The sequence below is a fragment of the Anaerosalibacter massiliensis genome (assembly GCF_024623155.1).
Classification (GTDB): domain Bacteria; phylum Bacillota; class Clostridia; order Tissierellales; family Sporanaerobacteraceae; genus Anaerosalibacter; species Anaerosalibacter massiliensis.
The window spans coordinates 115,343-170,892 of sequence record NZ_JANJZL010000002.1 but is presented as its reverse complement, the minus strand read 5'-3'; the positions used below and the strand labels follow the sequence as shown (position 1 = coordinate 170,892).

Sequence of the window (55,550 nt, the reverse complement as noted above, 5' to 3'; positions counted from 1 at the left end):
AGTAGATTTGAATTTTTTAGTGGATGAATTGGGGAAAAGAAAAATAGATAGTATTTTAATAGAAGGTGGAGGAGAAGTAAACTTTTCTTTTTTAAAAGAAGATTTAGTAGATAAAGCAATATTTTTTATTGCACCTAAAATAATTGGAGGAGCTAGTGCTAAGACTCCAGTAGAAGGAAGGGGGATAGGACTATTAAAAGATGTACCACAGTTAAAAAATATTGATACTTTCAAACTAGGGAAAGATCTAGTAGTAGAAGGATATCTATAATTGGGGGTGAGTTGTTGTTTACGGGAATCATTGAAGAAATAGGCATAGTTTCAAATTTCATTAAATCTAGTAAAATAAGTACTTTAAAAATAGGATGCAATAAAATATTAGAAGGTATTTCATTAGGAGATAGCATAGCAGTAAATGGAATATGTCTTACAGTGAAAAAATATGATTCAAATTATTTTGAAGCAGATATTATGAATGAAACACTATCTAAAACGAATCTTAATATTTGTAAAATTGGCAATAGTGTGAATCTAGAAAGGGCATTAAAGATAGGTGATAGAATAGGAGGTCATATAGTTAGTGGGCATATAGATGGAATAGGAACTATTAGAAAATTAGAGGATGATGGAGATTCAACATGGATAACTATTAAAACTACTGAAGATATAATGAATTATATAGTTTATAAAGGTTCTATAGCATTAGATGGAATTAGTTTGACAGTAGCAGATATTAGCATGGATAGTTTTAAAGTTTCTGTAGTTCCCCATACCCAGAAAGAAACTATTTTATTAGAAAAGAAAGTAGGAGATATTGTAAATATTGAATGTGACCAAATAGGAAAATATATTGAAAAATTTTTAAATAAGGATGATGAATCTAAGAAAAAATCAACTTTGAATTTAGATAAGCTTAAAAAATATGGATATGTATAGGGAGGGTGCAAAATGGGTGAATTCAATACTATTAATGAAGCTATAGAAGAAGTTAGAAAGGGAAGTTTTGTAGTAGTTTTAGATGATGAAAATAGAGAAAATGAAGGAGATTTAATTATTGCAGCAGAGAAAGTTACTACAGAAAAGATTAATTTCATGACTAAATATGGAAGAGGATTAGTATGTATGCCAGTTGAAGGAAAAAGGTTAGAAGAACTTAATATTCACCAAATGGTTGCTAAAAATACAGATAATCATGAAACAGCTTTTACCGTTTCTGTAGACCATAAAGATACTTCAACAGGTATTTCTGCAGGTGACAGAGCATTAACTATAAAGAAAATAATAGATAAAAATGCTAAAGGAGAAGATTTTAGAAGGCCAGGACATGTTTTTCCATTGAAGTCTAGAAAAGGAGGAGTGTTAAAGAGAGCAGGACACACTGAAGCAGCTGTAGATTTAGCAAAGCTTGCTGGACTTTTTCCAGCTGGCGTTTTATGTGAAATTATGAATGAAAATGGAACTATGGCTAGGACAGATGATTTAATCAAATATGCTAATAAATTTGGATTTAAAATAATAACTGTTGCAGATCTTATAGCATACAGAAGAAAAACTGAAAAACTAATATCAAAGGTAGGGACAGCTAAATTACCAACAAAGTATGGAGATTTTAAGATAGTAGGATATAAAGACTTATTAAATGGCAGTCAACATGTAGTACTAATTAAAGGAGAAGTTGATGATGGAAAACCTACACTAGTAAGGGTTCATTCTGAATGTTTAACTGGGGATGTATTTTGTTCTCTAAGATGTGATTGTGGAGATCAGCTCCATTCAGCAATGGATAAGGTAAATAGGGAAGGTAAAGGTGTAATTTTATACATGAGACAGGAAGGTAGGGGAATAGGTCTTTTAAATAAAATCAAGGCTTATTCTCTCCAAGATAAAGGAATGGATACTGTAGAGGCAAATCTGGCTCTAGGCTATGAAGATGATATGAGAGATTATGGTATTGGAGCACAGATATTATCTGATATAGGACTAAAAAAAATAAGGCTTATGACTAATAATCCAAGAAAAGTATCTGGTATATCAGGTTATGGTCTTGAAATTATTGAAAGAGTACCAATTGAAATTGAACCAACAAAAGAAGATTATAAATATCTGAAAACAAAAAAAGAAAAACTTGGACATATTATTAATGTAAATAAGGGGGATTTTTATGAAAGTATATGAAGGAAATTTAATTGGAAAGGAACTAAAAATATGTATAGTAGTTGGAAGGTTTAATGAATTTATAGGTTCAAAATTATTAGATGGTTCTATAGATGGGCTAAAAAGACATGGAGTAAATGAAGAGGATATTTCAATATTTTGGGTTCCAGGCTCTTTTGAAATTCCATTAATGGCAAAAAAATTAGCTTCTCTAAGGAAATATGATGCTATTATTTGTCTTGGGGCAGTAATAAAAGGTGATACTTATCATTTTGAATGTGTGTCAAATGAAGTTTCTAAAGGTATAGCTAAAGTTTCATTAGATACAGAAATACCAGTAATCTTTGGTATACTTACAACTGATAATATTGAACAAGCTATAGAAAGAGCAGGTACGAAAGGTGGTAATAAAGGATTTGAAGCAGCAATTTCTGCTATAGAAATGGCTAATCTTTTGAAGAAGATTTAATATCTAAATAAAATGAGAATGTCAGCATTGACATTCTCATTTTATTTAGATATATTAAAAAGGCTAAAGTAGTACTTATTAGAATTTTTTTAAAATATAATTATTAATAATTAATTAGTGAAATATGATAAACTATAAGTATATAATAAATACTAAGAGGTGCAAATTAATGAAAAGTCATTTAACTAACTTTGATAGAAGATATAATTATATAATACTTGCAGAAAATTTCTATCTAGATGATTATAGAGAAAAGGCAGTAAAATTTTATTTTAAAGCATTAGATTTTCCGGGTGAAGAAGATGAAGACTTGGAAATATTATATAATATAGCTTTCATATATGATGAAATGGATAAGCTTAAAGAAGCATTAAAAGCTTATAAAGAGATTATAAAAATAAGTCCAGAAGAATGTGGAGCTTTTTATGGAGCAGCAACTCTTTATGAAAGGCTAGGGGATAAAGAAAAAGCTTTAGAATATTATTTTAAAGCTGCAGAAATAAATCCAGAATATGACAGAGCTTATTTTTACATAGCTAATATATATGATGAGATGGGGAAAAAAGAAGAAGCTATTAAATATTATGAAAAGGTAATTAAATTAAAGCCAAATGATCATATTGCTTACAATAATTTAGGTTCTATATATGAAGAATTAAAGGATTATGATAAAGCTTATGAAATGGTAAAAAAAAGTATTGGAATAAATTCAAATTATTATAAGGCATTATTTAATATGGGAGTTATTTATAAAAGGTTAAATAAATTTAAAAAAGCTATAGAATATTACAATAAATCAATAACTATAAATAAGAATTATCCTTACTCTTTTTTGAATAAATCTGTCATATATATTGAACAAGGGAAAATAGAAAAAGCTATAACAGTATTAACAGAAGGGATAGAGTATAATCCTTATGCAGAATATCTATATTATAATAGAGCGTGTTGTTATGCAAAACTTAGTGAAAACAATAAAGCTATCGAAGATTTAAGGAAAGCTATAGTTCTTTACCCAGGGTTTGTAAGTATAGCTAAATCAGATGAAGATTTAAAGAACTTATTGAATGATGAAAGATTTATTCAAATTTTAAATAAAGATAAAAAGGATATATTAGATAAAAAATAGTTTTATTGTATAGTAAAATATGAAAAAGGAGCATGAATAATATGGTAATAATTAAGACTAGAGAAGAAATTGAAAAAATGCAAAAAGCAGGTGAAATATTAGCAAATTGTCATAAAGAAATTGCCAAGATTATTAGACCAGGAATTTCAACTTTGGATATAGATGAATTTGTAGAAGGATATTTAAAGAAATACAATGCTACACCAGAGCAAAAAGGATATCAAGGATACCCTTATGCAATTTGTGCATCTATAAATGATGAAATATGTCATGGTTTTCCAAGAAAAGAATTATTAAAAGATGGAGATATTGTAACAATAGATATGGTAGTGAATTTAGATGGTTGGCTTGCAGACTCAGCTTGGTCTTATGCAGTAGGAAATATTTCAAATGAAGCCAAGAAACTTTTAGAAGTAACTAAAAAGTCACTTTATATAGGAATAGAAAAAGCTCGAGTAGGAAATAGAATAGGAGATATATCTCATGCAATCCAAACCTATGTAGAAGGAGAAGGATTTTCTGTTGTAAGGGATTTTGTTGGTCATGGAATAGGTAAAGATATGCATGAAGATCCACAAGTTCCTCATTTTGGTCGTTCAGGAAGAGGACTAAGGCTCATGGAAGGAATGGTTTTAACCATAGAACCTATGGTAAATACAGGAGTTTATGGTTGCAAAATAGACGATAATGAATGGACAGCTAGAACATTGGATAGAGGATTGTCAGCCCAATATGAGCATACATTAGCAATAACTAAAGATGGTCCAATAATAATTACAGAGCAATAAAAATAAAGTGGGGAAATCTGATTTCCCCACTTTATTTTTTATTGCTGCCATTTAGTCAATTTTCTTTCAATAAAGGCTATAAGCTGATACATTATAGCAGATATTATAGCTAATATAAACACGCTCATCATTACTAAATCAAGCTTAAATACTTGACCACCGTATACTATTAAATAACCAATACCAGCTTTGGAAACTAAGAATTCTCCTACAATAACTCCAACCCAAGATAATCCTATATTTACTTTTATAGTACTAATTATTGTAGGAATACTAGATGGAAGTACTACTTTTTTCAAAACTTGAAATTTAGTAGCACCAAAAGTTTCTAAAAGTTTTATTTTGTCTTTATCAACATTTTTAAATCCACTATATACATTCATTATAGTTACCACTATAGATAGTGTAATAGCAGTAACAATAATGCCTGAATATCCAGCACCTACCCATATAATTATTATAGGGGCAAGGGCAGTTTTAGGTAGACTATTTAAAACTACAAGATAAGGGTCTAATACCTTTGCTAAAAAATCAGACCACCAAAGTAATATAGCAATTAAAACACCTAAAATTGTTCCAATTAAAAAGCCTACTATGGTTTCTAATACTGATATGCCTACATGATAAAATAAATGTCCTCCTTTGGCATAGTCAATAAACAATTTCCAAATTTGAGATGGTGAGCTAGTAAGGAATGTATCTATCCATCCAAGTCTTGCAGTTATTTCCCATTGCAATAACCATATAACTAAAATTAATATTTGAGTGATAATAATATCTCTCTTTCTTTTTTTTATCTTTTTTAAATATTTTTCATGTTCTTTAGAATTTTTATTATACATGAATATCTAGCTCCTTCCATATTTGATTGAAATAATATCTAAATTCTGGAGCTTCTCTACATTTCATAGGAGTACGAACTCCTCCAGGACATGTTAAATTAATAGGTATTATATCTTTAATAGTAGCAGGCCTTTTAGATAGAACTACAACTCTATCAGACACAGATATAGCTTCTGCTATATACAACATATGACAGATAAGTATAAAAAATATGGAAGGTTTTTTTATTGGCCGTACATTTTTATTTCTAAATTTTCTCCATCCCATGTAACTTCTTTTACAATTCTTTTTATTAAATTTTTCTTCTCATCAAACTTTAAATTATCTATATTATTATTGAAATAGCTAAGCATATCTTTTAATATTTCAATGTTGTTCTGCTCTAATAGAGAGTTTTCTGTTTCTTCTTCAACATTATAAAGTTCTTTTCTAATCTCCTTTACTTTTTTATCTAGTTCTTCTATTTGTTCAATTATATATTTTGCAGCAATAGACTGTTCATTTTTGGCAAGTTGTAGAGTTAAATTTTTGATTGATTCTTCATATTCTTTTATTTTGCTTTCTAATTGTTTCTTTTTATTTTTATTCAAATTAGTGTTATTAGCTATAGCTTTCTTTTTGCTTTCTATATTTCTCATTAGAAAGCTATCATCCATGGCCATACTTTTTAGTTTTTTAACTACTAGATCATCTGCTTCTTTACCATTGAGATTTTTAATATTGCACTGGATTCCTCTAGAACGTTCTTTTAAGAGACAATTGTAATAATGATATGTACCATAGGACCTTTTATATTGTTTTACCCTCATTGTACTACCGCAGTTTTTACATCTTATTACTCCAGATAGGAGGCCGTGTTTTCCTGTACCTTTTCTAGGAGCTTTAACGCTATTGGTTTCAAGCATTTTTTGCACTTGAATCCATTCAGATGATGGAATGATACCTTTATGTTTTCCTACTGCTACAATCCATTCACTTTCATCTTTTCTAGTTACCTTTTTCTTTTTAATATCATGCTTATTGAAAACCATTAATCCATGCTTATCATCAAATTCCTTTTCATTCCCTGCTATATCAGAATCTAGTTTATCAAAGTATTCATATATTAAAGGATCAGCTATACAATAAACAGGATTTTTTAATATGACTCTCAAGGTGCTTATATCAAAATTTTTTCCTGTTTTAGTCTTTATATTATTTTTAAATGTCCATCCTTCTAATTTTGTAAGTGAGTTCAATTCTATGTATTTTTTATATAGTTGTTTAACTATGTTTAATTCTTTTTTAATAGGTGTTAGCATATACATTTTTCTCTTATTCATTTCATTATCATAATATTCTACTGGTTCAGATTTAAAGCCTAAGGGAGTCCTACCTCCAAGCCAACGACCAGAACGTGCTAATTGATACATATTATCTTTTATACGTTCAGCTATAGTTTCTCTTTCTAATTGTGCAAAAACAGAAGCTATGTACATCATGGCCCTTCCCATTGGTGTTGATGTATCAAATTGTTCTTTAATAGAAACAAATGATATATCATAATTGTTTAGTTCTTCTATTGTTCCTGAGAAGTCAGAAACATTCCTGGAGATTCTGTCTAGTCTATAGCATATAAGTGCATCAAACTTTTTCTTTTTAGCATCTCTAAGTAATATTTGGAACTCTGGTCTATTAGTATCACCACCAGAAAACCCTTCATCTTCATATACAATAAAATCCTCAATATCTTTGAAATGCTTATAAGCATATTCTTTGCACATTTCTATTTGATTATCTATAGATTCACCTTTTTCGGTAAACTTTGATTTTCTTGAGTAAATAGCTATTTTCATTTTATCACCTCATTGGTATTTATATGTTTATTATATTGAAAAACTATAATAAAGAAAAGCTACTCATGAATAAAAACAATTCTAACGATATTATTTCTAAATAAGAATAAAACAAAAGATTGACTTTTTTTTAGAAAACTGCTATCCTGGTATAAGAAAGAGGGGATGTAAATGAATGTTATAGATCTCTTCGCAGGTGCAGGAGGATTATCAGAAGGTTTTAAAAGACAAGGTTTTAATATAGTTTCCCATGTGGAAATGGACAAGTCAGCTTGTCTAACGTTAAAAACAAGAGAATCATATCATTATTTAAAAGATCAAGGAAAGCTTGATATCTATAAAAAATATATCACCAAGAAGATAACGAGAGAAGAATTGTATGGATTTATACCTGAGGATATACTAAAAAAAGTAATAAATGAAAGCATATCTGATGAAACTATTGAAGATATATTCAAATCAATAGGTCATGAAGATATAGATATTATTATCGGTGGGCCACCATGTCAAGCGTATTCTTTAGTTGGCAGATCTAGAGATCCAAATAGAATGAAAAATGATCCACGAAACTATTTATATAGACAATATATCAAATTCATAGAAAGATACAATCCGAAATTGTTTATTTTTGAGAATGTAACAGGAATACTATCGGCTCAAAAAGGTAGGATATTTAAAAATATAAAAGATGAAATGAAGAAAGTTGGATATAATTTAGATTATGAAATATTAAATGCATCAGATTTTGGAGTATTGCAGAATAGAAAACGGGTAATATTGATAGGATGGAAAGAGGATATTGATTTTTCATATCCTAATTTTAAGAAAATAGAAACAAGATGGACTATTAATGAGTTGTTTTATGATTTGCCTAAAATACAGTCTGGCGAATCTATAGAGGTTGGAGAATATTCTAATAAAGGCAATGAACTGTTAAGTGAAATAAAAGTCAGAGATGCAGATTGGGATATCTTAACACAACATACTGCAAGAAGAAATAATGAAAGAGATTTAAATATATATAGATATTGTGTAGAGATATGGAACAAAGAGAGAAGAAGAGTTGGGTATGATGAATTACCTGAAAAATGGATAACTCATAATAACTTAAAATCATTTTTGGATAGGTTTAAGGTAGTAGATGGCTTGGGAGTATCCCATACTTTAGTAGCCCATATTTCAAAGGATGGGCATCATTATATACATCCAGATATTAACCAAAACCGATCATTAACAGTAAGAGAAGCGGCGAGAATCCAGTCATTTCCTGATGATTATTATTTTGAAACTTGCAGGACTGATGCATTTAGACAGATAGGGAATGCAGTTCCTCCCTTGATGGCTGAAAAAATAGCGTATAAAATCAAGGAAACTTTCATTGAATGAAAGTTTCCTTGATTTTTTTATTGTTCTATACAAAAACTTATATAAAATTCGAATTTATCCCATACTTCTTTGATATCTTTAAAATGTGTTCTGTAATCATAATCATGAGCAATTCCGTTGAAGTATTCGATAGTACTATCTTCTTTAAGAAAACTTTGAAGCTCTTTTATATGCTTTTTTTTGTCAGGTAATAAATTATCTCTATAAATTTTATTAAGAACGGACTTAATATTTCCAAGTAAATTTGGTTTTCCTTTGTTTTCTTTATTTTTTTCCAAATTTAGTTGTTTTTTTGCATATTGCGTTGATATATCAATTAAACATCTAAGTAATAAAGCTTGAGCATATAAGGCAGGTTTAGAATCTCTATGTTCAATTGTTTGTAGCTCATATATAATTCTTTTAATTTTTTCAGGAGCACTTTCTGGGCATTCGAAACTTACATCTATAATAACTTTATTAGAATACTTAGGCCTTGGTTTTTTAGCTGATTTTTCTTGTTTATTTTTGTTAGAATTGTTTTTTGGTTCTTCAATATCTTTTATTTGATTATTAGAATTAGAAGCTTTCTTCTTAGACTGTTTGTGATTGTTAATATTGGTGTTATCTATATCGATTGGTTTATTCTTAAAATCATTGTTTTCAAAGTTAGGTCTGTCTTGTTTTTTGTTCTTTAGATTATCTTTAACTATTTCTTCAATAAGTTTGAATTTATTTTCAGTTTTGTTTTTAGTTTTTTTATTTATAGTTTTACCATATGTTATTATACTTATACTTTCAGCTCTATCTCTATTGAATTCGTCTATGAGAAGTTCTATTGCATTTTTGAAATAATCATAGATATCTCCTTTAAGGAAACCTTCTCGATTAGTTTTTTCTTCTAGTCTATCTGATTGAGGTCTTCTTAATGATACATAACCGAATGAAAGCTTATTATCGATACATTTACTAGGGCTCGCAACTCTTTTTTCTGCTAAGTTCAACCAATCAGTTTTTCCATGTCCATAAATTTTAAAGTCTTCTCTATAAACTGATATTCCCTGATATATATTTAAAAAGTTTTTTTGTATTTCTTTCTGAGGAATAGATAATAGATTGACATACTTTGAGTAGAAATAATAATTATATAAAGTAAAATCTATAGTTCCTAAGTCTATAGGATCTAGTTTTGAAAAATTAGATGATAATCTTTTTATGTTTTTATTTTCATATAATATCCTGTCTTTTATTTTACATATAAAATGATATTTTATTAAATTATTTTTTACAAATGAAGCTTTACATTTAAATGGTGCATACATTAGAGCCTCATCTATAGACATAACATTCTGTTCATTGAATAATTCTTTAGGGAGATAGTGAACTTTTGTTGGAATAGATGATTTTTTATCAGGTTGTATTAAATTATGTAAATCATAAAATATCTCGTTAAAGTCTATTCTCTTTATATTAGTAAGAATAATAATAGTTCCAGAATCTGAATTTTTATTAAAGTGTTTTGGAATTTTATTTTCAGTAATATCTATCTTAGAATCCTTTGTAAATTCTAAATTTTTTAAAGTATCTTTTTCTAAAGACATTTCATATTCTGGATGACCTTCCTTTTTAGTAATAATGGTTATTGTATTTGCTATTCTAAAAAGGCTAAATCTGCCAACACCTTTCCCGCCCAATGCATCTTCGTCAGAAGTTTTGCTTTCAGTACCGACTAGAAGCCAATTTTCTTTAAGCTCTTTTTCATTCATACCAACTCCATCATCTAAAATCTTTATTCTATCTTCATTATAATCCCTAAAGTCTAATGTAACATTTTTAGCATGAGCATCAAAAGAATTTTTTATTTGTTCAGCAAAGGCAATGCTATCAACTTCTATATTTTTAGATCCAAAAGCATCATATAATATTCTTGGTGAAAAGTTAATACTATGTAATGTCATGATAATACCTCCATTTTTAATAATTATATATATAGTTATTTTAGAAAAATGAGTTACTAATTAATAATTATAACATAAAACTTTTTAAATGAAGGTTACCCCTCCAAATCCACACATTGCATGTGCAATAACTTTTTTTCAAATCTCAATCTTACTAATTTTTCAGGCACTTCTAGATAAGCTCCTATTTGTTCAAATGTTTTTCCTTCAATTTCCCAATATTCTAGATGCTCTGGAATCATAAATTCAGCAGCAAATATATCAGCTTCTTTTTCAAATCTATTTTTTATATAAAAAGTATCCTCTAAAAAACATAGAGATAATTCAGGATGCACTATAACATGTCCAAGTTCATGAAGGCATACGTATTCCTTAGTTTTTTCATTAGATATATTGTTATTTAAATAAATAATTTCATAATCTTCCTTAATTCTCTGGAAAAAACCAAAAATATTATTGCTTAGATTTGTCTCTATTATTTTTACATCTAAGCAATCACATAATTCAAAGGGATCTTTAGTCTCATATAATTCTACTAATCCCCCACATATTTCCCTAATTGTTTGATACATAGGTCCCCCTCCTATTTATTTTTCTTTTCCCCTTTTTCTTTCTTTTTTTCTTCCTGTTCTAATACATATTTCATACCTAATTGTAGAGCGTTAGCTAATAGCATTTTATCCTCGTCATTAAGTATTTTACCGTTAAGCATAAGACCATCTTGAAATTTTATTATTTCCAAAGCATCTTCTACAGATTTAATTTCTTTGTTAGCTAGTCTTTTCATTTCTTTATCTTCATTTTCGGGATTCTTTATATCTGTTCTGCCTAGAAGGTAATCTGTTGAAACATTGAATATCTCAGAAAGTTTTATTATTGTTTCGCTATCTGGTTGTCTTCTATTTTGTTCATACATTCCAACGGTACTAGGAGACACCCCTAAGAATTTGCTTAATTCTTTTTGCGTCATCTGTTTCAGAGTTCTTTCTTCTTTAATCCTGTCACCAAACATATTATATATCTCCCTTCGTGTATTTGTTTAAATTATACCACACAATATGTGTATTGAAATCCTTTTACACGAAAAGTGTGAAAAACTATTGACATTACACTGTAAGTGTAGTAATATATTAATTGAACACACGAAATGTGTAAAGAAAGGATGTGAATTATGAATACTTTGTTGATAAAGTTTAGAAAATCATTAGATTTAACTTCAGAAGAAATGGCTAAGAGAGTCGGAGTATCTACATCATTCTATGAAAAAATAGAATATGGAGATAGAAATCCAAGTTTTAACTTTATTACAGCATTTAAAAAAGCATTTCCTATGGTCGACGTTGATAGAATTTTTTTTAACTATGACAAACACTAAACGTGTAGGTGATGAGCTAAATAAATTTTAAAAAGTTAGAAAAAAGGGGGAAACAAAATATGAGTGGTAATATTTTAGTTTTGGCTACTACAGTTGCATATACGATTATGATATCTACAGTAGTAGCCATGAATAAAAGATTGGATGAAATTGAAAATATGTTAAGGAAGTATTTCTATAAAATTGATTATCATAGCCTTGAATTGCTTCTTAAAAATAGTAAGGGAAGTCACGAATGTCCACCAAATAGCAGTGAGGACAACATTTAGTATTCTATAGGCGGCTTTTTCAGGATCAAGATTCAAATAATTGAGGATGTTTTTAGGAAAAAACAAAAAAATGTCTACCCAATAAAAGAGACTAAATGATTCTAATATACGACTACGAAATATACCAATGCAAGCTTGAAACATTCCAATTATCGTATGCTGTACATCAGCTCTTCTAACAAACATGTTGTTCATGACTGATATACGGCTTTCGTATATGTGCATATTAGTGATTTGTTCAATATATGGGCGACTAGAATCTTTGATGCCTGCTAAGTTGAAGAGTTTTTTAATTGATTCTTCATGTGTTAATAGAGACTCATTTGGTTTAATAAGCCATTGTTTATATTTTTCAAAATAATATTTTGATTTTATGTAAGCATTAAGATTAAAAATAAATTTATAAAAGAAAATAACAATTGGTATATGGCACCACTTCATATGACTTACTCCTTTCGCTACTAATATTCATGTTTTTAAGGAAAATGAATTCAGGCTCAAGAATATTTTACCATATTAGACAAGGAGGAACAAAAGAAAATGGATAATAAGTTGCAAGCGTCCAAAAACAATATTGATTATTCGTATTTAATTTTAAAGAATGTTGAAAGGATATATTCCTTCATAGAAAAGCATGGAATTTTTATTACGGATGCTAGAAAGTTCTGGGAGGATAACAAAGATAATTTTGATAAACTTCCAAATGAAAAAAAGATAAAACTATTCAATGCTTTGCTTGAAATAGAAGAAATCTGCATTGATTTATTAAAGGAGGACTAAAGATGAATGATTTAATAAAAGTTAATTACAAAGGAGATAGGCAGACATTAAGTGCTAGGGATTTATGGGAGTTTTTAGACAGACCATATACAAGGTTTGATTTATGGTTTAACAAGTATAAAGAATATGGATTTATTGAAAATCATGACTTTAGAGCATATGTAATAAAAACTACACATGCTAATGGCAGAAATTATGAAGCAACAGATTATGAAATAACAATAGATATGGCAAAGGAATTAGCAATGTTGCAGAAAACAGAAAAAGGGAAGATTGCAAGACAATATTTCATAGAGTTAGAAAAGAAATGGAATAGTCCAGAAGCAATAATGGCAAGAGCATTAAAAATGGCAGATATGCAAATATTGGAGTATAAAAATAACATTGTTCAACTTGAATCTAAAATAGAAGAGGACAAGCCAAAAGTGTTATTTGCTGAAGCAGTAACAGCTTCACATACAACCATTCTAGTAGGTGAACTAGCTAAGTTACTAAGACAAAATGGTATAGATACAGGGCAGAATAGATTATTTTCGTGGTTAAGAAATAATGGTTATCTAATAAAAAGAAAAGGAACAGATTACAATATGCCAACTCAAAAAGCTATGGACTTAGGACTATTTGAAGTAAAAGAAACATCAATAACCCACAGTGATGGACATATAAGTATATCTAAGACACCCAAAGTTACTGTTAAGGGGCAAGTTTACTTTATAAATAAATTTAAAGAAATGGATTTAGAGAAAGTGATGTAGGACAGAAATTAACAAGCTGAATAGTACAAACAGGTTTCAACATATATTTTATTGAGGTGATTATATGGCTAGACAAAAAATAAATGTAATAGTTCATATGCCAGATCCAGAATATACCCAAAAATTATTAGCAGAAGGATTGGTAGATATAGTTGCAAATAGAATTGCAGATTATCCACCAGAGCAACAAATCTATATATATGATGAGTTGCTAAATGAACTTAAAAATAAGGAGGGTTAAATATGAGTGAAGATTTACTTTTCACAGTTCCAGAGGTAGCTGAAATATTAAAGGTTAATAACAATAAGGTGTATGACTTATTTAGAACAGGATTACTTACACCACTTAAGCTAGGGAGACTAAAGGTATCTAGGTATGAATTAATAACCTTTGTGGAGGATTATAAGGGCAAGGATTTAACAGACTTAAACAATGTTAAAGATATTGATTGGGAGGTGAAATAATGGCCAACTTTGTAGCTAGCCCTTTGAGTCCCACAATAGCTTTTATTTTAGGATTAACTTATTTGGTTCTTTTAGCTATAGATATGGGAAGAGAGGAGGTAGACAAGTGATAGAAACTACATTTGATTTAAGGTACAACATAGCAGCTTTAACAATTGCAATTTTAAGTAATAAAACACCTGAACAAGCCTTTGCAGTTATAGAAGAAACATCACCTACAAAAGTATATGACAATAAAGATGTGATTGATATGGTGAGATTTCAAAAGCAAGGTATGACGTATAGAGAAATAGGAGAAATGTATGGCATAAATAAGGATGCTGTACGTAACAGAATGAGAAAAAAGACCTTCTCAGATGGCAGTCTGAAAAAGGTCAACAATTAAAAATACTAATTATAACATATTTGGTTAGTGTTATTATAACACATTTGGAGGGATTTAAACATGGGTAGACACAGAAGTTTTAAACTTAAATGGAGTAGATACTATCAGTTTTTAATAGAAGGACAAATATTTTATTTAAAATTAAAAGCTTATACAAATAGAAATGAAGGGGTAAAAGAGTGGGAACTAATTACAGAACAGACATATAAGGAAGCAATGAAGAAAGGACGTAAAGATAATTTAGTAATTGTTGAAGATGAGGTCTCTATTGTCCCTGTACAAGCTTTAACTTTAATCCTTAATAGGATATACGGAATAAATGAAAGAGACATGAGAACAGCAGTTGTAGAAGCTCAAGAGTCCATAAGAGAACTAAGGAAACATACAGAAATTAGGTTTGAATTAGAATATAGAGTTTTTAAAAGAATTGTAGAAATTCAAGTTAAAGAGTTTAAAGAGGACTATTCAAGAGGGATAGCAATATGAGATGTCCTAGTTGCTATAAAGAAGTAGGAAAAATGAAGAAAAATCAACTTTTAAAGTGTAGATGTGGAGCTAAGTTATTAGCAGTTGAAATAAATAAAGAGTTAGAGGTATTTGATTTGAGGAAAAACACAGAGGAGGAGAAATAAATGAGTGTTACTTTTAAAAACTATAATTTTGAGGTAGTTACTGAAACATTAAAGTGCGGAAAATATAGAGATACAGTTGAAAGGATTATTATAAAAAATAATTCAGATATAAAGTATGAACAAAACTTTATGAAAAGATTCTTTAACTTTCTATATCCAGGAGTTGTTAGCAAAAGTTTTAAAGGTAGACATTGGTATCAGCACTATTATGAAATAAATCAAAAAAATGATAGAACATTTGAATTTGTTTTAACTAAGCCTTACGTAGATTAGTGAAAGGGGAGATATAAATGGCTAATGAAATGGTAAATCAAGAAGTCAATACTTTAGCAGTTATAGAAGGTTTGAAATTAGATAGAGTACAGCAATCAATGAATACAATACAACAATTTCAAAAGGTAGTACAAGGATCATTAGTAGAAGGACATGACTATGGAGCTAGTTTCTTTGGAGCAAATAAGCCAAGCTTACTTAAACCAGGAGCAGAAAAAATACTAATGTTATTAGGCTTAAGCAGCGAATATGAAATTATAGAAAAGATTCAAGACTATGAAGAAGGGTTCTTTGCTTATACAATCAGATGTATTTTAACAAAAGGTGGACAAGTAATAACTCAAGGATTAGGTCATTGCAATAGTAAAGAGAAGAAATATACAAGTGATAAACAAGATATATTCATGCTAGGAAATACATGCTTAAAAATGGCTAAAAAGAGAGCACAAGTAGATGCAGCACTAACAGTAGGAAGTCTATCAGATATATTTACACAGGATTTAGAGGACATGGTTCAATTTGAGCAATCTGAAAGAATAGAAACTTTAACTATAGATGATGCAGAAAACATGAAAATTAACTTTGGCAAGCATAGAGGAAAAACAATAAAGGAAATATATTCAACTGATGAAGGCTATATAAGATGGTTAGCAGAAAGAGCAAAGCAAGAAGTAGTAAAGAAAGCGGCAAGCATGGTTTTGAATAGAGCTAAAAAAGAAAGTAGTGGTAAAGGGTCAAAGGTAGATGGAATAGAGGAAGTAAATGAAGAAGAGCTTCCATGGGATGAAGAAGTACCATTTTAGACTAGGAGCTTTAGCTCCTGGTCTTAAATAAGTAGGTGATTAGATGGATAAAGGATGGATAAAACTTCATAGAAGTATTCAAGAGCATTGGTTATTTCAAGAAAAAAGAACATTTAGCAAATTTGAAGCATGGGTTGACATGATAATGATGGCCAATCATAAAGATAACAAGTTTTTATTAGGGAATGAATTAATAAAAATTAAAAGAGGTAGTTTTATTACTTCTGAACTGAAGCTTATGGATCGTTGGAATTGGTCAAAAACTAAAGTAAGAAATTTTTTAAATCTATTAGAAAGTGAAAGTATGATTATAAAGGTGCCAGATTCAAAAAAGACCACTATAAAGATAGTAAAATACGAACTTTACCAGAGTGAGGAAACCATAGAAAAACCAGAAAAAGACCAACAAAAAACCATAGAAGAACTAGAGAAAAACCATGAAGGAACTTCAAAAGAACTACGAAAAAACACAAACAAGAATGTAAAGAATGATAAGAATAATGTATGTATGTACGACGAAAATCTAAAAAATATCGTAAGGCTTTTAGAAGAAAATATAGGAGTAATACCTCCAATCTTGATAGACGAAATAAATGAGTATTCAAAAATATTTGATATAAAAATGTTTGGCGAAGCGATAAAGATAGCAGCAGGGAATAAAAGTAGAAACGTCCCATACGTGTTAGGTATTTTAAGAAACTGGAAAGACGATAACATCTTAACTATAGATGATCTAGAAGCTTTGAGAAGAGAAAAAGAGATTGAAAAGCAACGAAAACAACAGAAACATCAATATCAAAATAAACAATATAACAAACCTAAAAAAACTAGATTTCATAATTTTGAGCAAAGAACGGACAAGTATAGTGCTGATGATTTAGAAGCTATTGCTGAAAGGAAAAGAGAGGAAGCTTTAAGAAAAATGAGAGAGCAAAATCAATTCTAGGAGGAATATCATGGAAATAGGCAAGAAATACGAGATCACAACATTTGGGAAAGGAAAAGGTGGAAAGGGAACAAAATTTAAAGGGACATGCATAGCAGAAGAAAAAGAATTTTATATTCTACAGCATAGAGAAGGATTTAAGGAATGTTTTCTAAAGGCAGATTTTGCAACAGGTGAATGTAAAGCAGAAGAGATATAAAAAAGCCGAGGAACAATCCCCGGCTCAATATATTAACTTAACACCAATTATCACAGTTACAGAATATTACTACTAATAGTAAGAAGAAGAATAGTAGTGAATCATTAGAATTGTTACAATGTCTACCCATAGTTACACCTCCTGAATAAGGTATATTTGGTGCCTACTATAGATTATGTTAGATGTCCAAAAAGCGTGTACAGAGGTATAAAGAAAGGGTGAAGGAAAATTGAATATTTCAATAAACAGTATGGAAGATTTATTTAAGTATAGTTATCTGCTACCTCATGTAGTTTTAGTAGACATAGATAAAAGAATAGGTGACTGGCTAGTGAGCGGTGGAAACATTGAAGATGGATATATAAAGCAGCAATTTAGATATGCGGAAAAGGTCATAAAGGAGGTTCAAAAATGTATAAAGAAGAGATAAAGCTTGAAATAAAGAAATTAAGACAAGAACTTGAAGACAATGAAGCGGAATATGAAGATATACAAGATGAAATAGAGAGCTTAGCGTATCAAATAGATTGTTTAGAGAGTGATAAATATAGATTAGAAAATATAGGCTATGACATAGAAAATAAGATTGAGGAGTTAGAAAAACAATTAGCAAGTAAAAGATTTGATGAATTAGACAATGAACTAACAAGAGATAAGTTTAGAGATTCATTTATAAAAGCTTCATATTTTTGTGCCATAGACGAAGAAAGAGAGACATTAAATCATGTAAAAATAGAAGAAGAACGGCTAATTGCAACGGATGGTTGCAGAGGCATAATAGTAAAATGTGATGAAATACCTGAAGGATTGAAAAATACATTTGTAAAATGGGATATAAGACAAGACTTCAATGAAAATGCTAAATTAAAGGGTTGGCAAACAATAAACCTAGATGAAGTCATTAAAAACGGAAAAAGTAACACTGTTTTTAAAATTGAAGTGGATGAATTTATAGAAAGTCTGTATTTTCAAACAATTAAATCATCTAGTCCGCTGCTGGATGAAGCGGTAATCTTAAAGGCATATGGTAGAAAAGTAGCATTTAACAAAAGGTATGTAGATGAAATGCTGAAAGTGTTTGAGGGAAAATACTTAAAAGTATATTGGCCTAAAAGTTCATTGAATCCGCTTATTGTTGAAAATGGAGGGCAGCAAGTTATATTACTACCAATCAGAATACCTGAATTAGTAGAAGGTGAGAAAGATGACTAAGGAAGAAAAATTAGCTATAGCTAAAGAAGTAGTTAAAATATATTTTGATGAGAATGTAAGCGTGAAAGAAGCTATAGAAATTGCAAAAAGAAAGGGTGAAAATCTTGGGTTATCACAAAGGAGATGGATTCGAAGAAGTAATAAATTTAGCTAATCTAACATATAAAAGAAAAGGAATAGCTTTAGTACAGAAAATAGCAACACCTATGAAGCCTATTAGGAAAGGAAAAAGAATAGTATCGGCATACTATGAAGAAAAGAGTACACTAGACTATATAGGAGTATATAAATCAATACCTATAGCATTTGATGCAAAAGAAACTAAGGAAGAAACAAGATTCCCTCTTAGCAATATCCAGGCACATCAAATAAGATTTATGAAAAACTGGTACAAGCATGGAGGAGTAACCTTTTTATTAATACATTTTAAAAAATTAAATGCAGTATATAGGCTAGATTGGATAACCTTAGATTGGTACTGGCAAAGGTATAAAGAGAATAGAGGGAAAAGAGGGTTTGGAAGTATACCGTTAAATGAATTTGAGTGTAATTGTAAACAGTTAAAATCAAGAAACGGAATCATATTAGATTACCTGGAGGGGATAGAAAAATGAAAAAGTGTAAATGGTGCGGTTCAACAAATATAGAATATGATGAATTTATACCAGCTGAGAAGCCTGAATATATAAGAAAAATATTTATTTGTCATAACTGTGGTTACTATGGTTTTGAGGATTGGGTAAGAAGCAAAGAAGATGGAGGTATAAAGAAATGCTATCAATAGAATATTGTGCTAGGGGTATAGTTGCATACTTAGACGGCAATATAAAGTTATTTAAAGAATACAGAAATAAAGCTATAGAAATATATGAAGAAGAAAGAAATATGTGCAGTATAGGAGAAATGATACCAGCAAGGACAAAAGAAAAGTTATATAAGCTAGTTAGTTAAGGAGGATATAGAATGATATTATTTTATTTAATTTTAACATGTGCGGTTATGTTTAGTTTTGCTTTAGCTATGTTTACTTTATCAAATAGAGAGAATAGGCAATAGGAGAAAGGTATGAAGGCAGCAGGGATTTTAATTGGACTAGCTATAGCAATAACATTAGTGAGGATAAAAAGAAGCCATAAAAGAAAATAGGAGGGTGAGCATGAAATATAAATATAAAGGCGAAATATATGAAGATGAGTTTTTAGATACTTTAGATTTATTAGATGAATTGGAAAGTGACAAAAAAGTAGAATCTATAGGGGTTACAGTTTTTTTTATAGGTGGTGAATATGCTGGAACAGATGATGATATAGATGAGGTATTGTCATACTTTATAGATGAAGGAGACATAGAGATTGTTAAGGAGGACAGCTATGGAAGAAAATAAAAAAGAAATGCTAATATACCAGATAAACTCTTATATAGAGCAGGTGCTTAATTTAGTAGATAATCAAGGGAAATTAGATTATTTTAATATAGAGATTAAAAATCACCAAGGGAATTTAAACATGCAATGTAATATAGCAGACAGAAAGAAGGTGTATTAGATGAAGTTTCCAGTAAAGAAAGGTCAAATTATATATGTAGAGCAAAGCGATATGTTTATAAATACTTCTCCAAATTTATCGGAATATGTAGTAACAAGTGTTAATTCTAGAAGCTTTTATGCTAAGAGAAAAGATTCGCAAAATGACTACAAGCAACGCTTTGACAAAAAAACTGGAATATCCGATTCTATAGGTGGATTTATTGATGAAGCCTATCCAGATGAGGAAACATACAATGCTAAAATAGAAAAAATAAAAAAGACGGCGGAGCTAAAAATTTATATTAGTAAAAATATAAATAAGCTTGAACTAGAGGATTTAATAAAAATAGAAAAGTATATAAAAAAGATAATGGAATAAATTTACTTTTAGATGAATTAGAAGATATAGAGGTTATAGTTAAAACTAAATAAGTCCTACTGGACCACCAGCGGACACTTTGACTATAGAAATATAGTTGAGGTGTCCTTTTTTTATTAGGAGGGAAGATATATGAATTACTTCTCACAAATTAAAAGTATTAGAGAAACAGAAAAAGGAACGGATCTTATAGTTCATATTCCAGGAGAGCAGGTTGGCCATAAGATTACTAAATATAGAAATGAATCTGTAATAAATAGTGAAATAAGGATTGATGATAATAGAACCATTACAGCGGACCAAAGAAAGAAAATATATGCAACCATAAGAGATATAGCTAATTATTTAGGAGATTGGCCTGAATATTATAAAGAATTTCTAAAGTTTAATTTCTGTATGGAAAAAGGAATAGATTATTTTTCATTATCGGATTGTAGTATATCAGTAGCAAGAGACTTTATCACGTATCTTATAGATTTTATATTAAAAGAAGATATACCTTTATCGGATGAAGCTTTAAAGAGGACTGATGATATAGATAAATATTTATGGTCCTGTATAAAACATAAGAAATGTTGTATATGCGGGAAAGCAGGAGAAGAACATCATGTTGATACCATTGGCATGGGAAGGAGTAGAAGGACTGTAGATGATAGTGAAAATAGAAAGATGTGCCTATGTAGAGAACATCATACAGAGTATCACAAAATAGGACAAGAAGATTTTGAGAAGAAATATCACGTTTATGGGATTATATATCAGGGTTAGGAGGATTAAGGACATGGATAAAAAACAATTAAAGCAACTAAGATATTTAAAAAATGAAATAAAAATGTTAAAAGAGCAGATAGAGAACTTAGATTATACTATAACGACAGATTCAGTAAGAGGGTCTAGCCCTTATTTTCCTTACGTGGAACATAGTATAAAAATAACAGGGATTGATACAGAAGACTATAATCGTAAGACTAGAAGGTTACAAAGAAAACTAGAAATAAGGGTAGAGGAGTTATTAGATCTAGTAGAAGAAACGAATGATTTTATAGAGAGCATAGATGATAGCCTAATAAGGCAGATAATAAGCCTAAGATATATAAATGGGCTAACCTGGGGACAGGTAGCAGCACACATAGGAGGAAATAATACTGCTGATAGTGTAAGAAAAGTAGCTGAAAGATATTTAAAGTAAAGTTGTCCACTATGTCCGCTTTATAAGTGTTAATATGATATTAGGAAGAAATATAAGCTACAGGAACTTAATAGAGCAAGGATATATAATGTATTAAGGGCTATTACTACTTTAGAATAGACCTCCTGAAAGGGCATACCTTACTGCACAGGGTATGTCCTTTTTACATATTTAAAATGAGGTGAGAAACAAGTATGGAAATAGCAAAATGTAAATGTGGATATAAGCTAGAAAAACCTAAGTGGGAACACTTAATAAATCATATATAAAGGCGGAGGATATGCAGGGGAAAATAAATGTCCCTATTGTAAAAATAAAACACTAGAATTTAGTTTTAAAGTAGGTGATTAAATGACCATTAGAGAAATTATAAAATATAAAGACATAGATACATATAGAAGATTACAAAAGATATGTAGAAAGAAGAAGGTTGAATTAGGAGATAGGGTTGAGAGGTTGATGCAACATGATAGTTATAGGAGACAGGGTAGGAGAATAAGACAGGTTAAGTGGGGATAACGTAGAATAAAGAAGAATTTCCTCTTCAGATACAAAACAAACGAATGAGGTGGTGATATGGCGAAGAAAAAACGAAGAAATACAACATATAAAGATTGGATAACAGAAGAAGGATTAATAAAAATAGAAGGATGGGCTAGAGACGGGCTTATAAATGAAGAAATAGCTAATGAAATAGGAATACATCCATCAACTTTATACGATTGGCAAAAGAAATATCCCGAGATAGCCGAGGCCTTAAAAAGGGGAAAAGATGTAATAGACAGACAAGTTGAAAATGCACTATTAAAAAGAGCATTAGGTTATGAGTACGAAGAAATAACTCAAGAAAGAGCTCTAAAGAAAGATGTTAAAGGTAAACCTATGACTGATTTACATGGGTTTCCAGTATACGAAATGGTGACGACAAAGAAAGTTAAGAAAGAAGTAGTTCCAGATACTACAGCACAGATATTTTGGCTTAAAAATAGGAAACCAGAACAATGGAGAGATAAGAGAGATGTTAGCGTAGATGGAAATATAGATACAGGAACAGAAAAACTAGACTCTATCTTGGACCAACTAAAGGAAGATTGATAACATGAGCGAGCAATTATTGCTATCAGAGAAATACAAAGCTTTCCTTAAATATAATGCACCAGTAGAATTTTTAGAAGGGACTACTTTTGCAGGCAAAACTACAGTAGGAATTCCCAAGTTTATGTTTAAAGTTGCTGATAGTTCTAAGAAGTTGCATGTACTTAGTGGCTTAGATTTAGGAACCATAGAAAAGAATATAATAAATAAAGACTTAGGCATTATTGATATATTTGGTCCATTAGTAGAATATAACGCAAGCGGTAAAGGTCAGCATTCTTTACCTCATATAATATATAAAACACCACAAGGAGAAAGGATAATCTATGTACTAGGCTATGATAATAAGACTAGATGGAAGAAGGCTTTAGGCGGTCAATATGGCTGTGTATATATCGACGAGATTAATATAGCTGATATGGACTATGTAAGAGAAATAAGTATGAGATGCGACTATTTATTGGGAACACTAAACCCTGATGATCCAAATCTACCAATCTACAAAGAATATATTAATCATTCAAGACCATTGCCTGAGTATAAAAATGATGCACCACAAGAATTAAATAATATGCTAGATGAAGAACCAAAGCCCGGATGGGTACATTGGTTCTTTTCTTTTGATCATAATTTAGGATTAACAAAAGAAAAGAAAGAGCAGATCATAATGAACGTACCCAAAGGTACTAAACTATACAAGAATAAAATACAAGGACTTAGAGGCAGAGCTACAGGATTGGTATTCCCTAACTTTAGCAGGAAGAATAACGTTAGGTCTATAGATTGGCTTAAAAAGAGAATGGCTGACAAGAAGGATCCATTGAAGTTTGTACATTTCTCATGTGGAGTAGATACAGCTTATTCCCAAGAAAGCCCTGATACAATTAGCTTTATATTTCAAGGTATAACTGATAAAGGTCAATTAATCATCCTGGATGAAGAAGTATACAACAATGCTAATCTAGAGACTCCATTAGCACCTAGTGATATTCCTCTAAGACTAATAGCCTTTCTAGAGAGGAATAGAAAGAAGTGGGGTTTTGCTAGGGATGTATTTATTGATAATGCAGACCAAGCAACTATCACAGAGCTAAAGAAATATAAAAGGCAGCATGGATGTGTCTATAACTTCTTAAACGCTTATAAGAAAGTAGAAATAATAGATAGAATCCATCTTCAATTAGGATGGATAAATGTAAGTGAGATGAAGCCTATAGCTGATTATATAGTGTTAGACCATTGCGTTAATCATATAGCAGAATTAGAAAGCTATAGTTGGAAAGAGGATAAATATGAACCAGAGGACATGAATGATCATACAATTAATGCATCGCAATATGGATGGATTCCATTTAGAAATAAAATAGGAATAGGAGGATAACAATGGGAGATAAAGACTTAATTAAGATAAGAGATTTATTTAGAGAATGTGCTGATATTATAGATGAGATTTTAGCATTAGAGGAAAGAGAAAATAATGGCGAAGATACAGAAAAAGACTTAGAAAGTATTCTTGGTAGATATATGATAAAAATGATAGAAATAAATGCTTTGAGCCAAAAGTTATAGGAGGTTTTAAATATGGGATTGAAAGAGGTGATACAAGGAATGGTAGCAAAACTACTAAACATAGTGCCAGCAACGGACAACCAAATATCCATCAAAGAGCCATTAAGTCATGCGGGAACAGTATTAAGAAATAGAATCTGGTATAGGGGAGATCCATCAGAACTGGACCAGTTTTTTAAACAAATTGCTACAGATGATGTGGGAAAGTCAAGGTTTTGGGCAGCAGTACCATCTGCTGATTCAAGCATAAGGAAGTTTCATAGTGGTTTACCTGGTGAGATAGTAGATAAGTTGGCTGATATTGTAATTTCTGATTTAGATAGCATAGAGTTAACAGAACAAGAACTATGGGACGATATAGCACTAGACAATAAGTTTACTGATAAAGTCCTAGGAGAAGCTATAAAAGATACTCTTATAGATGGTGATGGAGCTTTCAAACTAAGTGTAGATACAGAAACAACAGAATATCCAATAATAGAATTCTTTAGCGGCTCAGATGTGGATTATAGATATAAAAGAGGTAGGCTCCAGGAGGTAGTATTTTATGCTTACTATACTCATGAAAAAGAAACCTATAGGTTAGAAGAAATATACGGTAAAGACTTTATAGACTATAAGTTATACAATAAGCACGATAAAGAAGTGCCATTATCCAAAGTGCCAGAAATAGCCCATTTAACTAAAGTTACATTTACAGGTGATTTTATAATGGCAGTACCTATGAAGTTCTTTAAATCTCCTAAGTTTGAGAACAGAGGAAATTCTATATTTGAACGTAAGAGTGATAACTTTGACGCATTAGATGAAGTTATATCCCAATGGATAGACGCAATAAGAGCAGGAAGGGTCAAGAATTATATTCCTGAAGATTTAGTGCCTAGAAATCCTGATACAGGTGCAGCTATGAGGCCAAATCCATTTGATAATCAATTCATTAAAATAAGTTCTTCAATGAAGGAACAGCAACCTGATGTAATAGACCAGATACAAGCAGATATAAATTATACTGCTTTTGTTGAAAGCTATGCAAGCACCTTGGATATGTGTTTACAAGGGATCATATCGCCAGCGACGTTAGGGATAGATTTAAAGAAAACTGATAATGCAGAAGCTCAAAGAGAAAAGGAGAAGACTACTTTATATACAAGAGGAAAGATAATTGATGTATTAAATGAAGTAATTCCTTTACTGGTAGATACAACATTAAAAGTATATGACAATATGAAAAAACAATCTCCAGGAGAATATGAGGAAAATGTAACTGTATCCTTTGGAGAATATGCAAGCCCTGATTTTGGTAGTGTGGCGGAAGTAGTAGGACAGGCTAAGGCCATGGGCATTATGAGCTTAGAGCAAGCTATTGAGGAGTTATATGGAGATACTTGGACAGAAGAAGAAAAAGCTTTAGAAGTTAAAAGAATTAGAGAAGGCGACAAAGTAATAGATGAACCCGCTGCATGGGTAGATAGATTTAATAAAGGGAAACAAGAGGATTTAGAAGATGATGAAAGCAACGAAGGCGAAGAAGTGACAGAAGATGAAGAATAAAAAGAATTATGATATAAGAACTATTTTCATGGAGATGGAACTAGAATTAATTAGATCTATGAAAAGAAATTTATCTAGGCATGAGGAGGAAGAGCTTAAGCAAGGCTTTAAGTTTGAACAATGGCAATCTGCTAAATTAAGAGATTTAGAAAGATTTAGAAGAGAGAATATAGAAATTATAGGTGAATATAGCAAACCTATAGAAGAAGTAATTCATCATACATTAGTAGAAACTTATGAGGAGTCCCAGAACAATGTAAATGAATTTATAAAAGAAATAAAAAATGAATATGTAGATAATGTCTTTGTTAGATTACCAGGGGATTTAGAGCCAATAACACCCCCTGTAGAAAGTGAACCTATGAAAGATATGGTAGAGGAAGTAATAGAGAACGTAAGAATATGGCAAGAAGCCCCTACACCTAGGGATGAGGTCTTTTTTAGAACTAACGATAATAAGTTTAATGCACTTATGGAAACAGTTGAAAAGGATTTTAATAAAGCTAATTCGGCAGTATTAAGGCGTATGGATGATATATATAGACAAACTATATTTAAAGCACAGGTTAACTATAATACAGGAAGTGTCGGATTAGATAAAGCTATAGATATGGCTATTGGGGATTTTTTAGAGAAAGGCATAGATGCAATAACTTATAGTGATGGTAAAAAAGTTAATATAGCTTCTTATGCAGAAATGGCACTTAGAACAGCCAATCATAGAGCCTATTTGATGGGTGAAGGTAAGAAAAGGCAAGAAATGGGATTATCCTTAGTTGTGGTATCTGCTCATGCTACGGCTTGTGAGTTATGTGTGCCTTGGCAAGGGAAAGTACTTATTGATGATGTATACAGTGGAGGAAGTAAAGAGGATGGAGATTATCCTTTGCTAAGTACTGCTATGGAAAAGGGTCTAATGCATCCAAATTGCAGGCATAATCTTAATACTTACTTCCCGGGAATAACTACATTGCCAAAGGTGCCAGATATGGAAGGTGTAGAAGAAAATTACAAAAGAGAGCAACAACAAAGGCATATTGAAAGACAGATAAGGAAATATAAGAGATTAGCTGAAGGGTCTATTGATAAACAAAATCAAAAGAAGTATAAAGGCAAGACTAAAGAATGGCAAGAGATCATGAGGGAACATTTAAAAGAAAATCCTCAATTAAGGAGAGCATATAGCAGAGAACAAAATAAAATCTCTGTTGTAAAAGTAGAAAACAATGATATACTAAGTAGTAAGGAATGGTTAAAATCTGAGTTTTCAAATGAAAAGAAATTTAATAAGCATATAGAAAAACATTTAGTGGAGTATGGAGATATTACTCCAGAAGAATATCTGAATACAGCTAGGAATTTATTAGCTGAACCGTTAAGTGAAGATGTAGAGGGATTTTTAGGTGATGTAAACTTTGTATTTAAGTATAGAAAAAGCACTAATGATTTTGCTATAGGTAGGGCTGATGGTAAAATCTCAACATTATTTAAACCTAATGAAAAATTAAAGTATTGGGAAGAGCAAGTTGAATTATTTAAGAATAAGGAGGTATAGGTCTATGAAATGTCCAGTATGCAATAACGAGGTGGATATGTTTGATATTTGTGACAATTGTAACTACCAAAATAGTGGACCAAAAGAAAAATTAGACGGACCGACAGGACCAAATAAAATGACATTAAGAGAAGCGAAAGAAGCCTATAAAAAAGGTGAAAAGATAATATAACTAAGCACTTACTAAATAAAAATAGTGAGTGCTTTTATTATGCTTAAAAATGGAGGGATTAATATGGCTACAGCTACACAAGTAACATTGATTATATGTTTAACAATTGTAACTCTATATTTACTTGAAAAGAAAGGAGATAAATAAATGTGAAGGGTCTCGATGAAGTATTAAGAGATGTCGATGGAGATTTAGTTGAAGCCTGGCATAAGTTTCAACCAGATTTAGTTTTTGAAAGAGAATTTGCAACCAATGAATACAAAAAAGCAGAAAAAGCTATACATTTAGATTATGGGAACCTAATCATCATGAGCGTTAAGCTTCAAAATGGCTATATATTAGTCGAACATTCAATATGCATGGATCCAGAGAAATCTGATGTCAATAAGGGCATTGAAATTTGCAAAGAAAAGATACTTAGTAAGCTGCTTGAAATATATCGGCCTGTAGAGATTAAGGATCCTAAAAAGTTAAAGAAGTTTTCAATTAAAGCCAAATAGGGCTTTTTTATTTTGTCCTAAATAAGACTTTAAACTGTTTGTTACCCACTTTAAGGGTTCTGGGTATAACTGAACGCAACTCCTAACAGGGAGCAACCTGTATAAATATGCTATTGGAGGTAATAGAAAATGGATTGGATTTTAAAGTTAGTTGAGAAACACACAAAAGATGGAGTATTAGACCAAGAAGCACTAATGAAAGATATCAATAAAGAGTTTCCTAATCATGCAGTGCCTAAGGAGCAATACAATACCTTAGCTGATACTAAGAAAAAGCTTGAAGGGGATATTGCAACTAGAGATAAACAGTTAGAAGATTTAAAGGAAATAGATGCAGAAGGATTGCAAAAGCAGATTGAAACATTGCAGGAGGAAAATAGGACAGCTAAAGAAGATTATGAGAAGGAGTTAAAAGGCCTTCAATTATCTAACGCCATTAAACTGGCCATAAATGGCAAGGTTCATGATGAAGAACTAGTAGCTGGATTAGTAGATAAAGAAAAAGTAGTAATTGATGATGGAAAGGTTATAGGTTTGGATGAACAAATACAATCATTGCAGGAAAGTAAATCTTTTTTATTTAAAGAAGAAAAGCAAGAAGGAGAACAGCAACAACAAAATGGATTCCAGAAGATAGGCAATGAACCGCCTAACAATGTCCAGGCAATGGATGATGCAATAGCAGCTGCATTTGGAAACACCGAAGAATAATAAAGAAAGGATGATTATTAATGAGTATTAATTATGCCGAAAGATTTGAAAGGCAAATAGAACAGCAATTTGAAAGAGAGTTAACATCTGCCGATATGGCAGCAAATAGAAGATTTAATTTTATAGATGCACAAACTATTAGAGTAGCAACTGTAACACTAAGTGGATATAGAGATCATGCTAGGGATGGATCTAAGAATAGGGGAGCAGTAGGTAATACTTATCAAGCATTTTCTTTAACTCATGATAGAGATATTGAGTTCTTTGTAGATGAGATGGATGTAGACGAAACAAATCAAGTATTATCGGCAGCTAACATTACAGCAGTATTTAACCAAGAACAGGCTATACCAGAGCTAGATAGCTTTAGGTATTCTAAACTTTACTCTGAATTTGTGGCCAATGGTGGAGTAGTAAATACTGAAACCTTAACAGAGGCTAATATACTGCAGGTATTCGATAAGATGATGGAAGATATGGATGAGGCAGCAGTACCTCAATCTGGAAGAATGTTGAAAGTTACACCACCAGTCTATACCATGCTAAAAAATGCAGAAAAGATTCAAAGAACCTTAGATATTTCAGGTGGAGCAAATAGTATTAATAGAAATGTAAGGTCTTTAGATGAAGTAACTATAGTTACAGTACCATCTGATAGGATGAAAACTGTATATGACTTTGCAGATGGATTTAAACCAGGAGAAGGATCTAAGCAGATAAATATGATGTTATACCATACATCTGGTATACTAGCACCTGTAAAAGTAGCAGATGTTTACTTGTGGAATAAAGGACAAACTCCTGATAGTGCTTTTGGATATTTATATCAAAATAGAATGTATACAGATTTATTCGTAATTAAAGCTAAGAAAGATGCAATAGCAATAAATGCAGATGTTGCTGATGTAGAAGGATAGGAGGTAATAAGCATGTTACTTGCAATAAAGGCTAATAGGGAATATAAAATAACAGAAGATGAAAAGCAAAAGTATATTAATATGGGTTATAAAATAGCTAAGTTAGAAGAAGGCAAATTAATATATGAAAAAGTAGAGACCAAAGAAGATAAGAAAATAGTGGAGTTAGAAAAAGAGAACGAAAAGCTAAAGAAAGAAATTGAGAAATTAAAGAAAGATGATAAAAAGAAAGGGAAGAAAAAAGGAGAGGGCAAATAGCTCTCTCTCTTTGATTTTAAGGAGTGAGTTATTTGGCTTATGTAGATTATGAATATTATAAAAATACATTTGGTGGGTCCTTAGACGAAGTAACAGCTAAGAAATTACTAGAAGAATCATCTGACCAGATAGATAGATTAACCTATGGAAGAATTAGAAAAAGAGGATTCAATAACCTCACAGAATACCAGCAAGAGTTAATCAAAAAAGCGGTATGTCATCAAACAGACTTCCTAGACAATTATGGAGAATATTTAAGTAGCCCTTTGGACGGCTTTAGTATTGGTGATGTAAGTTTATCTTTTGATAAAAGTAACCAAGGTGCAGGTGGAATAATAGCAGACAAAAAGGTACTAGACTACTTAGCTCAAACTGGCCTTACAGTTAGGAGGTTATAGTTATGAAACTTCCATTTCCTGATTGGTGTCTAGTTACACCTATAAAAGTATACGCAGAGGTACCTGGTGAAGATGGTGTAACCAATACATTAATATTTGATGGTAAATGTAATTTTAGTGAAAGGTCTAGGACCACACTTAATGAACAAAAACAAGTAGTAGAGCTAACTGGCAAAGCTTTATTTAAAGATGACATTTATCCAGGACAGCCAATAAAAGGTTATGTAATCGTTGATGGTATAAAAAGGTCTATCTATAGAAGTAGAAAACCCCGCAATCCAGATGGGACTATATATTCAACAGAATTGGACTTGATGTAATATGAAAGTTAAGGCAAAACTTAAACTTAATCCCAAGGCTATAAAAATGATGAAAGAAGGAGCAGTAAAAGCCTTGCCCTTAACCATGGAAGCTACGAAAACTGAGATAAATAATATGCAAGTAGTACCTAAGGAAACTGGTAATCTTGAAGAATCTGCAGTAGTAGGAGTAGAAGAAAATAAGGGTTATATAAGTTATCCTGGACCTTATGCTAGAAAACTATTTTATCATCCTGAATACAATTTTAGAACAGATAAAAATCCTAATGCCCAGGGTAGATGGTTAGATCCATTTATCCATGGAGATAAAAAACATTTGCTAGCCAAGACTTACGGTAAATTTTTAAAAGAAAATTCAGGTGGGGTGATTAAATGACTATAAGTGATTTCAAAGATTGGTTAAAAACTAAGATAGATTGTCCTACCTGGTATGTTGGTGGACTTAGGACAACAGATGAAAAAGCTATAGTAATTTATAATGGCAGGGCTTTTGTTAATCCTATGGCTATTGGTGGACCTCAGAATAGTAGTTATAGAGGTAAAGGTATTAGGATATTGATACATTGGAATAAAAATGTTAAGGAAAGTGAATTAAAGGCCCAGGAAGTTTACAACACTCTATATGGATTGACTGGCGTAGAGATAGCGGGAAAAAGAATAATTAAATTTAATATGAGAGATCCAGAACCTGTCTACCTTGGGGTAGATGATTCTGGTATTTATGAATATGTAATTGACTTGGAGATGATAGTTGAAAGGTAGTGATAAGAATTGAAGGATAGAGAAGATATAAAGAACAGCGAAGAAACAAAGAATGATGAAATTCCAATAAAATTGATGGGAGGTAGTGAGAATATGGCAACAGTAACAAGTGGTGTATTCCCTGTTTTTAATATTGATTTTAAGATAGGGACTAAAGGCAGGGCAAGTGCTGAGGAAGATATGAAGATCATAAAAGATTTAGAGTCCTTTTCTATATCTATAGATGGAAATACAGAAGAATGGACTCCAATGGACACTGAGGGATGGCAAAGAAGATTAATGACTGGGAAAGGATTCACACTTAGTTTAAATGGTAAAAGGCATATAGGAGATCCTGGTAATGACTATGTAGCTTCTACAGCTTGGAAAAGTGGCTTAGATTGCTCTAGTAAGTTTGAAGTTGCTTTTCCAGATGGATCTACTTTAAGCTTTGATTGCATAGTAGATGTTAGTAATCCAGGAGCAGGAGATAGTACAGATGTAGCTAACTTAGAGTTTGATGTATTAAGTGATGGCAAGCCTAAATATAGCGAATCTGGAACACCACCTGTAGAAGGATAAGAAAGGATGATATAAACATGATTAATGCGATAATAAAAGAAAACATTCCTGAGAATAGATTAATATGTCTTACTAAAACAGCCGGGGATGATGAAGATAAAATATATTTAAGGTTAACAAAAGAAGGTGAAATACCTGACTTTTATTCCAGAAAAGATGTTGTAAAAGGTGAAGAAGTAAAAATTGCTATAGGTAATAATAAGAAGTGGAAAGCTGAAGCTTTTGATGATATCCCAGCAGGTGTTCTCTTGGTTAGTATAGGTGATGGAAAGGTTGCTAGGGCAGAGGGTAGAACTATAGAAGCAGCTGTAGGGTATTCTTTGCATAAAGTTAAAGCAGGGGAAGTGGTAGAGTTTGTTTTTCAACCACAAACACATAAAGCCTGGGTAGATAAGGTTAATAAAGCAATAGAAGGAATAGGGGGAGATGGTGAATAATGAGTAAAACAATTGATATATCTGCAAAGTTAACAAATGAAAGGCCTAAATTAAAATTAGCAAAGGACAAAATATATGAAATAGACGATAGAAAGAATACTATTTTAAAACTTAATCGAAAGATGCAAAACTCTGACATAAACGACATAGAAGCTATAGACGAATTTATAGCACTTGTATTGGGTGAAAAAGCAGCTAAAGAAATAAATGATATGAATCTATCTATAGTAAGCTATCAATCAATCATGATAGCAATTATGGCTGCAATAACTGGTGAGGAGTACGAAGTAGCGGAGAAACGATTTCGTGAATCGGCAGGGATGTAGTACTGGGCATAGTGAAGTATGGTTCGATTTATACGAAGATTGGGGGCTAATTGAAGCCTCCTTTGCTACTCAATATGGAATAAGGCTTAGGAATGAACCAGACATGTCCTGGGGAGAATTTACAACATTATTGGCTGGGATAATGCAAAAAACACCTCTAGGGCAGGTTATATCTATCAGAAGTGAAAATGACAAGGATATGTTAAAACACTTCACAAAAGAGCAACATAGAGTTAGAGATAAATGGAGAAATAGAAAAGTGAAGAAATTAGTCACAATGGGTAAAAAAGAGGCAGAAAGCCAAATACAGATGTTTCAAGATATGTGTAAAAATGCTTTTGGTAAAAACTAACTGGCAATTATAAATTTTGTATAGTATGATTATGGTAATTACATACTATACAAAGGGGGAAATTTCTATGGAAAACAAAAAAGAAAAGAAACCACTACTGAAAAGATGGTGGTTTTGGCTAATTGTAATTATAATTGCTATTGCTGGCCTTGGTGGAGGGTCTGATGAAGATAATACTAAATCTGCTGAAGTAAATCAAAGTGAAAAAGCAGGAGATAAAAAGGACAAAAAAGATAAGAAAGATAAGAAAAAAGAGGAAGAAGTATACAAGGTAGGCGATTCTTTTGAAACTGGTAAACTAGGAGCAAAGATATTAGAAGCAGAAGAAAAAGAAGAGTTTACCAGTGATAATGAATTTATAGACAGTGTTAAAACTGAAGGAAAGTTTATAGTTGTAACTGCAGAATTAACTAATAATGATGAGAAATCAAGGATGTTTTCATCAACAATGTTTAAAATTATAGATGATAAAGATAGAGAATTTGAAACCTTAACAAACGCAGATTTAATGATGATATTAGATGACAAAAATTTATTTTTAGAAGAATGTAACCCAGGCATGAGCAGGACTGGAGTTTTTGTATTTGAAGTACCTAAAGATGTAGAATCATATTCCTTAAAGGTTTATAGTGGAGTAGGAACTGCTTCTAAAGGTGCGGTAACCGTAAAATTAAAATAATCAAAGAAAAGGGGTTATTTTATGCACGAAAGACATGTATTTAGTCCAAGTTGGTTAAGTCTTGTTCCTCATTTTATCTTGATAGGATTGATAGTTGGTGTGTATACATTCACTAGACAGCTTCTACGAATCCTTACAACGAAAATTGAAGTTGATGGAGATATGGTATATGGCAAGGTGGGCATACTAAATAAAAGTACTCAAAATAGCCCGATTAACCAGATACAGAGTGTAAGGGTAGATAAGCCTTTTTGGGGTAGGATTTTTAATTATGGAGATGTAAAAATAACTACTGCGGGAGATGGATATCTATACAAAGGAATATCTAACCCTGAAGAACTAAGAAGAATTATAAATAATCATATGTAAGAGAGCAGAATGAAGCAACTACTATTTTATAGTAGTTGCTTTTCTTATGCCTGAAAGGTGGTGAGAAGATGGCAGATGGTGTTACTGCTGTTGGTACGATAGAATTAGATGTGGAATTTTCTGATGCTTCTATATCTAAAGAAATGGAAAAGTTAGATAAAGTTATTAGCGGCAGCGACTTAACAGCAGGATTTAAAAACTCTATAGATGGGCTTGTGAAGGGATTAAATGACTTTGTAAAAAAAGACATAACTAATCTTACTAACTCTATAAAAGAATCAATGGATGAATTAGCAGAACTAAATAAACCTCTGGAGGTTGATACAAGTCAAACAGAAAATAAACTCTTAAGTATGTTTAGAAGAATAAATATTTTTGCTAGGGAATCAGTAGATAAGACGACTAATGATATTAGGAATTTTGGACAAGTAGGAGCTGAGTCAGGAAATCAAGCAGCAAAAGGCATAAAACAGTTAAAATCTGAATTAAAGGAAACTGAAGATCAAATTAATAAAACTAAAGATGCTATTGAAAGACTGTCATATGGTAAACAATACTCTGGAGATAATGAAGGCCAGATTTCAAGTTCAAAGTATGATGCTGCTATATCAAAGCAAGAAAAACAGTTAGCAGGGTTAGAATCAAAAGCTTCAACTTTGAAACAAGAAATAACACAACTGGGAAATGAAACAGAAAGTTCTGGTAGAAAGCTAGGCTTTTTCGGGAGAAAGAATGATGAAGCTGGCAATAGTGCTGAAAAGGCGTCTTTGAAAACTAGGCTTTTTGGCAATGAAATGAAAAATACTAGTTCTAAAGCTAACGGTCTTGCATCTGTAATAAATAGATCCTTTAAATCTATTTTAAGAAGACTATTTATCTACAATGTAATTATGAAAGGGATTAGAGGAGTAATGGATTATATGTGGGCAGCAATGCAAACAAACGCACAATTTGTCGCTTCTTTAAATCAAATTAGAACTAATTTAATAGTAGCCTTTCAGCCTATTTTTGAGTTTGTATTACCTGCGTTAAATGCTCTTATGCATGGAATAGCGGTTGTAACAACTTATATAGCAACTGCAATATCGGCGTTGTTTGGTAAGACATACAAACAATCATTTAATGCAGCAAAAGGCATGAATCAAGCTATGAAAAGCATAGGCGGAGTTGGTAAAGCAACAGAAAAAACAGGCAAGAAAGCCAAGAAGGCTGGGAAAGCAGCCAAGAAAGCAGGCGAAGAAGCTAAGAAAGCCTTGGCTCCTCTTGATGAAATCAACCAGCTAGATTTAGGAAAAGACAAAGGCACTGGAGCTGATGATATTCCTGATATTCCTTCCCCTGGTGGAGGTGGCGGCGGTGCGCCTGGTTTTGAAATGACAATGCCAGACATGTCTGCTATCGACATGACTGGAATAGATAAGTTTAAAGAAATCATGTCTAAAATATTTGAACCCTTTAAACTTGCTTGGGAAAATGAGGGACAAGCAACAATAGATGCAATGAAGTATGCATTTGGTGAAATAAAAGAATTAGTAAAATCAATAGGTGCAAGTTGGTTAGAAGTTTGGACAAATGGTACTGGGCAAGAATTGTTGGAAAGTATGCTGAGAATATTACAACTTATATTTAATATAATCGGTGATACTGCAAGGGCAACAAGAGAAGCATGGGACGAAAATGAAAGAGGAACTCAATTAATACAGGAATTTCATAATATGTTGATAAATATTTTACATCTAATAGAAAGTATAGGAAATAGTTGGCGGAATGCATGGAACAATGGTACAGGTAAAGAAATAATGGCAAATATACTAGAAATATTAACGAATATAGTTGGAGTCATTGGCGATATAGCAAGATCTTTTGAAACTGCCTGGAATACAGCTGGAATTGGTAATGCTATTATGCAACATATACAAAATATAATAAATCATATTTTAGAACTAGTAAATAGATTGACAGGAGCATTTAGAGAAGTATGGGGCGAAGTTGGAGACACTTTAGCGAGAGTGTTTTTAGATACTCTAAGAAACATATTAGGTGTCCTTGACCATTTAGGAGAAAAACTAGTTTGGGTTTGGGACCATGGCGGAGAACACTTATTCAAGGGATTTTTAAAACTTGCTTCTAAAGTTCTTGAATTAGCTGGATATGTAATAAATGAACTTATAATGCCTCTTGCACATGGGTTTATAGAAATAGCTGGACCGGCCGTTGCTGGACTTATGGATGCAATTGGATACTTATTAGATATATTCACAGAGCTAATAGATTGGTTATTAGGTGATGGTAAGCCTGTATTAGATACTATAATAACAGTCTTAAAAGATATGGCTATCGCTTTTGGAATAGTTAAAGGTGCAATTCTTGCTAAAAATGCAGTATTAGCAATATATACAGGCGTATTAGGAGTAGCTAAAATTGCTGTAACTGGTTTTAAAATAGCTATGACCGCTATAACATCTCCAATGGGCTTGGCTGTTATAGCAGTTATGGGCATAATTGCTGCATTAAGGCACATGGGTGTAACATTTGATGATGTAAAAAAAGGAGTTAAAAAATTTGTAAAAGCTGTAGTTGCCCCCTTTGAATGGCTCTATGACGTTTTAGTCGGACACAGTATCGTCCCCGATTTAATGGATGGAATAGATGGATGTTTTGGAGGTATGTTTAAGAAAGTTACAGATACAACTGGAAACTTAGTAAATAAAGTTGTAGGATTCTTTAGTAGTTTAAAAGAGTCCTCAAAGAATATATGGAACAAAATAGCTGACTTTATGACAAATCCTATCGGCAAGGCTAAAGAAGGAATTAGTAGTAAGGTTTCAAGCTTAAAAACGTCTGTTACAAATAAATGGGGGCAAATCAAAAGTGGCATATCTAGCACGAGAAGGAATCTAATAAATGCCATGATGTCTCCATTTAAAGCTGCTGATAAAGATATAAACGGTGTAGTTAAAAATGCTAAGAATTGGGGAAAAAATTTAATCAGCAACTTTACTGATGGAATACACTCAATGAGACGTAAAGTGAAAGATGCTGTAAGTAGTGTAGCAAGCACAGTTTCTGACTTTCTAGGTTTCCATTCACCCGCTAAAAAAGGACCAGGAGCAGAGGCGGACAAATGGATGCCAAACTTAATGGGCATGTTAGCTGATGGTATAGAAGATAACATATACGAAGTAAGTGCAGCTGTAAATATGACAGCAGGATCCTTAGAAGGTGTACAAAATTCTAGCAATAGTGATAATTTAGCTAACACTATAAGCTCAGCTATCTTAGGAAGTGCACAGAATACAGAAGGTGGAGATACAACGATAATAGTAAAAATTGGAGAAGACACCTTGGCTGAAAAAGTTGCATCAGAGATAAACAGAAAATCCCGTTCTAGCGGCGAAGCAATAATAGAAATATAGGAGGTGTAGGATGGCTACAATAAAAATCAATGGTGTAGGCTTGCCTGCACCTACTAAAATTAATATACCTAGATTTGATTTAGATTCTGGAGATACTACAAGAAATGAAGCGGGATACATGCAAAGAGATAGAATTAGGCAAGGAATTTATAAAATAGAGCTTGAATGGAGAATGTTAACTAGTGCAGAAGTAAATAAAATAGAATCTTTAATACAACCATCAAGTGTGAGTGTTACTTTCCCAACTCCAAGGGGAATGGTAACAAAAAGAATGTATGCAGGGGATAGAAAAATAGATATGGTAGTTGATAGCTGTTGGAACATGTCTTTTAATTTAATCGAGTACTAAGGAGGTGATAAATTGTATCCTACAAGTGATACTTACAAAGAAAAAGTTAAAGAACTAGATAGAACATGGGAAACTAAAGTTGACATTGAACATGAAAAAGGTACATTACATTTAACCGACAAAGATATTGCACTAGGTGGTATGTCTGTAACTGAAAAGACACAGCCTGGAGAGGATTTTGGCATAGGTGGTACTGTTGCTAGTGATTTAAGCTTGAAGATATTGAATAGAACAGGTGGAGGGAATTTATTAAAAAATAAGGATTATTCTCAAGACAACGAATATCAAACTATAGTTAAGACAAATGAATCGTTTGAAGGACAACCTATTTATAAAGCAACTAAAAAGAAAAAAGGTACTCCCGCAACTCCTTTGGCTACTATAGATATACGAAAAGGCGAAACGTATACAGCTTCTATTTGGACAAAAACAGAACAAGATGCAGAAGTATTTTTATCAATGCTTAGTTTTTATAAAAACTATCATAGAGCATTAGTGCATGGCACGAGAATTGGAGAATGGGAAAGATTAATAGTAACATATACGAACGATAGCGAAGAAGATTTAAAAGATGTTAGCGTATACTACTATCCTGCAAATGGGGAAGGTGGAGAAGTAACATATTTTACTTGTCCTAAATTAGAAAAAGGCGACCAAGCTACACCTTGGGAAGATGACTATTCAGACATAGACTTTACAGGGGCTAAAATAAAACCTTATGTGATGTTGACGGAAGATGATGAGGGAAGAAATTTGTTAAAAAGAACAACCGATAAGTACCAAAGCATAGATACTGGTACATGGTTTAATAGGTTAAATGAATATCCTAAAGCTTTAAATCCTATAGAAGATTTTGGTCTACAAGTTGGTGATACTATTGTATATAGATTATATTTAAAAACAAATGTGGATGTAGGTGCTGTTGCAAGGTTAACTTTCTATTCAGACGATAATTATAGTGACAAAACAACTATAACAGGTAATGTTATATCCGAAAATAGTGAAGGATATTCAAGTGTAGTTGTCACCTTAACTGAAAAAATGAAATATATTGATGTAAATATTCAAAACGGTAAAGCGGGTGAGATTAATTCCAATATTGTTGAATATAAAAAACCTAAACTAGAAAAAGGAGATACAGCTACCGACTGGCGACCTGCTGTTGAGGACTGGTCTGAACCTATTCCGCTTGGCATATTCAATGTAGATACTCAATCTAGATTTAGAAGCACAATTGAGTTGAAGGCTATGGATAACATGATTAAAATGGATAGGCCATATAGTTACTCTAAACTAAGTTATCCTGCAACCTTGTATCAAATATACGTTGACGTTTGTTCAACTTGCAACTTATTGCCTGCTACACACAACTTTTTACACAAAGACCTATTAATAAAAAATAGGCCAGAAGGTGATTTAAGCTGTAGGGATATTTTAGGTTTTGTAGCTCAATTAAGTGGTAGCTTTGCAAAAATAACTAGAGATGGAAAAGTGGCTTTAAAATGGTATGAACCTACAGGATTAGAATTAGGTCCTATGAATAGAGATGATTTCAAACCTTCTGATGAGGAAATCAATATTACAGGGATTATGTTTAAAGAAAGCGACGAGAAAACATATTTAGTTGGCACAGATGATTATGCTATAGATTTGACTGAAAATCCTTTATTGCAACAAGATTATAGTAAAGTTTTACCTGCCATACTAAACAAAATCAAAGAAATTAAATTTAACCCTTACACAGTTAGTAAATGGCAAGGTAATCCTGCCATTGAAGCTGGGGATATGGTAAGACACATTGATGTAGATGGCAATGTATTCGACACTATAATAACTAGCTCAACTTATAGATATGGAATGAAAGGCAGCATGGAAGCTAAAGCAAAAAGTGAAGTAAACAAAGGATATAAAGGTTCTACAAGTAAAAAGTTAGCTAATGTAGTACAAAAGATAGAAAATAATAGAGTAGAAGTTGAAGATAAGCTTACTTCTGTGGAACAAGCACAACTTAATGCTATGCAGTTGATGGCTAATATGCTTGGAGGGCATGCAATTGTTGAAGGAGACGCCTTTTATATTGCTGATAATGTAGATCTATCTAAGGCTAAAAAGGTGTGGAAATGGGGCATGGGTGGTTTTGCATACTACCCTGATGGATTAAACAATCCTCCCTCAACTGCTGTAACTGCCGACAATTCTATAGTAGCAATGTTGGTTGCTGCTCATATTATTACAGCCGATATGGTGAGGACTGGCATCTTACAATCAGAAGATGGAAATACGTGGATAAACTTAAACAATTCTCAATTTAATTTTGCAAATATGATAACTTGGGATGGCAAAGAATTTAAAATAAACTTTAATAAAGCAGGATTAGCAGTTGGTGTGGCAAATTTAGTAAGAAGATCAAAAGACAGAAAAGTTAGCTCATCCTATTTAGTTGGGACATATAATATTACAGAAGATTGGGAAACGAATACAACTTATTCCATAACTATAAAAGGTAATATAAACAATGGACAAGAATTTGGAATATGGGCAAATGGTCCAGGAATGCAGGTTGCTACCCTTAAGTATGACAAAGCTACAGGATTACACAAAGCTACGTTTACAACACCATCAACAATAGACAATAGAGAACCTAAAACTTTAAGAGTCTATAATTATCCTTCCAGTGGAGCAACTAATGCCGCTATAGATTGGATTAAACTTGAAAAAGGTTCTGTTAACACAGGGTGGACACCTGCTGAGGGAGAACTTGAAGGAGTATCTTATAGTTTCACAGGCGATGCTGCAATATTAAAAGGAGCAGGATTTATTATTTTGAATAATAATAGTGTACCTGTGATGCAAGGAGATGCACAAGGTAATTTATCTATGACAGGAGACTTTATAACTTATAACAACGGGCAAAAAGCTTTAGAGATGGTAAACAACGAATTAAGATTACATGATTGGCAAGGAACAACTAGAGTTGACCCTGTTGGACAATTGTATGCCGCTAGAAGGGAATATGATGCAAATAAACCAGGGTTTAGTATAGCAAATAGGAAGAACGCTTATTTAGCACTTACTTATAGAAAAGATAGTGCATACTATGCATACATTGACTTTGATAAAGATAATGTGTTAGGTAACTCTCAAGACTATCCAATTGTGTTTTGGGAAAGACCATTATTTCGAAATCCAGCAAGATTTGATGGCACTGTTTATTTCGGTGGACAAAGACATAAAATTTTTAATGCTACTAAGGGAGCGTTAGTTATAGAAGTAAATGATGGAGATACGACCAGAGGTTTTACGTTACAAGGAGACACTCAAGGTTCTAAAGTTTTGGAATTTCGACCTTGGTGGAAAGAAGAAATAGCACTGTGGAGGAACACTTTAATAAGTGGAAATCTCTCTGTTACAGGCTCAAAAAACTCTCTACAAGAAACAAAACACTACGGGCAAAGATTATTAAATGCACTTGAGACAGCAGAATACTATTTTGCTGATTTTGGTTTTGGTAAAATTGGCGAAGATGGGAAGTGCTATATTTATATTGATGACATATTTAACGAAACGGTAAACACAGAAGTAGAGTATCACGTTATTTATGGCAAGTATGGAGAAAATGAAAATAGCAAAATTATAACAAAAGAAAGACACAAAAATTATTTTGTTGCAAAAGGTACACCTGGACTTGAATTTAGCTGGTTTTTGGTTGTAAAAAGGAAAGGATATGAACATAACAGATTAGAACAACCTGATAATCTTAACCTTGAGAGGGACGATTCTGTAAGCTTTGATAGAGATTTTGAACAAGAAGATAAGGAAGATAAAGAATTAGAAAGAATATATGACGATAAATTAAGCTTTGATTTAGTAAGCTTATTGTTAGAGGAGGCGGTATAATGAAAATCTTAACTGGTTTTGCAGTAATAAACAATAGAAACGGGAAAATGATTAGCTATACGTATGACACAGTAGATGAGAAGGGAAATTTGAAAGATTCAAATAAGAAGGAAAGTTTTGTAGTATTAGAGAATGAAGAAGAATTAAAAACAGCAGTAGAAGGACTAGAGCAATTAGTAGAAAATAGAATGAATGAAGAAGATTAAGCCTTAAAGGGCTTATTTTTTATGTTTAAAATACTTTGGAGGTGCAATATGGAAAATAATATAAAAACAGTAGTATCAGGGGCAATAGCAGGGTTTATAGCTTATTTGTGTGACTTAAACTGGGAGCTAATAATGATTTGGTTTGCATTAATGGTGATTGATGTGATTTATGGAGTAACAACTGCAAATAAGAAAGGTGAATATAAAAGTGGAATTATGAAGGAAGGACTTTTCAACAAGGTTGGAGAGTTCTTTTTATTATTCACAATGATTTTAGTACAAAGGGTAGCAATCATAAATGGAATAAAAGTACCTGTTTCAGGATTTTTCATAGGTGCTTTTTGCTTTAAGGAAGCAACCAGTATATTAGAAACATATATGAAAGCGGGACATGAGTTACCTGCTAGTGTAGAAAAGTGGTTTAAGGTAGCAAATGAACAAATTAATGGTGAAAAAGGAGAGGATTTATAATGAATATAATTAAAAATCTAGTACCTTCGTCAAAATATAATATAAAATGTCCTTATACTATGAATGCTCAATTCATAGTAGTTCATAATACTGCTAATGATGCAAGTGCTGCAAATGAAATTGCTTATATGATTAGAAATAATAATCAAGTATCTTTTCACTATGCAGTTGATGACGTTGAAGTAGTGCAAGGAATACCAGAAAATAGAAATGCTTGGCATGCTGGAGACGGTGGAAATGGACGTGGAAATAGAAATGGTATTGCTGTTGAAATTTGTTATTCAAGATCAGGTGGAGACAGATTTATTAAAGCAGAAAAAAATGCTGCTAAATTTATAGCTTCCAAATTAAAAGAAAAAGGTTGGGGAATAGATAAAGTAAAGAAACATCAAGATTTTGCTAATAAATATTGTCCACATAGAACTTTAGATATGGGGTGGAATAGATTTTTAAATATGATCCAATCTGAACTTAATACATCAAATAGTTCTGGGCAAAATACGTCTACAGTATTAAAAAGAGGTAGCAGAGGTACTCAAGTTAGGTACCTTCAAATGAATTTAACTGGTCTTGGATATAAAGGTGTATCTATAGATGGAATATATGGTCCTGGAACTGAAAGCGGTGTAAAAAGATTTCAAGCAGCTTATGGACTATCTGCTGATGGTATAGCTGGACCTAATACACTAAATAAAATGGATTCTATAATAGGAGGATTACAAAACAATTTAAATAAGTTAGGCTATAATGTAGGAAGCATTGATGGAGTCTTTGGTAATAGTACTAAAAATGCGGTAATAGCTTTTCAAAGAGATAATGGACTTACAGCAGATGGAATACCAGGGAAGAATACTTTTGCTAAGATAGAAGAAGTTATAAAAAATAAAGATTCAGATAAAAACAGATTATACAGAGTTCAAGTAGGTGCATTTGGTGTAAGAGACAATGCTCAAAAGTTAGTTACTGAATTAAAATCAAAAGGATATGATGCTATAGTAGTACAAGATAAGGGATTATATAAAGTTCAAACTGGAGCATTTAGCAAGAGAGAAAATGCGGACAAGTTAGTTGTACAATTAAAGAAAGATGGATTTGAAGCTATAGTGATATAACTTATGACCTGGTTTAATTACCAGGTCTTTTTTTATGTTTATTTTTAGGAAAAGATAAAAAATATTCCAAAAACCTATTGACAAAGTATCTAGATTATGATATTATATAATTAAAGAAAGGGGGTGAAAGAAGTGGTTGAGGTAATAAAAGACTTACTTCAAATAATAGTTCTAATCCTAACAATCGCCAAATTGCTGAAAGAACTAAATAAGAAGTAAGTCCCAAATAGGGGGAATTTCTTCCCCCTTCTAAATACATTATACCACAACTATTAAAAATTATGAAAAGAAAATTTATTAGTTTTATTTTAATAGGTTTAGTTATTTTAAACATTCTAGATAATAACTTCAATAATCCATCTACATTAGACTATGTAAAGTTTATACTATTAGCTATAGCTTTAATTTTAAACATAAAACTAGCCAGAAGGGAGTGGTCAATTGACTAGAGAAGAATTGATTAAATTAATCCAAGATAATACTATGGATACAAAGGAAGCAATAGAGTATTTAGGAATATCTAAACAAAGGTTTTCTAATTTAAAAAACTCAGGTAAAATTTATGAAGTTAAAACAGGGATATTTCTTAAGTCTGACATAGAAAAAAGAAAAGAAGAACAAGGAGAACTAAGAGAGAAGTATTATAGAAAAAAAGACCAGGACTAAAAATCTTGGTCTTTTTTATTTTAGCCAAACTTACACAAAACTAACCTCTTATTCTCCTTGTATACGATTTATTTTAACTCTATCAATACAATTATATTCTAATCAGATTAAAATTTGATATAAGCTAAGTACAAACTTTATAGTTGATTATATATATTTTAAACTTCAGTAGGAGTTATTGATTGTAACTAATTATTAATTTCAGCTTTGTACCCAAAAAAATGCTAGGGATTTCCTCTCTAGCATTTTTGTTTTTATAATATATTTATTAGTCATATATTAGATATAGCTTCTGATATATCATGAGTAACCATAAGAGCAGTTTTTCCTTCCTTTTTTAAAATAATCCCTATTTCATCGGCTATTGCAAGTCTTGTTTGATAGTCTAATGCAGAAAAAGGCTCGTCTAATAAAAGTAAATCTGGTTCTACAATTAAAGTTCTGATTAAAGCTACTCTTTGCCTCATTCCTCCAGATAATTGTCTAGGAAAACTTTCTTTAAATTCACTAAGTCCATATATATCAAGTAGGTTTTCTGCATTTTTATATTGCTTTTCATTAACTCTACCTTGAATTTCTAAACCAATTAGGACATTTTCTATTATTGTTCTCCATTCAAAGAGATGATCTCTTTGAAACATATATCCCACTTCCTTATTAGGTCCTTTAATTTTTTTCTCTTTTATTAATATTTCACCTTTTGTAGGTTCAATCAGCCCAGCAATAATGGACAAAAGAGTAGATTTTCCACATCCACTAGGACCTACAAGAGATACTATTTCACCTTTATTTATATTAAGATTTATATCTTTAATTGCTTTTGTCTCTCCATCAAGGGTATGATAGGTCATACTTATGTTTTTGATTTCTACAATTTTCTTTTTTTCCATAGATGTACCCCCTTTAACTAAATATGTGATACTTTATCTTATTCATCATTTAATTTTTCTGTGAATAATATGTGAGAATAACATAGATTATTGTATTTTGTTTAATTATGACAATTTATATATATATTTGATGTAAGATGTAGTATAATTAATATTAGGCTATTGATATTTAGTAATGACAGGAGGGATATTTTGACAGGAAAAACCCATATGGCAGTGGGAATAGCTACAGGATTAGCATTATCAACAGGAAAACCATTAAGAGAACAATTAATATTATTGACAGCATCTGCAATTGGCTCTTTAGTTCCAGACCTAGATCATCCTAAAAGCAAATTAAATCAGAGAATATTAGTATTTAAAAATAGAATTTTCAAAGTATTATCTTATTTAATTATAGGCGTTGGACTCATATACTTAGGCTCTGCTTTAGAGGATATAGTTTTTAAAATACTAGGTATAGCATTGATGCTTACGGGAATATCTAGTCATAGAGGGTTTACCCACAGTTTACTAGGATTTTTTTTATTTTCATCAATAGTTCAAATTTATTCTATACGATTTCATTTAAATGAAATATATATAGGATTTAATATAGGATATATTTTGCATTTAGTTATGGACTTTTTCACTCCTCAAGGAATACAATTATTTTTTCCCTTAACTGAAAGCATATCTTCCCCTATAACTATTAAAACTAATGGAGAAGGAGAAAATTTAATATTTATTGGTTCTAGTTTTTATTCCATATACTTTTTAGTACAATTAATTAGATAATTTAAAAGCTCAATTTGTTATTTATATATAATAATTTGAGCTTTTCTATATAGTGATATATGCTATAATATCATTTACGAATAAATTTTAAGGGGGAAAATAAATTGCATCAATATAAGGGAAGATTAATAATACATACAGGCTCTATGTTTTCAGGGAAAACTTCAAGCCTAGAAAAAGATGTAAAAAGATTTAAAATCGCAGGATATAATACTATTGCTTTCAAACCTATAGTAGATAGTAGATACTCAAAGAATGAAATTGTAACTCATGATTTGACTTATATGAATGCGATTTTAGTTAAAAGTATATATGAAATTGTAGAGTATTGTGATGAACTTAAACCAGATGTGATAGCTATAGATGAGATTCAATTCTTAGGTGGAAAATTAGAAGATATATTAGATGGAATAAATCAATTTTTAAAAATAGGTTGTACTATAATAGTAGCAGGATTAGATATGGATTATACAGGTAAGCCATTTGAAGTAATTAAAGAACTTATGCCTATATCAGATTATCTATATAAGCATCATGCAGTTTGTGCTAAATGTGGAGTTGATGCATGGGTTAGTCATAGGAAATCTGATGATATGGAAAGAATAAAAGTTGGAACTTCCGATGAATATGAGCCATTGTGCAGGAAATGTTTTTTAGAAGAGAATAAAAAAGAAAACAGATGATTTTTTGAAACTACAGGGGGTAGATAATTTGAAGAATTATATGAGATTTGAGGCTTCTGTATCTCCACTATATTCTAATAGCAATGAAGATTTATGGTTTTCCTTTAGTAATGGAAAGTTAATAGTTCGCTCTAATGGAGATGAAGTAAGTATATTGACAAAAGAAGATTTGAAAAATCTAAATTTAAGATTAGAATATATTCAATGTATAGGAGCTCTTGATGGATATAATTGTTTCTGCTGCCAAGTTGGAGAAGATATACAGCTACCGAGCGAAATTAAATTATATGATTTAAAATCACTTACTCTTTTACTTGAGGAAGAGATATTTTTGTTAGCAGCAAAATCTTTGCTACTCTTAAACTGGCAAAAAACTCATAGATATTGTGGAGTATGTGGACATTGTATGGAAAGAAAGAATAGTAAAAGTGAAAGGGCCCTTTTCTGCCCTAAATGTGGATATACTACATGGCCTCAAACATCTCCTGCTATAATAGTAGCTATAACTAAAGGAGATAAGATTTTGTTAGCACATAATAAATATTTTCCTAAGGGAATATATAGTGTAATAGCTGGATTTGTAGAACTTGGAGAAACTTTTGAGCAATGTGTTAGGAGAGAAGTTTATGAAGAAATAGGTATAAGGGTTAAAAATATAAAATATTTTGGGAATCAACCATGGCCATTTCCAAATTCTATGATGGTCGCTTTTACTGCTGAATACTTAGATGGAGAAATAAATGTAGATGAAGAGGAAATAGTATATGCCAATTGGTTTAGTAAAGATGAACTACCTAAATATGTGAAATCTAAAAGTATAGGAACAGAACTAATTGAATGGTTTATAAAAACCCACTGAATTCAGTGGGTTTTTATAAGCATTAATATTATTTTGATTTAATACTTAAATTTCCAGCACTAGTTTTTAGTTTAACTTTATTTTCACCATTCCCAATAGTTCCTTTTGTATTATATTCATCTTTGTCGTCAATAGGGAAATCAGATTTTATATTTCCAACAGATACTGAAGCATCAAGTGAAAAGTTAGAGTTTTCAGGTAGTGCCAATTTTATGTTTCCCGCACTGGTATTAGCAAATAGATTCCCATTTAATTTATCAAGATCTATTTTTATATTTCCTGCATTTGTAGAAGTCTTAATATTAGATGCTAAAATATTATCTAAACTAATATTTCCGGCATAGGAAGTTAAATTTAAACTATCAAGCTCTAGATCTGAAGCAATTATATTTCCTGCATATATTATTCCTTTCATATTATTTTTATAATTTTTTGGTATATATATATCTAACGTTAAATTAGAATTTTTTATATTGTTAAAGTTGTTTTTACTAGTATCAGCAGAGATCATAATTCTTTTTCCCTTTTTATTGGCTTTAAATATTGGCATTTTATTTTCCGATACATTTCCATGATAGTGGATTTTTATATCTTTTCTGTCCTCAGAAATTATATTTAAATTGCCTAGATGAGATTCAATGTCTATATTGTCTATGCCTTCCATTTTGATTATTTTTTCTTCATTTACATTTGGCCCTTCAGAATATTTTTGATTTTTATTTATAAATAAGTTAATAGAATCTATAGAACTAGTACTTAAATGCCTATTATTTAAATTCAAGCTTAAGAATCCAACACCAAAAGATATAAGTATTATACCTACTAATATTAAAACTAATTTTTTCATTTTCATAAAATTCAACTCCTATTTTGTAATAGTATCTATATTCCATTTGAGATACTTCACAGTAATTTTATAGATAAATTTAGTTGAATAAATACTTCCAATAAAAACTAATATTCCTAGTGAAGATAGTCCTATTCACCAATATCTCTCCTTATGATTTTATTTACACCTTTAACAAAAGAATTCCACTCTTTTATTAGTTCTGTATAAGCTTTTTTACCTTCATCTGTTATTTTATAATATTTTCTGGGAGGTCCCTCTTTAGATTCTTTTAAATAGGTATTTACAAATCCATCTTTTTTAAGTCTTCTTAGAAGAGGGTATATAGTACCCTCAGATATATAAATATGTTTAGATATTTGTTCTACTAGTTCATATCCATAAAAGTCTTTATCTAATAACATAGATAGTACGCAAAGTTCCAAAACTCCTTTTTTAAATTGAATATTCATTATATTACTCCTTCTGTACTAAGATTAACTATATTATATACTATGCTATCTTGCATTGAAATGTACTAAAACAAAAAAGATACCTATATTTTTATATAGGTATCTTTTTTGAAAATATATTTAAAATCTAAGCCCTTCTTTCTTCATTCCAATACTTAATGCGATACCTATACATACCATATTCGCTAAAAGAGATGTGCCACCATAACTTACAAAAGGAAGAGGTATTCCTGTAATAGGCATAAGACCTATAGCCATGCCTATATTTTGCCATACATGAATAGCTAACATAGCACTAATTCCAATGATTATAAGGGATCCAAAAGTATCTTTTGTTTCTTGGGCAGTTTTTACAAGTCTATACAGTAGAATAAAATAAAGTACTAATAATAAAAGTCCGCCAATAAGACCTAGTTCTTCTCCAATAACAGCAAATATAAGGTCATTTTGTTTTTCGGGTAAATATCCAAATTGAGTTTGAACTCCTTTAAATAGTCCTCTACCAAATAATTTTCCAGAACCTACAGCAATTTTTGCTTGTATAGCTTGATATGCTGAGGTACTGATATCATGTTCTGGATTTAAAAATACTAGTATTCTATTTTTCCTAAGACTATCTAGGGAAAACCATATTATAGGTAAACTTATAACAGCTAAAATAAGGGCATATCCAAAATATTTTAATTGAAGTCCTGCAGCAAACAACATTGCAACTATAAAAAATAGGAATACTGCAGCTGTTCCATAATCAGGTTGCAATAGTATAAGTACAATGGGGACTGAAGCAAATAAAAGTATTTTTAAGAGAACAAGTGGCTGATTTATATTAGATTTATTTTTATCAATTATTTTTGCCATAGAAATTATAATTCCTATTTTAACTATTTCAGAAGGTTGAAATTGAAAACTTCCTATTCTAAACCATCTTCTAGCACCCCAATTTTCATCACCAGTTCCAAATATAAGTACAGCTATAAGTAAAAGGTTAGAAACAATATATATAGGAATATATAGTTTTTCTAATGTCCTATAATCAATTGATGCTAGAAAGAAAATAATTAATACTCCAAGACCTATGGTTATGGCTTGCATTTTTATAAAACGAGAATTCTTATAACTAGCAGTGGCACTCATTATTACTATAAGACCATATATACATAGTAGGATTACAGATCCAAATAAGACAAAATCAAATTTTTTAGAAAATTTCTTTTTAAAGCCCATCATATATATAACTCCTTTTTTACATTATTAGAGCCCATTATATCATATTTTGGATATATAGGTAAAATAAATGGTAAAAGGATTAATATTCTAATAAAAAAAGAATACTCCGAAGAGTATTCTAGAATTTAAGTCCTTCTTTTTTCATTCCAACACTTAAAGCAATGCCTATACATGTCATATTTATTAGTAGAAATGTTCCACCATAACTTATAAAAGGAAGAGGTATTCCAGTAATAGGCATAAGACCAATAGTCATAGCAATATTTTCCCATATATGGATACCTAACATACCTGCAATTCCAATAACCATAAGAGAGCCAAATGTATCTTTTGTTTCTTGAGCAATTTTCACAAGTCTGTATAACATTATAAAATATAACAAAAGTAATATAATTCCACCTATAAGGCCTAGTTCTTCTCCTATAACAGCAAATATAAGGTCTGTATGTTTTTCAGGAATATATCCAAATTGAGTCTGAACTCCCTTAAATAGTCCTCTACCGTGTAATTTTCCTGAACCTACTGCAATTTTTGCTTGCATAGCTTGGTATCCAGAATCACTAGTATCGTGCTCCGGATCTAAAAAGTTTAATACTCTTTTTCTTTGATAATCTTTCAAGGAAAACCAGAGGATAGGTAAGCTTATAAATCCAAGCATAATAGCATATCTAAAGTATTTAAATTTTAAATCTGCAGCAAATAACATTACAAATAAGAAAAATACAAATACTACAGCTGTTCCAAAGTCAGGTTGTACAGCTATAAGTCCAATAGGTAGTCCGGCAAACAGTAAAATCTTTAGTAGTACAAGAGGTTCATTTATAGTATTTTTATATTTATCTATTATTTTTGCCACTGAGATAATAACTCCTATTTTTGCTAGTTCAGCAGGTTGGAATGCAAAACTTCCAATACTAAGCCAACTTCTAGCTCCCCAATCTTCATCACCAGTACCAAATATAAGTACAGCTACAAGTAAAAGATTACAAACTATATATATAGGGATATATAGTTTACCGAGTATTTTATAATCAATGCATGATAGTGCTAATATAGCTATCAAACCTAATATCGCAGAAATAATTTGCATTTTTATAAGTCTAGGATTATTTAAACTTGCAGTAGCACTTATAACCATCATTATCCCATATATACAAAGTAGCATTACAACTGTGAATAAAACAAAGTCAAATCTCTTAGAAAATTTTTTCTTAAAATCCATCATCTTAAAATCCCCTTTTTTTAAATTACCAAAAATAATTATATCATATTTTTATTAGGTTTGGATATAGAATAAATAGTTAAATTATACTTTGCTTGTGATATCATATATATAGATAGAAGATAAAGGAGTGATTCAATGTATATAGGTTGTCATCTATCTATAGCTGATGGATATGAGGAGGCAGCTAAACAGGCTTTAAGTATAGGTGCAAATGTATTCCAGTTTTTCTCTAGAAATCCTAGAGGCTATTCTTCTAAAGAATTAGATATGGAAGATATAGCAAATATGAAAAAAATATTAGATAAAAATAATTTTGGACCATTACTTGCCCATGCTCCATATATTTTAAATTTAGGTTCTCATAAAGACAAAACTTATGGAATGGGAAAAGGAATATTAAGAGAAGACTATGAAAAATTAGACTCTATATCTATTCCGTATTTTACATTTCATCCTGGGAATCATATAGGTAAAGGATCAGAATATGGAGTTAAAAGAATATCAGATGCATTAAATGAAATAATCACTGGAAATGAAAATACAATGCTTTTATTAGAAACAATGTCTGGAAAAGGGACTGAACTAGGGCATACTTTTGAAGAAATTAGAGATATTATAGATGGAGTTAAATATAGTGAGCTAGTTGGAGTCTGTATGGATACTTGTCACATTTATTCAGCTGGATATGATATAGTTAATGATTTAGATGGAGTATTAGAAAGATTTGATGATATTGTAGGAATAGATAAATTAAAATGTATTCATTTAAATGATAGTATGATGGAATTTGATAGTAGAAAAGACAGGCATGCCAAGATAGGTGAAGGGACAATAGGCCTTGAAGCTATCGAAAAAATTATAACTCATCCACAACTAAAATATTTACCGTTTTATCTAGAAACTCCAAATGATTTAGAAGGTTATGAAAAAGAAATAAAACTATTAAGAAAATTAGCTAAATATTAGAGAATATTTTTCTAATATGATATAATATCAATAACTAAAGCGTAGTTGGGGGATAAAAATGACCAACGAAAAATTTCAAAAAATTGTATTGGAAGAGTTAAGTGGATTAAAAAAAGATGTAGGAGAACTAAAAGGGCTAAAGGAAGAGGTAATTGGCTTAAAAGAAGATGTAGGAGAATTAAGAGGATTAAAGGAAGAAGTAATCGGATTAAAAGAAGAAATAGTTGAACTAAAAGAAAAGACAGATAAAATGGATAAAAAAATAGATGCAATAAATGAACAGACAGCATGGTTAACAGAATTTAGAGAAGAAGCTGACAAAAATATTATAAAATCTCAAGAGGACAATAGAAGATTAAAAGAGATAGTAGGAAGACATGAAATAGAAATAAGATCTCTGCAAGAAAAAATTGGCTAACTAAAAAGAACTCTTTAAAGAGTTCTTTTTAGATTTTACCATAAATTATCATCTGAGAAATTTTCAATAGCCGTAATAGTTTTTTGTTGAAAATCTGGGTATTTATTTTCTATATATTTTAATAGCTCATCTAATTCACTTCTTTTATTTTCCTTGTCTTGAGGACATTTTCCCCTTCCTAAAGGAAGATTTTCATCACTAACAATCTTTTTTATTATATCTTCTTCTACATATATAAGGGGTCTTATAAGATTTAAATCATGTTTTTTATTATAGGATATAGGTTTAAAGGTATCTAATTTTCCAGTATATATAAGATTTAACAAAAAGGTTATAACCAAATCTGTTTTATGATGTCCTAAAGCTATTTTATTAGTACCAACTTCTTTACTAATTCTAGCAATAGCTCCTCTTTTCATTTTAGAACAAAGATAGCAAGGACTTTTATCATCCTCAAATATTTTATCCATAATATCTATGTTTTCATGAATATATGGAATATTATTTTCAGTTAAAAAATATTTTGTACTTTCCATATCTATCTTAAGACCTATATCTATATGTAGTCCAATAATATTAAAATCCAAATAAGAATTTTTTCTTAAGAGAATTAGAGAATATAAGAGAAATATGCTATCTTTTCCTCCAGAAAGTCCAACTAATATCTTATCTCCATTTTCTATCATATTATAATTTTCTACTGATTTTCTTATATCATTTAAGAAAAGTTTATTATACCATTTTTTCATTCAAGCACCTCCAGCTCTATTTGGAAATGTCTTTAACCACCGCCAATGCTACCATCAAAGGAGCTACCTCAGCCTCTATTGCTACTATTATCATCGCTACCTCATTAGATGTTCTTATTTGAGTGCATTGATTTTTCCAAAAGGATAATCAATTATTAACTAGTATATGAGCATTTTAATATGAATTGTAATTTATAGTAAGATTTATAGAGCATTATATATTTAGGTATTATATTGTTATAATACTATAACAATGGATAAGCTACAATTCGTAAAAATGATATTTTGTTTTATTTTTTTGTTATATAATATAATTATAACTATAAAAGGGTGATGATATGGAAAATACAAGCAATATTTTGTTAATAGAAGATGATGAATCTTTAAATAGAGGTATTAGTTTTAAACTAGAAAAAGAAGGATTTAATGTGTTTTCAGCAGATTGTCTTAAAGAAGGCAATGATATATTTAATGAACAAAAAATAGATTTAATAATACTAGATGTAGGACTACCTGATGGAGATGGTTTTCAGTTTTGCAAAGAAATAAGGAAAATATCAGATGTTTTTATTATATTCTTAACAGCTTGTATTCAAGAAGTAGATATAGTCACAGGTTATGATTTAGGAGCTGATGATTATATTACTAAACCTTTTAGTTTAATGGTACTTGTATCTAAAGTTAATGCAGTTTTAAGAAGAAAATTTAATCGTAAAGAAGCTAAGAAAATTCAATGTGAAGATATAATTTATTATCCTAAAACTATGAAAGTATATGTAAAAGGAAAAGAAATATCTTTATCTAAAACAGAATTTAAGTTGTTTAAATATTTTATAGATAATCCTCAACAGGTAATTACTAAGGAACAGTTTTTTAATAAGCTATGGGATATAAAAGGGGATTTTTTAGATGAAAGTGCTCTTCCAGTAAATATTAGAAGACTTAGAGAAAAAATTGAAGATAATCCTTCAGAGCCTAAATATATAAAAAATATTAGAGGCATAGGATATATTTGGAATGAGAGGTGTTTTAGAGAATGATACTTGGGAAAGATCCCATAGTTAAAAAAGCTTTTATTATTTTATTAATAAGTCTAGTTTTTATATATTCAATAACCATTTTAAATAATTATTTTTTTATAAAACAATTGCAGAATTACAATATAAAAATAAATGAAGGGTTAATTTTCAGTTTTATATTTAAGAGTATAGTTATTATAGCTTTAGTTATTATATTAAATATTGTTTTATTTATCCGTGTATTGAAATATATAATGAAAAAACTAGAGAAAGTATCCTTTGACATAGACAGGATTATGGATGGAGATTTTTCTACTATATCAAATATTGATAAAGAGGGGATATTATCACGACTAGAATCTCAATTTTGTCAAATGTCTAGAAGATTACAATTAAGTATGGATAGTATAAATATTGAGAAAGAGAAAGTAAAATCTTTAGTAACAGACATTTCCCATCAGATTAGAACGCCACTAGCTTCTATAAAAATGTTTAATTCTTTACTAACTGAGGGAGGATTGACTAAAGTAGAGGAGGAAGAATTTTTAGAAAGAGTAAAAGATGAAGTAAACAAACTTGAATGGTTAGCCAATTCCTTAGTTAAAATCTCTACAACAGAATCGGGTATGATACAGATAAAAAAAGAGAAAGAAGATATTAAGCAAACTATACTAGAAGCAGTTAATGGAGTCTATTTAGAAGCATTAGAAAAAGATATAAATATAAATATGAACAATTTAGAAAGTATTTATGTTTATCATGACTTTAAGTGGACTAAAGAAGCAATATTTAATATTCTTGACAACGCTATTAAATATACAAATGAAAATGGACAGGTCAATATTTCCATGGAGAAGTTAGAAACTTATATAAAAATAGATATAGAGGATAACGGTATAGGAATTCCATTAGGGGATATAGAAAAAATTTTCGATAGATTTTATAGAGGTGATTCAGAAAAAGTGAAGAAAGCCGAGGGCTCAGGAATAGGCTTATACCTTGCTAGAAATATACTAGAGGAACAAGGTGGAGGATTGATAGTATCCTCTGAAGAAGGACAA

Annotated in this window: 79 protein-coding genes (2 of these 79 running past the window's edge); 67 read left to right on the top strand and 12 right to left on the bottom strand. The window is 30.8% G+C overall.

The annotated features are described in order from the left end of the window. The 6 genes from ribD to map all read left to right on the top strand — a co-directional run. Positions 1-271, top strand: the end of a protein-coding gene (gene ribD / locus NSA23_RS03820) for a bifunctional diaminohydroxyphosphoribosylaminopyrimidine deaminase/5-amino-6-(5-phosphoribosylamino)uracil reductase RibD (protein WP_042680049.1). 827 nt of this gene lie to the left of the window's left edge; only the last 271 of its 1,098 coding nucleotides appear in the window; its start codon lies off the left edge, out of view; it ends in the stop codon at positions 269-271. Positions 272-285: 14 nt separating this feature from the next. Then, entirely contained in the window at positions 286-936 is a 651-nt protein-coding gene (locus NSA23_RS03815) for a riboflavin synthase (RefSeq protein ID WP_042680051.1), read from the top strand. Between the two features lie 12 nt (positions 937-948). Next, a complete protein-coding gene (locus NSA23_RS03810) occupies positions 949-2,175 on the top strand; it encodes a bifunctional 3,4-dihydroxy-2-butanone-4-phosphate synthase/GTP cyclohydrolase II (protein WP_042680053.1) in 1,227 nt (408 codons plus the stop codon). Beyond that, positions 2,162-2,623: a 6,7-dimethyl-8-ribityllumazine synthase gene (gene ribH, locus NSA23_RS03805; protein ID WP_042680054.1), complete on the top strand. Its 462-nt coding sequence runs from the start codon at positions 2,162-2,164 to the stop codon at positions 2,621-2,623. The genes NSA23_RS03810 and ribH overlap by 14 nt, the downstream gene beginning before the upstream one ends. Positions 2,624-2,792: 169 nt before the next feature. Next, complete coding sequence (locus tag NSA23_RS03800; protein ID WP_042680056.1) at positions 2,793-3,752, top strand: tetratricopeptide repeat protein; 960 nt, start codon at positions 2,793-2,795, stop codon at positions 3,750-3,752. Positions 3,753-3,793: 41 nt separating this feature from the next. Beyond that, positions 3,794-4,540, top strand: a complete 747-nt coding sequence (gene map / locus NSA23_RS03795) for a type I methionyl aminopeptidase (protein WP_042680058.1) — start codon at positions 3,794-3,796, stop codon at positions 4,538-4,540. Positions 4,541-4,578: 38 nt separating this feature from the next. Here map and NSA23_RS03790 read toward each other — a convergent pair whose 3' ends face one another. The 3 genes from NSA23_RS03790 to NSA23_RS03780 all read right to left on the bottom strand — a co-directional run bounded on the left by NSA23_RS03790 (position 4,579) and on the right by NSA23_RS03780 (position 7,218). Further along, on the bottom strand, positions 4,579-5,382 hold the full coding sequence (locus NSA23_RS03790) for an ABC transporter permease (RefSeq protein WP_042680060.1): 804 nt from the start codon (positions 5,380-5,382) through the stop codon (positions 4,579-4,581). Then, on the bottom strand, positions 5,375-5,545 hold the full coding sequence (locus NSA23_RS03785) for a sulfonate/nitrate/taurine transporter ATP-binding protein (protein WP_257490206.1): 171 nt from the start codon (positions 5,543-5,545) through the stop codon (positions 5,375-5,377). Before NSA23_RS03785 ends, NSA23_RS03790 begins: the two co-directional genes overlap by 8 nt. Before the next feature lie 62 nt (positions 5,546-5,607). Next, positions 5,608-7,218, bottom strand: a complete 1,611-nt coding sequence (locus NSA23_RS03780) for a recombinase family protein (protein ID WP_257490205.1) — start codon at positions 7,216-7,218, stop codon at positions 5,608-5,610. 171 nt (positions 7,219-7,389) lie between these two features. On the opposite strand from NSA23_RS03780, the gene NSA23_RS03775 reads away from it, so the two are divergent. Then, positions 7,390-8,604, top strand: coding sequence for a DNA cytosine methyltransferase (locus tag NSA23_RS03775; RefSeq protein ID WP_257490204.1), 1,215 nt, complete (start codon positions 7,390-7,392; stop codon positions 8,602-8,604). Positions 8,605-8,621: 17 nt separating this feature from the next. Here NSA23_RS03775 and NSA23_RS03770 read toward each other — a convergent pair whose 3' ends face one another. The 3 genes from NSA23_RS03770 to NSA23_RS03760 all read right to left on the bottom strand — a co-directional run bounded on the left by NSA23_RS03770 (position 8,622) and on the right by NSA23_RS03760 (position 11,553). After that, positions 8,622-10,541: an ATP-binding protein gene (locus NSA23_RS03770; RefSeq protein ID WP_257490203.1), complete on the bottom strand. Its 1,920-nt coding sequence runs from the start codon at positions 10,539-10,541 to the stop codon at positions 8,622-8,624. Between the two features lie 95 nt (positions 10,542-10,636). After that, complete coding sequence (locus tag NSA23_RS03765) at positions 10,637-11,113, bottom strand: ImmA/IrrE family metallo-endopeptidase (RefSeq protein ID WP_257490202.1); 477 nt, start codon at positions 11,111-11,113, stop codon at positions 10,637-10,639. Between the two features lie 11 nt (positions 11,114-11,124). Then, positions 11,125-11,553: a helix-turn-helix domain-containing protein gene (locus NSA23_RS03760; RefSeq protein WP_257490201.1), complete on the bottom strand. Its 429-nt coding sequence runs from the start codon at positions 11,551-11,553 to the stop codon at positions 11,125-11,127. Positions 11,554-11,712: 159 nt separating this feature from the next. On the opposite strand from NSA23_RS03760, the gene NSA23_RS03755 reads away from it, so the two are divergent. From NSA23_RS03755 to NSA23_RS03495, 53 genes are all read left to right on the top strand, one after another. Next, positions 11,713-11,916: a helix-turn-helix transcriptional regulator gene (locus NSA23_RS03755; protein ID WP_257490200.1), complete on the top strand. Its 204-nt coding sequence runs from the start codon at positions 11,713-11,715 to the stop codon at positions 11,914-11,916. Positions 11,917-11,975: 59 nt separating this feature from the next. Further along, entirely contained in the window at positions 11,976-12,185 is a 210-nt protein-coding gene (locus tag NSA23_RS03750; protein ID WP_257490199.1) for a hypothetical protein, read from the top strand. Positions 12,186-12,725: 540 nt separating this feature from the next. Then, entirely contained in the window at positions 12,726-12,965 is a 240-nt protein-coding gene (locus NSA23_RS03745; RefSeq protein ID WP_257490198.1) for a hypothetical protein, read from the top strand. Between the two features lie 2 nt (positions 12,966-12,967). Continuing rightward, the gene (locus tag NSA23_RS03740) at positions 12,968-13,720 is read left to right on the top strand and encodes a phage antirepressor KilAC domain-containing protein (RefSeq protein ID WP_257490197.1); all 753 of its coding nucleotides are present in this window, start codon (positions 12,968-12,970) and stop codon (positions 13,718-13,720) included. 64 nt (positions 13,721-13,784) lie between these two features. Then, complete coding sequence (locus NSA23_RS03735) at positions 13,785-13,961, top strand: hypothetical protein (protein ID WP_257490196.1); 177 nt, start codon at positions 13,785-13,787, stop codon at positions 13,959-13,961. A gap of 2 nt (positions 13,962-13,963) precedes the next feature. Then, positions 13,964-14,185 (top strand): helix-turn-helix domain-containing protein, encoded by a 222-nt coding sequence (locus tag NSA23_RS03730; RefSeq protein ID WP_257490195.1) that lies wholly within the window; start codon positions 13,964-13,966, stop codon positions 14,183-14,185. A 106-nt stretch (positions 14,186-14,291) separates the two neighbouring features. Further along, positions 14,292-14,570, top strand: a complete 279-nt coding sequence (locus NSA23_RS16595; protein ID WP_257490194.1) for a sigma factor-like helix-turn-helix DNA-binding protein — start codon at positions 14,292-14,294, stop codon at positions 14,568-14,570. Positions 14,571-14,630: 60 nt separating this feature from the next. After that, complete coding sequence (locus NSA23_RS03720) at positions 14,631-15,056, top strand: hypothetical protein (protein ID WP_257490193.1); 426 nt, start codon at positions 14,631-14,633, stop codon at positions 15,054-15,056. Continuing rightward, on the top strand, positions 15,053-15,202 hold the full coding sequence (locus NSA23_RS03715; RefSeq protein ID WP_257490192.1) for a hypothetical protein: 150 nt from the start codon (positions 15,053-15,055) through the stop codon (positions 15,200-15,202). Before NSA23_RS03720 ends, NSA23_RS03715 begins: the two co-directional genes overlap by 4 nt. Then, a complete protein-coding gene (locus NSA23_RS03710) occupies positions 15,203-15,475 on the top strand; it encodes a hypothetical protein (RefSeq protein WP_257490191.1) in 273 nt (90 codons plus the stop codon). A gap of 17 nt (positions 15,476-15,492) precedes the next feature. Further along, positions 15,493-16,278: an exodeoxyribonuclease X C-terminal domain-containing protein gene (locus NSA23_RS03705; protein ID WP_257490190.1), complete on the top strand. Its 786-nt coding sequence runs from the start codon at positions 15,493-15,495 to the stop codon at positions 16,276-16,278. 43 nt (positions 16,279-16,321) lie between these two features. Next, positions 16,322-17,224 carry a DnaD domain-containing protein gene (locus NSA23_RS03700; protein ID WP_257490189.1) on the top strand — a complete coding sequence of 301 codons (903 nt, stop codon included), beginning with the start codon at positions 16,322-16,324 and terminating at the stop codon, positions 17,222-17,224. A 10-nt stretch (positions 17,225-17,234) separates the two neighbouring features. Next, a complete protein-coding gene (locus NSA23_RS03695) occupies positions 17,235-17,423 on the top strand; it encodes a hypothetical protein (protein ID WP_257490188.1) in 189 nt (62 codons plus the stop codon). A 250-nt stretch (positions 17,424-17,673) separates the two neighbouring features. Beyond that, positions 17,674-17,853 carry a DUF6877 family protein gene (locus tag NSA23_RS03690; RefSeq protein WP_257490187.1) on the top strand — a complete coding sequence of 60 codons (180 nt, stop codon included), beginning with the start codon at positions 17,674-17,676 and terminating at the stop codon, positions 17,851-17,853. Continuing rightward, on the top strand, positions 17,835-18,635 hold the full coding sequence (locus NSA23_RS03685; RefSeq protein WP_257490186.1) for a hypothetical protein: 801 nt from the start codon (positions 17,835-17,837) through the stop codon (positions 18,633-18,635). Before NSA23_RS03690 ends, NSA23_RS03685 begins: the two co-directional genes overlap by 19 nt. Then, complete coding sequence (locus NSA23_RS03680; RefSeq protein ID WP_257490185.1) at positions 18,628-18,789, top strand: hypothetical protein; 162 nt, start codon at positions 18,628-18,630, stop codon at positions 18,787-18,789. Before NSA23_RS03685 ends, NSA23_RS03680 begins: the two co-directional genes overlap by 8 nt. Continuing rightward, the gene (locus tag NSA23_RS03675; RefSeq protein WP_257490184.1) at positions 18,740-19,249 is read left to right on the top strand and encodes a Holliday junction resolvase RecU; all 510 of its coding nucleotides are present in this window, start codon (positions 18,740-18,742) and stop codon (positions 19,247-19,249) included. Before NSA23_RS03680 ends, NSA23_RS03675 begins: the two co-directional genes overlap by 50 nt. After that, positions 19,246-19,419, top strand: coding sequence for a hypothetical protein (locus NSA23_RS03670; RefSeq protein WP_257490183.1), 174 nt, complete (start codon positions 19,246-19,248; stop codon positions 19,417-19,419). The genes NSA23_RS03675 and NSA23_RS03670 overlap by 4 nt, the downstream gene beginning before the upstream one ends. Continuing rightward, positions 19,407-19,586: a hypothetical protein gene (locus NSA23_RS03665; protein WP_257490182.1), complete on the top strand. Its 180-nt coding sequence runs from the start codon at positions 19,407-19,409 to the stop codon at positions 19,584-19,586. The genes NSA23_RS03670 and NSA23_RS03665 overlap by 13 nt, the downstream gene beginning before the upstream one ends. 205 nt (positions 19,587-19,791) lie before the next feature. Further along, positions 19,792-20,019, top strand: a complete 228-nt coding sequence (locus tag NSA23_RS03660; RefSeq protein WP_257490181.1) for a hypothetical protein — start codon at positions 19,792-19,794, stop codon at positions 20,017-20,019. Next, positions 20,006-20,179, top strand: a complete 174-nt coding sequence (locus NSA23_RS03655; RefSeq protein ID WP_257490180.1) for a hypothetical protein — start codon at positions 20,006-20,008, stop codon at positions 20,177-20,179. Before NSA23_RS03660 ends, NSA23_RS03655 begins: the two co-directional genes overlap by 14 nt. Then, a complete protein-coding gene (locus NSA23_RS03650; RefSeq protein ID WP_257490179.1) occupies positions 20,180-20,539 on the top strand; it encodes a beta barrel domain-containing protein in 360 nt (119 codons plus the stop codon). It begins immediately after the preceding gene. Positions 20,540-20,671: 132 nt separating this feature from the next. Continuing rightward, entirely contained in the window at positions 20,672-21,307 is a 636-nt protein-coding gene (locus NSA23_RS03645) for a putative HNHc nuclease (RefSeq protein ID WP_257490178.1), read from the top strand. 13 nt (positions 21,308-21,320) lie between these two features. After that, positions 21,321-21,728 carry a hypothetical protein gene (locus NSA23_RS03640; protein ID WP_257490177.1) on the top strand — a complete coding sequence of 136 codons (408 nt, stop codon included), beginning with the start codon at positions 21,321-21,323 and terminating at the stop codon, positions 21,726-21,728. Positions 21,729-22,079: 351 nt separating this feature from the next. Beyond that, positions 22,080-22,247, top strand: a complete 168-nt coding sequence (locus NSA23_RS03635) for a hypothetical protein (protein WP_257490176.1) — start codon at positions 22,080-22,082, stop codon at positions 22,245-22,247. 57 nt (positions 22,248-22,304) lie between these two features. Continuing rightward, a complete protein-coding gene (locus tag NSA23_RS03630; protein WP_257490175.1) occupies positions 22,305-22,823 on the top strand; it encodes a transposase in 519 nt (172 codons plus the stop codon). A 4-nt stretch (positions 22,824-22,827) separates the two neighbouring features. After that, positions 22,828-24,204, top strand: coding sequence for a hypothetical protein (locus NSA23_RS03625; RefSeq protein ID WP_257490174.1), 1,377 nt, complete (start codon positions 22,828-22,830; stop codon positions 24,202-24,204). 2 nt (positions 24,205-24,206) lie between these two features. Further along, entirely contained in the window at positions 24,207-24,392 is a 186-nt protein-coding gene (locus NSA23_RS03620) for a hypothetical protein (protein WP_257490173.1), read from the top strand. Between the two features lie 12 nt (positions 24,393-24,404). Continuing rightward, positions 24,405-25,943 carry a hypothetical protein gene (locus tag NSA23_RS03615; protein ID WP_257490172.1) on the top strand — a complete coding sequence of 513 codons (1,539 nt, stop codon included), beginning with the start codon at positions 24,405-24,407 and terminating at the stop codon, positions 25,941-25,943. Further along, positions 25,933-27,498, top strand: coding sequence for a phage minor capsid protein (locus NSA23_RS03610; RefSeq protein WP_257490171.1), 1,566 nt, complete (start codon positions 25,933-25,935; stop codon positions 27,496-27,498). The genes NSA23_RS03615 and NSA23_RS03610 overlap by 11 nt, the downstream gene beginning before the upstream one ends. Positions 27,499-27,502: 4 nt before the next feature. Beyond that, positions 27,503-27,670 (top strand): CPCC family cysteine-rich protein, encoded by a 168-nt coding sequence (locus NSA23_RS03605; RefSeq protein ID WP_257490170.1) that lies wholly within the window; start codon positions 27,503-27,505, stop codon positions 27,668-27,670. Positions 27,671-27,819: 149 nt separating this feature from the next. Further along, on the top strand, positions 27,820-28,170 hold the full coding sequence (locus NSA23_RS03600; protein ID WP_257490169.1) for a Gp49 family protein: 351 nt from the start codon (positions 27,820-27,822) through the stop codon (positions 28,168-28,170). 129 nt (positions 28,171-28,299) lie between these two features. Beyond that, complete coding sequence (locus NSA23_RS03595; RefSeq protein ID WP_257490168.1) at positions 28,300-28,881, top strand: phage scaffolding protein; 582 nt, start codon at positions 28,300-28,302, stop codon at positions 28,879-28,881. A 20-nt stretch (positions 28,882-28,901) separates the two neighbouring features. Next, positions 28,902-29,798 carry a hypothetical protein gene (locus tag NSA23_RS03590; protein ID WP_257490167.1) on the top strand — a complete coding sequence of 299 codons (897 nt, stop codon included), beginning with the start codon at positions 28,902-28,904 and terminating at the stop codon, positions 29,796-29,798. 12 nt (positions 29,799-29,810) lie between these two features. Next, positions 29,811-30,056 carry a hypothetical protein gene (locus NSA23_RS03585; RefSeq protein WP_257490166.1) on the top strand — a complete coding sequence of 82 codons (246 nt, stop codon included), beginning with the start codon at positions 29,811-29,813 and terminating at the stop codon, positions 30,054-30,056. Positions 30,057-30,088: 32 nt separating this feature from the next. Further along, positions 30,089-30,454 carry a head-tail connector protein gene (locus tag NSA23_RS03580; protein WP_257490165.1) on the top strand — a complete coding sequence of 122 codons (366 nt, stop codon included), beginning with the start codon at positions 30,089-30,091 and terminating at the stop codon, positions 30,452-30,454. A gap of 2 nt (positions 30,455-30,456) precedes the next feature. Next, positions 30,457-30,774 (top strand): hypothetical protein, encoded by a 318-nt coding sequence (locus NSA23_RS03575; RefSeq protein WP_257490164.1) that lies wholly within the window; start codon positions 30,457-30,459, stop codon positions 30,772-30,774. 1 nt (position 30,775) lies between these two features. Continuing rightward, positions 30,776-31,150, top strand: coding sequence for a minor capsid protein (locus NSA23_RS03570; protein WP_257490163.1), 375 nt, complete (start codon positions 30,776-30,778; stop codon positions 31,148-31,150). After that, positions 31,147-31,536, top strand: coding sequence for a minor capsid protein (locus NSA23_RS03565; RefSeq protein WP_257490162.1), 390 nt, complete (start codon positions 31,147-31,149; stop codon positions 31,534-31,536). Before NSA23_RS03570 ends, NSA23_RS03565 begins: the two co-directional genes overlap by 4 nt. Before the next feature lie 9 nt (positions 31,537-31,545). After that, positions 31,546-32,097, top strand: coding sequence for a phage tail tube protein (locus NSA23_RS03560; RefSeq protein ID WP_257490161.1), 552 nt, complete (start codon positions 31,546-31,548; stop codon positions 32,095-32,097). 17 nt (positions 32,098-32,114) lie between these two features. Further along, entirely contained in the window at positions 32,115-32,534 is a 420-nt protein-coding gene (locus tag NSA23_RS03555) for a hypothetical protein (RefSeq protein WP_257490160.1), read from the top strand. Then, on the top strand, positions 32,534-32,860 hold the full coding sequence (locus NSA23_RS03550; RefSeq protein WP_257490159.1) for a hypothetical protein: 327 nt from the start codon (positions 32,534-32,536) through the stop codon (positions 32,858-32,860). The genes NSA23_RS03555 and NSA23_RS03550 overlap by 1 nt, the downstream gene beginning before the upstream one ends. Continuing rightward, on the top strand, positions 32,841-33,212 hold the full coding sequence (locus NSA23_RS03545; protein ID WP_257490156.1) for a Gp15 family bacteriophage protein: 372 nt from the start codon (positions 32,841-32,843) through the stop codon (positions 33,210-33,212). The genes NSA23_RS03550 and NSA23_RS03545 overlap by 20 nt, the downstream gene beginning before the upstream one ends. A 67-nt stretch (positions 33,213-33,279) precedes the next feature. Then, positions 33,280-33,891 carry a DUF4352 domain-containing protein gene (locus NSA23_RS03540; protein ID WP_257490154.1) on the top strand — a complete coding sequence of 204 codons (612 nt, stop codon included), beginning with the start codon at positions 33,280-33,282 and terminating at the stop codon, positions 33,889-33,891. Between the two features lie 21 nt (positions 33,892-33,912). Continuing rightward, positions 33,913-34,260, top strand: coding sequence for a PH domain-containing protein (locus NSA23_RS03535; RefSeq protein WP_257490151.1), 348 nt, complete (start codon positions 33,913-33,915; stop codon positions 34,258-34,260). A gap of 68 nt (positions 34,261-34,328) precedes the next feature. Then, positions 34,329-37,676 carry a hypothetical protein gene (locus tag NSA23_RS03530; protein WP_257490150.1) on the top strand — a complete coding sequence of 1,116 codons (3,348 nt, stop codon included), beginning with the start codon at positions 34,329-34,331 and terminating at the stop codon, positions 37,674-37,676. Positions 37,677-37,686: 10 nt separating this feature from the next. Continuing rightward, complete coding sequence (locus NSA23_RS03525; protein ID WP_257490149.1) at positions 37,687-38,025, top strand: DUF6711 family protein; 339 nt, start codon at positions 37,687-37,689, stop codon at positions 38,023-38,025. A 12-nt stretch (positions 38,026-38,037) separates the two neighbouring features. Further along, positions 38,038-41,922, top strand: coding sequence for a hypothetical protein (locus NSA23_RS03520; protein ID WP_257490148.1), 3,885 nt, complete (start codon positions 38,038-38,040; stop codon positions 41,920-41,922). Next, positions 41,922-42,128: a hypothetical protein gene (locus tag NSA23_RS03515; protein WP_257490147.1), complete on the top strand. Its 207-nt coding sequence runs from the start codon at positions 41,922-41,924 to the stop codon at positions 42,126-42,128. The genes NSA23_RS03520 and NSA23_RS03515 overlap by 1 nt, the downstream gene beginning before the upstream one ends. A 48-nt stretch (positions 42,129-42,176) precedes the next feature. After that, a complete protein-coding gene (locus NSA23_RS03510) occupies positions 42,177-42,599 on the top strand; it encodes a phage holin family protein (protein ID WP_257490146.1) in 423 nt (140 codons plus the stop codon). Beyond that, on the top strand, positions 42,599-43,711 hold the full coding sequence (locus NSA23_RS03505) for a peptidoglycan-binding protein (protein WP_257490145.1): 1,113 nt from the start codon (positions 42,599-42,601) through the stop codon (positions 43,709-43,711). The genes NSA23_RS03510 and NSA23_RS03505 overlap by 1 nt, the downstream gene beginning before the upstream one ends. A 281-nt stretch (positions 43,712-43,992) precedes the next feature. Beyond that, positions 43,993-44,160: a hypothetical protein gene (locus NSA23_RS03500; protein WP_257490144.1), complete on the top strand. Its 168-nt coding sequence runs from the start codon at positions 43,993-43,995 to the stop codon at positions 44,158-44,160. Further along, entirely contained in the window at positions 44,153-44,377 is a 225-nt protein-coding gene (locus tag NSA23_RS03495) for a helix-turn-helix domain-containing protein (protein WP_257490143.1), read from the top strand. The genes NSA23_RS03500 and NSA23_RS03495 overlap by 8 nt, the downstream gene beginning before the upstream one ends. Positions 44,378-44,649: 272 nt before the next feature. On the opposite strand, the gene NSA23_RS03490 is transcribed toward NSA23_RS03495, so the two are convergent. Beyond that, positions 44,650-45,267 (bottom strand): ABC transporter ATP-binding protein, encoded by a 618-nt coding sequence (locus NSA23_RS03490; RefSeq protein WP_257490142.1) that lies wholly within the window; start codon positions 45,265-45,267, stop codon positions 44,650-44,652. Between the two features lie 192 nt (positions 45,268-45,459). On the opposite strand from NSA23_RS03490, the gene NSA23_RS03485 reads away from it, so the two are divergent. The 3 genes from NSA23_RS03485 to nudC all read left to right on the top strand — a co-directional run bounded on the left by NSA23_RS03485 (position 45,460) and on the right by nudC (position 47,586). Next, entirely contained in the window at positions 45,460-46,044 is a 585-nt protein-coding gene (locus NSA23_RS03485; RefSeq protein ID WP_257490141.1) for a metal-dependent hydrolase, read from the top strand. A gap of 104 nt (positions 46,045-46,148) precedes the next feature. After that, positions 46,149-46,727, top strand: a complete 579-nt coding sequence (locus tag NSA23_RS03480; RefSeq protein ID WP_257490140.1) for a thymidine kinase — start codon at positions 46,149-46,151, stop codon at positions 46,725-46,727. Positions 46,728-46,755: 28 nt separating this feature from the next. After that, a complete protein-coding gene (gene nudC / locus NSA23_RS03475) occupies positions 46,756-47,586 on the top strand; it encodes an NAD(+) diphosphatase (protein ID WP_257490139.1) in 831 nt (276 codons plus the stop codon). Positions 47,587-47,614: 28 nt separating this feature from the next. Here the strand turns inward: nudC and NSA23_RS03470 are convergent, their stop codons facing one another. The 4 genes from NSA23_RS03470 to rodA (NSA23_RS03455) all read right to left on the bottom strand — a co-directional run bounded on the left by NSA23_RS03470 (position 47,615) and on the right by rodA (NSA23_RS03455) (position 51,337). Continuing rightward, positions 47,615-48,439 (bottom strand): DUF4097 family beta strand repeat-containing protein, encoded by an 825-nt coding sequence (locus NSA23_RS03470; RefSeq protein WP_257490138.1) that lies wholly within the window; start codon positions 48,437-48,439, stop codon positions 47,615-47,617. A 125-nt stretch (positions 48,440-48,564) separates the two neighbouring features. Beyond that, positions 48,565-48,885 carry a PadR family transcriptional regulator gene (locus NSA23_RS03465; RefSeq protein WP_042680074.1) on the bottom strand — a complete coding sequence of 107 codons (321 nt, stop codon included), beginning with the start codon at positions 48,883-48,885 and terminating at the stop codon, positions 48,565-48,567. Positions 48,886-49,005: 120 nt separating this feature from the next. Continuing rightward, the gene (gene rodA, locus NSA23_RS03460; RefSeq protein WP_042680076.1) at positions 49,006-50,112 is read right to left on the bottom strand and encodes a rod shape-determining protein RodA; all 1,107 of its coding nucleotides are present in this window, start codon (positions 50,110-50,112) and stop codon (positions 49,006-49,008) included. Positions 50,113-50,230: 118 nt separating this feature from the next. Then, positions 50,231-51,337 (bottom strand): rod shape-determining protein RodA, encoded by a 1,107-nt coding sequence (rodA, locus tag NSA23_RS03455; protein WP_257490137.1) that lies wholly within the window; start codon positions 51,335-51,337, stop codon positions 50,231-50,233. A gap of 135 nt (positions 51,338-51,472) precedes the next feature. On the opposite strand from rodA (NSA23_RS03455), the gene NSA23_RS03450 reads away from it, so the two are divergent. Both NSA23_RS03450 and NSA23_RS03445 read left to right on the top strand, forming a co-directional pair. Beyond that, positions 51,473-52,303: a deoxyribonuclease IV gene (locus NSA23_RS03450; protein ID WP_257490136.1), complete on the top strand. Its 831-nt coding sequence runs from the start codon at positions 51,473-51,475 to the stop codon at positions 52,301-52,303. 58 nt (positions 52,304-52,361) lie between these two features. After that, positions 52,362-52,721 carry a hypothetical protein gene (locus NSA23_RS03445; protein ID WP_042680083.1) on the top strand — a complete coding sequence of 120 codons (360 nt, stop codon included), beginning with the start codon at positions 52,362-52,364 and terminating at the stop codon, positions 52,719-52,721. Between the two features lie 35 nt (positions 52,722-52,756). Here NSA23_RS03445 and NSA23_RS03440 read toward each other — a convergent pair whose 3' ends face one another. Next, entirely contained in the window at positions 52,757-53,470 is a 714-nt protein-coding gene (locus NSA23_RS03440) for a tRNA lysidine(34) synthetase (protein ID WP_042680085.1), read from the bottom strand. 338 nt (positions 53,471-53,808) lie between these two features. Here NSA23_RS03440 and NSA23_RS03435 point away from each other — a divergent pair, with 338 nt between their 5' ends. Both NSA23_RS03435 and NSA23_RS03430 read left to right on the top strand, forming a co-directional pair. Beyond that, a complete protein-coding gene (locus tag NSA23_RS03435) occupies positions 53,809-54,510 on the top strand; it encodes a response regulator transcription factor (protein ID WP_042680087.1) in 702 nt (233 codons plus the stop codon). Further along, on the top strand, positions 54,507-55,550 hold the 5' portion of the coding sequence (locus tag NSA23_RS03430; RefSeq protein ID WP_257490135.1) for a sensor histidine kinase. 42 nt of this gene lie beyond the right edge of the window; the window shows 1,044 of its 1,086 coding nt (coding positions 1-1,044); the start codon lies at positions 54,507-54,509; the stop codon falls past the right edge of the window. The genes NSA23_RS03435 and NSA23_RS03430 overlap by 4 nt, the downstream gene beginning before the upstream one ends.

Coding starts and splice junctions, on each gene's coding strand:
- NSA23_RS03435 (WP_042680087.1), top strand. CDS start 53,809: ATGGAAAATACAAGCAATATTTTGTTAATAGAAGATGATGAATCTTTA.
- NSA23_RS03745 (WP_257490198.1), top strand. CDS start 12,726: ATGGATAATAAGTTGCAAGCGTCCAAAAACAATATTGATTATTCGTAT.
- NSA23_RS03695 (WP_257490188.1), top strand. CDS start 17,235: ATGGAAATAGGCAAGAAATACGAGATCACAACATTTGGGAAAGGAAAA.
- NSA23_RS03660 (WP_257490181.1), top strand. CDS start 19,792: ATGAAATATAAATATAAAGGCGAAATATATGAAGATGAGTTTTTAGAT.
- NSA23_RS03510 (WP_257490146.1), top strand. CDS start 42,177: ATGGAAAATAATATAAAAACAGTAGTATCAGGGGCAATAGCAGGGTTT.
- ribH (WP_042680054.1), top strand. CDS start 2,162: ATGAAAGTATATGAAGGAAATTTAATTGGAAAGGAACTAAAAATATGT.
- NSA23_RS03605 (WP_257490170.1), top strand. CDS start 27,503: ATGAAATGTCCAGTATGCAATAACGAGGTGGATATGTTTGATATTTGT.
- NSA23_RS03615 (WP_257490172.1), top strand. CDS start 24,405: ATGGGATTGAAAGAGGTGATACAAGGAATGGTAGCAAAACTACTAAAC.
- NSA23_RS03555 (WP_257490160.1), top strand. CDS start 32,115: ATGATTAATGCGATAATAAAAGAAAACATTCCTGAGAATAGATTAATA.
- NSA23_RS03715 (WP_257490192.1), top strand. CDS start 15,053: ATGAGATGTCCTAGTTGCTATAAAGAAGTAGGAAAAATGAAGAAAAAT.
- NSA23_RS03705 (WP_257490190.1), top strand. CDS start 15,493: ATGGCTAATGAAATGGTAAATCAAGAAGTCAATACTTTAGCAGTTATA.
- NSA23_RS03685 (WP_257490186.1), top strand. CDS start 17,835: ATGTATAAAGAAGAGATAAAGCTTGAAATAAAGAAATTAAGACAAGAA.
- NSA23_RS03720 (WP_257490193.1), top strand. CDS start 14,631: ATGGGTAGACACAGAAGTTTTAAACTTAAATGGAGTAGATACTATCAG.
- NSA23_RS03505 (WP_257490145.1), top strand. CDS start 42,599: ATGAATATAATTAAAAATCTAGTACCTTCGTCAAAATATAATATAAAA.
- NSA23_RS03635 (WP_257490176.1), top strand. CDS start 22,080: ATGACCATTAGAGAAATTATAAAATATAAAGACATAGATACATATAGA.
- NSA23_RS03680 (WP_257490185.1), top strand. CDS start 18,628: ATGACTAAGGAAGAAAAATTAGCTATAGCTAAAGAAGTAGTTAAAATA.
- NSA23_RS03490 (WP_257490142.1), bottom strand. CDS start 45,267: ATGGAAAAAAAGAAAATTGTAGAAATCAAAAACATAAGTATGACCTAT.
- NSA23_RS03730 (WP_257490195.1), top strand. CDS start 13,964: ATGAGTGAAGATTTACTTTTCACAGTTCCAGAGGTAGCTGAAATATTA.
- NSA23_RS03645 (WP_257490178.1), top strand. CDS start 20,672: ATGAATTACTTCTCACAAATTAAAAGTATTAGAGAAACAGAAAAAGGA.
- NSA23_RS03465 (WP_042680074.1), bottom strand. CDS start 48,885: ATGAATATTCAATTTAAAAAAGGAGTTTTGGAACTTTGCGTACTATCT.
- NSA23_RS03780 (WP_257490205.1), bottom strand. CDS start 7,218: ATGAAAATAGCTATTTACTCAAGAAAATCAAAGTTTACCGAAAAAGGT.
- NSA23_RS03740 (WP_257490197.1), top strand. CDS start 12,968: ATGAATGATTTAATAAAAGTTAATTACAAAGGAGATAGGCAGACATTA.
- NSA23_RS03775 (WP_257490204.1), top strand. CDS start 7,390: ATGAATGTTATAGATCTCTTCGCAGGTGCAGGAGGATTATCAGAAGGT.
- NSA23_RS03575 (WP_257490164.1), top strand. CDS start 30,457: ATGAAACTTCCATTTCCTGATTGGTGTCTAGTTACACCTATAAAAGTA.
- NSA23_RS03655 (WP_257490180.1), top strand. CDS start 20,006: ATGGAAGAAAATAAAAAAGAAATGCTAATATACCAGATAAACTCTTAT.
- NSA23_RS03565 (WP_257490162.1), top strand. CDS start 31,147: ATGACTATAAGTGATTTCAAAGATTGGTTAAAAACTAAGATAGATTGT.
- NSA23_RS03765 (WP_257490202.1), bottom strand. CDS start 11,113: ATGTATCAAACAATTAGGGAAATATGTGGGGGATTAGTAGAATTATAT.
- NSA23_RS03690 (WP_257490187.1), top strand. CDS start 17,674: ATGGAAGATTTATTTAAGTATAGTTATCTGCTACCTCATGTAGTTTTA.
- NSA23_RS03760 (WP_257490201.1), bottom strand. CDS start 11,553: ATGTTTGGTGACAGGATTAAAGAAGAAAGAACTCTGAAACAGATGACG.
- NSA23_RS03540 (WP_257490154.1), top strand. CDS start 33,280: ATGGAAAACAAAAAAGAAAAGAAACCACTACTGAAAAGATGGTGGTTT.
- NSA23_RS03595 (WP_257490168.1), top strand. CDS start 28,300: ATGGATTGGATTTTAAAGTTAGTTGAGAAACACACAAAAGATGGAGTA.
- NSA23_RS03590 (WP_257490167.1), top strand. CDS start 28,902: ATGAGTATTAATTATGCCGAAAGATTTGAAAGGCAAATAGAACAGCAA.
- NSA23_RS03670 (WP_257490183.1), top strand. CDS start 19,246: ATGAAAAAGTGTAAATGGTGCGGTTCAACAAATATAGAATATGATGAA.
- NSA23_RS03710 (WP_257490191.1), top strand. CDS start 15,203: ATGAGTGTTACTTTTAAAAACTATAATTTTGAGGTAGTTACTGAAACA.
- NSA23_RS03470 (WP_257490138.1), bottom strand. CDS start 48,439: ATGAAAATGAAAAAATTAGTTTTAATATTAGTAGGTATAATACTTATA.
- NSA23_RS03550 (WP_257490159.1), top strand. CDS start 32,534: ATGAGTAAAACAATTGATATATCTGCAAAGTTAACAAATGAAAGGCCT.
- NSA23_RS03750 (WP_257490199.1), top strand. CDS start 11,976: ATGAGTGGTAATATTTTAGTTTTGGCTACTACAGTTGCATATACGATT.
- NSA23_RS03650 (WP_257490179.1), top strand. CDS start 20,180: ATGAAGTTTCCAGTAAAGAAAGGTCAAATTATATATGTAGAGCAAAGC.
- NSA23_RS03640 (WP_257490177.1), top strand. CDS start 21,321: ATGGATAAAAAACAATTAAAGCAACTAAGATATTTAAAAAATGAAATA.
- NSA23_RS03535 (WP_257490151.1), top strand. CDS start 33,913: ATGCACGAAAGACATGTATTTAGTCCAAGTTGGTTAAGTCTTGTTCCT.
- NSA23_RS03630 (WP_257490175.1), top strand. CDS start 22,305: ATGGCGAAGAAAAAACGAAGAAATACAACATATAAAGATTGGATAACA.
- rodA (WP_257490137.1), bottom strand. CDS start 51,337: ATGATGGATTTTAAGAAAAAATTTTCTAAGAGATTTGACTTTGTTTTA.
- NSA23_RS03570 (WP_257490163.1), top strand. CDS start 30,776: ATGAAAGTTAAGGCAAAACTTAAACTTAATCCCAAGGCTATAAAAATG.
- NSA23_RS03445 (WP_042680083.1), top strand. CDS start 52,362: ATGACCAACGAAAAATTTCAAAAAATTGTATTGGAAGAGTTAAGTGGA.
- NSA23_RS03625 (WP_257490174.1), top strand. CDS start 22,828: ATGAGCGAGCAATTATTGCTATCAGAGAAATACAAAGCTTTCCTTAAA.
- NSA23_RS03450 (WP_257490136.1), top strand. CDS start 51,473: ATGTATATAGGTTGTCATCTATCTATAGCTGATGGATATGAGGAGGCA.
- NSA23_RS03500 (WP_257490144.1), top strand. CDS start 43,993: ATGAAAAGAAAATTTATTAGTTTTATTTTAATAGGTTTAGTTATTTTA.
- NSA23_RS03620 (WP_257490173.1), top strand. CDS start 24,207: ATGGGAGATAAAGACTTAATTAAGATAAGAGATTTATTTAGAGAATGT.
- NSA23_RS03585 (WP_257490166.1), top strand. CDS start 29,811: ATGTTACTTGCAATAAAGGCTAATAGGGAATATAAAATAACAGAAGAT.
- NSA23_RS03530 (WP_257490150.1), top strand. CDS start 34,329: ATGGCAGATGGTGTTACTGCTGTTGGTACGATAGAATTAGATGTGGAA.
- NSA23_RS03800 (WP_042680056.1), top strand. CDS start 2,793: ATGAAAAGTCATTTAACTAACTTTGATAGAAGATATAATTATATAATA.
- NSA23_RS03770 (WP_257490203.1), bottom strand. CDS start 10,541: ATGACATTACATAGTATTAACTTTTCACCAAGAATATTATATGATGCT.
- NSA23_RS03810 (WP_042680053.1), top strand. CDS start 949: ATGGGTGAATTCAATACTATTAATGAAGCTATAGAAGAAGTTAGAAAG.
- NSA23_RS03755 (WP_257490200.1), top strand. CDS start 11,713: ATGAATACTTTGTTGATAAAGTTTAGAAAATCATTAGATTTAACTTCA.
- map (WP_042680058.1), top strand. CDS start 3,794: ATGGTAATAATTAAGACTAGAGAAGAAATTGAAAAAATGCAAAAAGCA.
- NSA23_RS03440 (WP_042680085.1), bottom strand. CDS start 53,470: ATGAAAAAATGGTATAATAAACTTTTCTTAAATGATATAAGAAAATCA.
- NSA23_RS03735 (WP_257490196.1), top strand. CDS start 13,785: ATGGCTAGACAAAAAATAAATGTAATAGTTCATATGCCAGATCCAGAA.
- NSA23_RS03610 (WP_257490171.1), top strand. CDS start 25,933: ATGAAGAATAAAAAGAATTATGATATAAGAACTATTTTCATGGAGATG.
- NSA23_RS03665 (WP_257490182.1), top strand. CDS start 19,407: ATGCTATCAATAGAATATTGTGCTAGGGGTATAGTTGCATACTTAGAC.
- NSA23_RS03790 (WP_042680060.1), bottom strand. CDS start 5,382: ATGTATAATAAAAATTCTAAAGAACATGAAAAATATTTAAAAAAGATA.
- NSA23_RS03525 (WP_257490149.1), top strand. CDS start 37,687: ATGGCTACAATAAAAATCAATGGTGTAGGCTTGCCTGCACCTACTAAA.
- NSA23_RS03700 (WP_257490189.1), top strand. CDS start 16,322: ATGGATAAAGGATGGATAAAACTTCATAGAAGTATTCAAGAGCATTGG.
- NSA23_RS03515 (WP_257490147.1), top strand. CDS start 41,922: ATGAAAATCTTAACTGGTTTTGCAGTAATAAACAATAGAAACGGGAAA.
- rodA (WP_042680076.1), bottom strand. CDS start 50,112: ATGATGGGCTTTAAAAAGAAATTTTCTAAAAAATTTGATTTTGTCTTA.